This is a genomic window from Pelosinus sp. IPA-1 (assembly GCF_030269905.1).
Taxonomy (GTDB): Bacteria; Bacillota; Negativicutes; order DSM-13327; family DSM-13327; genus Pelosinus.
This window is the reverse complement of record NZ_BSVC01000003.1, coordinates 519,044-576,714: the sequence shown is the minus strand read 5'-3', so window position 1 is coordinate 576,714 and position 57,671 is coordinate 519,044. Positions and strand designations below refer to the sequence as shown.

The following is a 57,671-nucleotide window of genomic DNA, read 5'->3' as shown; positions in this document are numbered from 1 at the left end:
TACATGGGTAAACGCCTAGGCGCATAGTTCCGCCTTTTTCTTCAACAGCCACTTGTTCTGACATCAGATCAATCACAGGATAATTTGTCTCACCATTAAACTCTGTACTATGAGCATCTGCCATTTTACATACATTACGAGCAAACTCGACAACAGCACATTGCATACCTAAGCACAATCCGAAAAACGGCACCTTGTTTTCTCTGGCATATTGGATGGCTTTAATTTTACCTTCCACACCCCGATCGCCAAAGCCGCCTGGTACCAAAATACCATCAACACCCTCAAAGCACTTTTTAAGATCCACAGCCTCGTCTTCAATTTCTTCTGCATTGATCCAGTGAACCTGAATGGATGTATCATTAGCAATACCGGCATGTCTTAATGCTTCTGCTACACTTAAGTATGCATCAGGTAAAGCTACATATTTACCGACAATAGCAATTTTAACAGTATTGGTAGGATTAATAATCTTGTGAACCATTTTGCGCCAATCAGCCATGTCTGCATCGCCAGCATCTATTTTAAGTTTTTCTAAAACAATACGATCAAGGCCTTGCTCTTGTAACATCAAAGGAACTTCATAAATACTTGACGCTGTTTTATTTTGAATGACTGCATTGGAATCAATATCACAGAAAAGTGCTAATTTATCTCGCATATCTGGAGAGATATCATATTCCGTACGGCAAACAATAATATCAGGGGTAATACCAATACCTCTTAACTCTTTTACACTATGTTGAGTAGGTTTAGTTTTTAATTCCCCTGCTGCAGCAATGTAAGGTAATAATGTTACATGAAGATAAAGTACGTCATTGCGCCCTACTTCTTTTTTCACCTGGCGAATTGCTTCTAAAAAGGGCAGACTTTCAATATCGCCTACAGTGCCGCCAATTTCAGTAATAACAACATCTGCATTATCCTCTTTGCCTACACGATAAACACGATCTTTTATTTCATTGGTGATATGAGGAATGACTTGGACTGTACTTCCTAAATAATCACCTTTACGTTCTTTATTAATAACAGACAAATATATTTTTCCTGCTGTCACATTGGAACTTTTGCTTAAATTAATATCAATAAAACGTTCATAATGACCCAAATCCAAATCTGTTTCGGCTCCATCTTCCGTAACAAATACTTCACCATGTTGATAAGGACTCATGGTTCCTGGATCAATATTTATGTAGGGATCGAATTTTTGAATGGTAACCTTCAGTCCGCGATTCTTTAACAACCGCCCCAATGAAGCAGCAGTAATACCTTTACCAAGTGAAGATACAACCCCCCCGGTAACGAATATATATTTTGCCATAATCTCAATTTCCTCCTAAAATGCCTTTAACAGATCTATTATTTATACGTCCATATTTAGTTCAAGTACGCCAATCATTTTATCCTTACTAAAGGGCAGTGTCAAGTATTTATTCTCGCTCACCAGGCTCTGTTGAAGCTGCAACATATTCTTGCTGGATTTCTTCAAAAAGTTTTTCTCGACGGGATGAAAAAGAACTGGTTACACTCTCGTTTTCATCATTTGAGTGAGCGCTTAATTGTTGAGGTGACCAGTCCATAAGACCCCACATACCTTTTCCCATATGAACAAATCGGCTATCCATATTGATTTGTGTATGCACTTCGGACATGGCATGAGCCAAAGAATGAATTCTGCGTCCCTTAAGCTCTAAAACCTCTGTTATTAAATCTCTAAAATACATAGAGTGTCCTGTTTTTTGTAAAATTTTATAAGCCAATTCTACCTCTGAGACTTGTTTCATCATTTCTGTCATATATTTATTCCTTCCGCACTTAGCGTCTAATTTTTTATTTTTATTTTTATTTAAACACCAATTTCACTATTTTTTCTGGTATTATTCACCAAGCAAGAGGAAACTCCTCTTCTTAATAATGCTTTAATTTTACATTTTCTCTGGGGCACTTATCCCTAAAATATTGAGTGCATGACGAATGGTTGTTTGTACAGCCAAGGCTAAACCCATTCGCGCTAGCTGTAAATCACGATCCACACCCTTAATACGGCATTGGTTATAAAAAGTATGAAATTGTCCTGCTAAGTCATGTACGTATCGAGCAATACGGTGTGGTGCCCGCTCTTTTGCTGCATCAATTATTTCTTCTTTGTATTCACCCAACTTTTTAATCAAATCGATCTCACATTCCGTTGTTAGTAAATTTAATTTACTATGATCGATCTCACTAAGAGTGATGCCATCTTCTGTAGCTTGACGGAATATGCTAGCAATTCGTGCATAAGCGTATTGAATATAATAGACCGGATTTTCGTTTGATGTAGATTTCGCCAAGTCAAGATCAAAATCTAATTGGCTATCAAGAGAACGCATAATAAAGAAGAATCTTGCAGCATCTGTGCCAACTTCTTCAATCAGTTCTGTTAATGTTACACTTTGCCCTGTGCGTTTTGACATCTTAACCAATTGACCACTTCTGTATAAACTCACCATTTGTACAATTAAAACTTCTAATTGTTCAGGAGAATACCCCAAGGAGCCAATAGCAGCTTTCACACGGCATATGTACCCATGATGGTCAGCACCCCAAATATTAATGAGCTTTTTAAACCCTCGCTCTAATTTATTGCGATGATAGGCAATATCAGCAGCTAAATAAGTAGGAATTTTATTATCCCGAATTACCACTCGGTCTTTATCATCCCCATAGGCTGTGGATTTTAACCAAAGAGCCCCATCATGTTCATAGATAGAACCATTATCTTTTAGAACTTGACAAGTCTTTTCTAATGCACCATTTTGATGCAAGGTACATTCGCTAAACCATACATCAAAGTATACATTAAAAGAGGCTAGATCAGCTTTTAATGCCGCTAATTTTTCCTGTAATGCTATTTCTTTAAATTTGGTTAATCGTTCCTCTACAGAAAAAGCCAGATAGGCATCTCCTTCTCGATCAATAATACCTTTAGCCGTGTCAATAATATCCTCACCATGGTATCCGTTTTCAGGAAAATCAATTTCTTGATTTAAGAGTTCTAAATAGCGAGCATGAACAGATGCAGCTAAATTATCAATTTGATTACCAGCATCATTAATATAGTATTCACTCGCAACATCATAACCTGCAGCTTTTAATAAATTAACCAATGCACTTCCGACTGCTGCGCCACGTCCATGACCTACATGAAGTGGTCCAGTTGGATTTGCACTGACAAATTCCACCTGAATTTTTTCTTTCCCACCGGCTTGGCTGTTCCCATAATTTTCACCCTGAGTTAACACATCTGCTAACATAGTATATAACCAGTCTGTTTTTAAATAAAAATTAATAAAACCAGGACCAGCAATAACGGCTTTTTCCATCCATGTTTCATTCATTCGTTCTACAATGGCCTCGGCAATGACCCTTGGATTGGTTTTCGCTCCTCTAGCTGCCTGCATTGCAAAATTCGTAGCAAAATCACCAAATTCTTTTTTAGGTGGCACCTCTAAGATAACTTGAGGCAACTCATGATCTGCAAATACACCATCAGCAATGGCTTTATGAGCTGCTTGGTAAATTGCCGTCTGCAATAAATCTTTAATATCCACGTTTGCTTTCCTCCCGTATGCTGATAGACAAAGTATTAGCGCTTTGCCATTGTCCGTTCATTTCTAATTCATAACTAATATCTAGATTTTTAATTCCAATAATACTATCTAAGGTTATTTTCAGGCTGTTTGTCACTATACTCATTTGCATAGTACCATAAGGCGTAACATATGTACTACGGCTTTTTTCGCCTAACCGAAAGTCTTGTTTATGCTCCACGCTGCCCGTTCTTACTAGTGTCACCTGTTTATCATACACTTTTAGCATCGTAGTGACGCCTTCAAGACCCGATATTTCGCTATCTTTATATAAGATATAGTTTACACCATTTTTACTATAACAGCGACCTAAAGTGATAAGTTCAATTCGTGATTCTTCTTTTTGCTCATCCTTTTGCGTGCCAATTATCGTAACTACAACATTTTTCATATTATCTCCCTTGCCAACCTGAAATATATTATAGCGTACTCAGCAAATATTGCAACCAAAGGCGACGATTTATCAAAAAAAAAAAAATATAGCGCCTCCTGCCTGTGCTTACCAGACAAGCGGCGCTTTTGCAGATAATAGTCTGTTATACAGCTCACGCTCTATTACTATAGTATGTAAAAGAATGTCTAAAATATGTTTTTTAGCCTGGTATCAATTAATCATTCATTTCTTTCAAAGGCCGCTACCAAATCAGCAGAGGATGTTTGTACATCTTGTACGACTTTAATAATATCTTGCATTGTCCCTGCTTGCTTGTTGGAAATTACAGCAGACTGATTAATACCATCAATCACTTTTTGAATGGACTCTTGTATCTCTTGCAAAATTTTATTGATATTTTCGGTAGCATCCGCACTATTTTGCGCTAAGTTTTGCATTTCTTGTGCTACAACGGCAAAACCCCTACCATAATTCCCCGCCCTAGCGGCTTCAATGGAAGCATTCAAACTCAATAGCTTTGTTTGGGTAGCAATTTTACGACTCATATCAAGTATCTTGCCTGTGTCCTTTACCCTTCTAACTGAATCATGAGAAACATTTACTACGCTTTCCGTATTGGCAGCCAATTCTTGAGAAGAAGCAGAAATACCTTCGATAGCAGCAACAGCCTGTTCTACATTTCGCGAAACAGCGTGGGCGACTCCCTGCACAATTTCGATTTGTTTTGCCTGCTTTAATCGACTACTAAGCAAAGCTACCACAACCTTAGCAATGGGACGGACATAATCTAACTGACCAGCAATTGCAAAAGTACCTACCCTCTGTCCATCTACCTCAATTGGATAATTTTGCCCTTCCTTTAAGGTTGGATTTTTTTGCACATCTGCCGTAGTTACTACATATTCATCCAAATGCCCACTAAGAATTTTTTGTGACCCTTCGTGTTTTGTCCCAAGTCGTTTTCCACTGTCGGAATCCCCGACAATCATAGCATCTTGATTACAAATGATGATATGATAGTTTGTATTTTGATAAATAAACCGAGCTAAAGAGCCTGCCATTTCCGAGGTTATTATATAGTCAGCCATTGTTGCCATCTCCCTTTTGTGCCGGACCTTCTTTTATCTGGCGTTTCAGCATCCGATAATATGTATCTATATAAGTTCAATAAGAACATGTTAATTCCTGCTAAAGATTTACAATTTAACCAATCCTTTTCTCTAAAAATATCACTTTCCCTAAATCCTTCTAGTCGAAAATTAATAGTTAATAAATCTGTTGAACCTGTTTATTAGCTAACCTACCTTGTAAAATGCCGTAGCGCCGCACTCCCTTTAAAAAAGGAACTGCGGCGCCTATATGGATGAGGTGCCATATGACTGCCTCTCCACTATTAGTATATACATTCAGTTTTAAAAAATTACTTTAAATCTGCTTCTTATTGCCACAATTTTATTACATCCACTCCGACATAATAGGCTTTTACAATATCCTCTGCTGTTTTCCCTTGCTGTGCGTAAGTATAGGCCCCCCACTGACACAGCCCTACACCATTACCCCAGCCCATGCCCTTAAACACAAAATTTTGGCCATCATAATTCATTTCTGTAATTAATGTGGATCGTAGCCGATCATAACCCACTGCCTTTCTAAATTCAGCACCAAATATTTTTTGGTTCCCTGCGCCTATGGTCAGGATACGACCTGAAGGTCCTTTTTCTAAGATTCTAATATCTGCTGGATTGCCATGGTAACCTATGGCAGCTGCTACTTCATTACCAGGTATCTTAACTTCCCAGTTTTTTTCTTTCTCGGGTGCGTATTGAAAACACTGATCAGTCACGGGCTGAAAATAGGGCGTAGGCGTCGGAATCTCCTTCGGGAAACTCTCTTCCTTCGTAGCGGCAATTTGTCCATTACAGGAGCTATAAATGGCATTTATTAAACCACCGGCATATACCAATACCTGTCCACGAGTACGACGCACTGCTTCTTTGACATTTTCATTAACTAGCTCAGGTGCATAAGCTTGTAACTCTTCCTTTGAGGTGCTAACATCAGCATGGTGCAAGCGTTTAATTGTGCCTGCTTCAATGGCATGAAGGGTTAGCGTTCTTGAGGTAATGGCTTGCGCGGCTAATGCTTCTATCGGCCAATCAGGCAGCATTTCCTTCGCAACAACCCCTTCCAAGTATTTTTCTAACATCATACTTTCTACAGAACCTTTATCTGCAATCCATACTGTAATGGTAGGTTCATTTTTATAATTGTTAACATTTAAAAGCTCTACTCCTGGTATTGGCTCAACTGGGCTAGGCGCCGGAACTTCTGGTGCAGGTTTAGGAGCTGGTGAAGGCAAAAAAGAACACCCTCCTGCTAATAGGATTAACACTCCAATGGCTAAAAATAACTGCTTCAATTTATGTTTATTTTTCATTCACTCCACCTCAGTCATAGTATGAAACAATACTTATGACACTATACCCCTGTTGATCAGATATAGGAATATTGTTAAATTTTTTAAAAATAAACCACAAAGGCACAGAGGACACGAAAGCATATCTCACTCTGCTCTTTGTGTCCTCTGTGCCTCTGTGGTTCAACCGTTCTCCAAAACCTTATACTATCTTTTATTTAACCACATAGGGAACGACTAGTGGTCCTAAGGGTAATACGGCAATACTCGCATCTGGCCCGTATTTTTTTATCAACTCGGCTAATGTCTTTTCTATGTTTTCGACTGGATGCAGCATGCAATCCACTACGGTCTCCTTGTCAAGGGAGGAATACAAGTAACAATCCGCTTTCACTTGTATCATAGCTAATGCTTGCGCCTCCCATTGGTCAAACATAGAAAAAGAAGAATCATTGATCATATCTAATAAGTCCTGAGGCGTATTACGCATCTTTAAGATAGGACCAAAATTACCATGACTAGGAAGTCCATCAGAACATTCTGCAACACTAATAATACTGCCGCCCTCTTTTACGATTTGGGCCCCTGCGCTCATCCCTTTTACAGTTTGATAAAGGTTCTGGTCCAAAGGATAACCAGCATTCGTCGTAATGACAATGTCAAAGGCGTTATCAACAGCCACCATAGAATGAGTCTTTACAAAAGCGCAGCCTACACGATGGGCCTCAATAACATCACCTGCAAATACATTAGTGATTTCTTTATCCCCATTCAAAGTAACATTCAGCATAAACTGAGGTTTTGCCATCAAGCAGTTTTGCGTAGCTGCATCTTGCACGCCATTTCCCTCAATCACGCCCCATGTACTCTTAGGGTTCCCAATCATCTCGGCATTATGAAAGTCTTGAATGGTTTTTATACCGACAATTCCTGGATTTATACCTTTTGGACCTCCAGAAAATCCTGCAAAGAAATGAGGTTCAATAAATCCAGTTACAATTTTAAAATCAGCTTCTACATAGGTTTTATTTAAATACACTTCAGAACCATAACTATTACGACCAACATGTACTAACTGTTCATCATCAAAGGCTTCATGGTTAATAACCTGAATAGTGTCTACCACTTCTTGACCTAACATGCTAATCAATTCTTCTCTTGTATTATGCCGATGACTCCCTAATCCATTAATGACCACAAAGTTCTCCTTGGGGACATGAGATAATTCTTCAATCAACCAAGGTACTAATTTATGATTAGGAGTTGGTCTTGTAATATCAGAAATTACAATTGCTACCCGATCAGTGGCTTTCACCATTTCTTTTAAGGGAGGAGTACCTACTGGTTGGCGCAGTGCCGCGATTACGGCTGCCTTCTCATCTTTTAAGCTTTCTAAATGCTGGGGTTCAACGACTACAGCTCTTTGAGGAACCTCAATGCTAATACTGCCTTTACCATATGCCAATTGTACTTTTTTCATTTCTGCACCCCTTATTTTTTTCTTTACTACATACTTTTATAAAATATTGTAATTTTCCTGCTTTTCAATCTATATATTTTTAGATGGTAACCGATGCTTTATTCTTATACTACGAAAAAAGCGCCACCCCTATACAAAAAACCGTTACATAAAAATAATTTATGTAACGGTTTTTATTATTTAACTTTTACAATATATTTTTCTACCATTTTAACAGGATGGTAGGATTCTTTCGCTTTTCTCAGGCCTTCAATTCCCATGTCTTCTTCTCGGTTAATGTAAAGAGCCTCTTGGTAGTTGTGAGCACAAAACTCTTGATTAATAACCCCATAAACACCCTTAAACTCTTTGCGGCCCTTTTCTACATGAATCACTGCAGTATCATTGTTATTCATTTCACCATAAGTAAATGCCGCCATAAAGTCAATACACTGCTGCGTCATGTCAGCTGTCATTGGGACATACTGATAGTTACTGTACGTCTTTCTGAAACTATTTACATGATTTTTCTTAGTATGAAATTTGCGCCCTTTTAGCTCAATTAGATCTTTTGCCAAATAGACGTAATCATAATTATCCCGTTCCGGCTTACAGCTAAAATAACCAGGTTTTATCTTTTCTAGCCACTCAACCATGTAGCCTTCTACTCCCTGAAACGCAAAGGGAAAATTCTCTTCCTTAGCATGTTCTAGCATTATTTCTACTACATCTGCTAAGCCTTCTTCTGGGCCAAATGGAGGTAAAAAAAATGTTTCCCCTTCCCAACAGGCTTTTACGCATAAAAATTTGCCTTCAACTGTCCACTTTATATTGTAGGCTTTGCGCCACATAAATAAATTAGTGAAATTATAATGGGCATTTTCATACCGCCGCTCCTTAAAGAACCTATCAAATAGCGGCTTATCCTCAAGAGTAAGTTGTTGAAACTTAATGGTAATCCCTCCTAAAACGAAACTCTATTTTACATTATACATGATTACTGGAAAAAATATAATGGCAATCTGCAAAAAGCAAGTGTTATATCGACAGGAATCCCCTTATTAAAAGCCGAATTAAATACTATATTATGATATATTCTAATGAAATAGTCATGCTAAGATTTTTACTTAATGAAAGTAGCAATCTCTTAGCAGCTATTTCATACTTTCTATTAAAAATAAACTTCAGGAGAAAATATATGTTAGATGCCGCCCTAAAAATATTAAAACAACACTATGGTTATACCACCTTCCGCCCCGGACAAGAAAAAATAATCACCAGTCTCTTACAAAAGAAAGATACCTTAGCTATTATGCCTACAGGAGCGGGTAAATCTCTGTGTTTTCAAATCCCTGCCTTATTATTACCAGGCACCACCTTAGTTGTATCACCCTTAATCTCCCTCATGAAAGACCAAGTAGACGCCTTAAACAGCGTAGGTATTCCTGCCACATTTATTAATAGTTCTCTTAGTGCTTCCGTTGTCAGTGAGCGTATTTATAATGCAAAATGTGGTCGCTACAAAATTATCTATATTGCTCCAGAACGCCTAGAAGCTGAAAGTTTTCAGGCTGCTATTAAATCTCTGACGATATCCTTATTAGCCATTGACGAAGCCCACTGTGTCTCACAATGGGGACATGATTTTCGCCCTAGTTATCGGGCTGTCGGTTCCTTTATTCGTTCTTTGCCTAAGCGTCCCATTATTGGCGCCTTTACAGCAACTGCTACTACCGATGTAACCCAAGATATCAAAAGCTTATTGACTTTACAAAAACCTGATATTTATATGACAGGCTTTGACCGTGAGAATTTATCTTTTACCGTCATACGTGGGGAAAATAAAACGGACTTCACCTTAAACTATATTAACACTAACAAAGACCAGTCAGGAATTATTTATGCCGCTACCCGTAAAGAAGTAGATAATCTTTATAGCCAATTACACAAAAAAGGTTATTCTGTGGGAAAATATCATGCTGGACTCCCTGATAACGAACGACAACGTTTTCAGGAAGACTTCATTTATGACAATATTAGTATTATGGTCGCAACCAATGCTTTTGGTATGGGAATTGATAAGTCCAATGTGCGTTATGTTATACATTACAATATGCCCAAAAACATGGAAGCTTATTATCAAGAAGCTGGTCGTGCAGGACGAGATGGAGAGCCTAGTGAATGTATTCTTTTATTCGGTGCCCAAGATCCATTATTACAAAGATACCTAATTGAGCAAACCACTTTCGATACGGAACGCAAAACAAATGAACTAAACAAATTGCAAACGATGGTAGATTATTGTCATACCCCCGAATGCCTAAGAAAATTTATTTTAAACTACTTTGGCGAGTCAAATACTACAGCAGAATGTGCCAATTGCAGTAACTGCAATGATGATAATGAGCTTACAGATATCACTTTAGATGCACAAAAGATTTTTTCTTGTGTCATGCGGGTTAAAGAACGCTATGGCACAACCATAATTGCAAGTGTTTTAAAAGGTTCTAAAGATAAAAAAGTTCTGCAACTAGGTTTTGATAGTTTATCTACTTATGGACTATTGAAGAACTATACCCTACCAGAAATTCGCGACGCGATTAACCGTTTAATCGCTACCGATTACTTAGCATTAACGGATAGTGAATATCCTGTAGTAAAACTAGCACCTAAAGGCATTGCTGTATTAAAAAACCAAACAAAGGTATGGCAGAAGGTGCCAACCCGTGCTAAAAAGATTACAACCGATAATTCCCTCTTTGACTTATTACGCAGCCTAAGAAAACAAATTGCTGATAGAGAGCAAATACCACCTTATCTAGTATTCGCTGATAGCACCCTAAAGGAAATGAGCGAGTATTGTCCAACAACGTATGAGGCCCTGCTGACAATCAAAGGGGTGGGAGAAAGCAAACGCAAACGTTATGGTGATGAATTTTTGGAAGTCATGCAACAATATGCAGCTATGAATAGCATAAAACCAAGCGTTTTACCTACTGAAACGAAACAGAGCGCTAGCAAGAGCCAAGAGCATCCGAGTCATGTAGTTAGCCTAGAACTTTATCAAAGTGGTCGTTCACTAGATGAAATCAGTCAAATTCGTGGCCTAAAATCTCTTACAGTACAAGATCATCTCGTACGCTGCTATCAAGAAGGACATATCGTAAATTGGGATGCTCTCATCCCACCTCAATATGAAAATCTAATTCTTAGTAAAATAGCAGAATTAGGTGCTGAAAAATTAAAACCCCTTAAAGATGCTCTGCCAGAAGAAATTGACTATGCTGCCATAAAAGCAGTACTCTGTAAATATAATGCTATAAAGTAAAACAAAACAATTATCCGATGACTAAACCGTTCTAAGACTCCATCTTCATAAGTAGGAGTTAAGAGCGGCTAAGTCCCTGGATAAAAAGGGCTAAGATTCAGATGGAGTTAAAACTCCGTCTGAATCTTAGTCTTCTTTATTTATTATTTTCGATTTCCTCAGCCAATTCATTCAAATAAGTCCAGCGATCGAAAAGTACTGCTAACTTTTGTTCTAATTCTTGCTGTAAGTCTGTTAACTCTTGCAGCAAGACAAAGTTACTCCCTGCCCCATTAATACGGGTACCAACAATCTGGATCTCTTTTTCCATACTGGCAATTACGGCATCAATCTCTTCATATTCTTTTTGTTCTTTAAATGTAAATTTACGAGAACGTTCTTTTGGTTTTTCAACTTGAGACGGGTGAGCGGCCGTCTCTTTTTCTTTGTTACCTTCGCTAATCCCTTTAGATGCCAAGGTTTCCTGATAGTCCGAATAACCTCCCACGTACTGCTTAATCGATCCACCCTCTTCAAAGGCAAATAATTTATCGACGACTCGATCTAAAAAATAGCGGTCATGAGACACAACAATAACCGCCCCGGGAAATTCATCGAGATAATCTTCCAGAATTGTCAATGTCTGAATATCTAAGTCATTGGTAGGCTCATCAAGGAGCAGGACATTGGGCGCTCCCATCAATACGCGGAGCAAATATAAACGACGTTTCTCTCCGCCAGATAACTTACGAATCGGTGTCCATTGTAATTCAGGTGGAAAAAGAAAACGTTCTAACATTTGAGAAGCTGTAATGACACTGCCATCTGCCGCTGGCAGGTAGTTTGCTTCTTCTTTAATATATTCGATGACCCTAAGATTCTCATCCATATCTCCGTTCTCTTGGGAAAAATAGCCGATTTTTACAGTTTGGCCAATTTCAATCACGCCACTGTCAGGTTCCATCCTCTGGGTAATTAAATTTAGCAAAGTAGATTTCCCACTACCATTAGGTCCCACAATCCCCATACGGTCGTCTCGAAGCACAATATAACTAAAGTCCTGAATGACTGTCCGTTCTTCAAAATTTTTAGTTACATTGGATAATTCAATTATTTTTCGCCCTAAGCGACTAGCGCCGGCTGTGATCTCAACTTTGTCTTGGCTTAAATCTACCTTTTCATCTGACAACTTTTCAAAGCGTTCAATCCTTGCCTTTTGTTTCGTAGTACGTGCTTTGGCCCCTCTACGCATCCAAGCTAACTCATTACGCAGTAAATTCTGTCGTTTACTCTCGGTGGCTTCTTGGTCTGCTTCACGCTGCATTTTAAGTTCTAAAAAGAGGCTATAATTTCCAGTATAACTATACAAATTACCTTTATCCAGCTCAATAATTCGATTGACTACTCGATCTAGAAAATAACGATCATGAGTAATCATGAGTAGAGCGCCCTTACGTTTGTGTAAATACTCCTCAAGCCAAGCCACAGTATCATTATCAATATGATTGGTAGGCTCATCCAATATCAAGAGATCTGCTGGATGAATTAAAGCACTTGCTAAGGCAATCCGTTTACGTTGACCTCCAGATAAGGTACCTACCTGGGCTGTAAAATCGGTAATACCAAGCCGGGTTAAAATACTCTTTGCCTCACTCTCTAACTGCCAGCCATTCATAGCATCCATTTCCTGGCTTAAGGCTATCAAGCGCTTCTCTATACCTTCATTAGGCTGATTATTAACAGCCAATAACACCTGCTCATACTCCCTTAGTAGCTTCATAATTGGAGAATAGCCTTTAAATATCTGATCCAGTACCGTATCTAAAGGATCAAAATCAGGATTCTGAGATAGATATTGTACCTCTACCTGATTTCCTTGGCTCACCTTGCCATCATCCGCTTCCTCTAACCCTGCTATTACTTTTAGAAAAGTAGATTTTCCCGTTCCATTTACACCAATTAAACCAATTTTATCGTTTTCGTCAATTCCAAAAGTAACATTACTAAATAAATTCTTCATGCCATAACTTTTGGATAACTTCTCAATTGATACTATATTCATAAACTTTCCTCTCACAACTAAAATTGTACTATAACTATTATACTCAATGCTGGCAAGTATGCAAAAGAAAATGCTGCTTCCGAATATATTCGGAAGCAGCATTTATTTATTTTAGAATTTAAGTACTCCAATTGAGCTTAAGAAGACTACAATAAGCAATAATGGGGTCACATAGCGGATCAAAAAGAAGTATACATTTACCAAAGCCGCAACCTTCATTTTGCCATTATTCGATAACTCAGTCACTACTTCCTCACGTTTTATCGAATATCCCATCATCAGAGCAATTAACAATCCACCGATCGGCAATAAAATATTAGATGAAATATAATCAAATAAATCAAAGAATCCCATGCCAAAGAAGGTAATATGACCAAGTACACTAGCCTTATCAACTGACAAAGTAGCTAAAATACCAACTACGAACATAATAGTTGCAGTCAAAATTGCCGCACTTTTTCTTGACATACCTCTTTCTTCAGACAAATAAGCGATAGGCACTTCCACTAACGATAACATAGCCGTTGTAGCTGCTATCGCAGTAAGGAAGAAAAAGGCAATTAATAAAATATTACCTAAAGGCATTTGGGAGAATACAAGTGGAATGGTCATAAATAATAGGCCAGGACCAGCAGTTGGTTCCATACCAAAGGAAAATACTGTTGGAAATATGGCGAGACCTGCTAACATAGAAACTAAAGTATCTGACAGAGCTACCTTTAATGCTGTCGTAAACATATTATTATCTTCCGTAAAGTAACTCCCATAAGTCATCATAGTACCCATACCAAGAGATAATTTAAAGAAGGCTAAACCCAATGCCGCTAAAATAGCTGCAGCTGATAGTTGTCCAAAATCGACATGAAATAAGAACTTAACGCCTTCAGCCGCTCCTGGCAATGTTAAGGCACGAATATCACAAATAACAATAAGAACGAATAATAATGGCATTAATGTCTTTGTAATTTTTTCAATGCCTTGTTTAACACCCATGGTCAAAATTCCAGCTACTACGGCTAAAACAATGAACTGCCAAATAATTGGCGATAAAGGTCCCATAATCACAGCACCAAATTGGGCTTTGGCAACCTCTAGTGTGACACCAACAAAATCCCCAACTATAGCTTTAAACAAATAAAAATATACCCAGCCTGCTACACAACTATAAAAAAACATAATAATACAGGCTGCACTTACTCCCATAAGACCAATATTTTTCCAGGAAGTTCCAGGTTTTAACTGTTCTAATGCACCTACTGCATTCTTTCTTGTTTTACGCCCAATATAGAACTCACTCAACATGATTGGCAGACCTACAAATAAAATACAGCAAAAATATACCAATAAAAAAGCTCCGCCACCATTCTGCCCTGTCAGATAAGGAAATTTCCATATATTCCCTAAACCTACTGCAGAGCCTAAGGTTGCAAAAAATACTGCTAAACCTGAGGAAAAAGTTTCTCTTTTTTTAACTACGGACATCTACTTTACTCCCACCTTCTCGTATTACTATTTGTAAGTATACAAAGACAAGAAAACTTACCATCGATTTATAACATTGTTTACACACAAAGTACTTTTGTATAATACACCGTTATAAATTTTTACACTATCCCTTTCTTTATTCTACTTACAACCTAATATATGATACCATAAAATACTGAATTTTGAACGCCTACTTTTCGTTTTTTCCCTTTTTACGAATAAAATACTGTATACCATTTAAAAAGACATTTTGCATTATAAGAAAAGACTAAGGATTAGCCCAAGTATTTTTAGAACCGGCTAAAACTTAGTCTTTTTTTAATTTTTATTTAAAGTATTCAATACCCGCAGCAAAAAGTTGTTGATCCTTGTTACCAGGAACATTTTTCACTACCTGGTTACCAATTCTTTCCGAATGCCCCATCTTGCCTAAAATTCGTCCATCTGGACTGGTAAGTGCTTCTACAGCTTCAACAGATCCATTAGGGTTATAACGTATATCATAAGTAGGTTGACCTTGCTCATCTACGTATTGAGCGGCAATCTGTCCTTTTTGACGCAACTCGTTTACTAATGAACTGTCAGCAGCAAAGCGTCCTTCCCCATGAGAGGTAGCAATGGTATGCATATCCCCTAGTTCTACATTATTAAACCAAGGAGAAAGCTTTGATACTACCTTCGTTTTCACCATACAGGAAATATGTCTCCCGATCTGATTATAAGTCAAAGTAGGACAGTTAGGGGTCAGATCGACAATATCGCCGTAAGGAACTAATCCTAATTTAATCAGTGCCTGAAAACCATTACAGATACCTAACATTAACCCATCTTGCTGGGATAGAAAATTACGTACTGCTTCTTTAATTCTTGGATTCCTAAACATAGTAGCAATATATTTACCTGAGCCATCTGGTTCATCACCGGCACTAAATCCACCTGGAAGCATAATAATCTGAGAGTTTTTAATTCGTTTTACGATTTCCTCTATAGAATCTTCTACCGCAGCAGGTGTAAGGTTGCGAATGACCATGGTATCTACATTGCCTCCCGCTACTTCAAAAGCCTTTGCTGAGTCATATTCGCAGTTAGTACCTGGGAATACAGGTAGAAAAATACGCGGTTTTGCGAAAGATTGTTTCGACTTTTGGGGACTGCTAGCAAATAATTCTGTCTTCGGTTTTTCACTCACAATTTCTGTTTCCGTAGGGAAAACAGCAGCTAAAGGTTTCTCCCAAGCTGTTTGCGCTTTTAAAATATCAATTGAATAGCCATTTACTTCAATCACTGGTTTCTCTTGGGTTTGTCCAACTATCTTGTAAGCTATATCACCAAATGCTTGTTGTACATCCACACCAGCAGGAATTTCTAATACCAAAGAACCATAGTCAACTCCAAATAATTCCTTCAAAGATAAGGAGGAAGTCATCTTCATCCCAATGCGATTGCCGAAGCTCATTTTACTAATCGCTGCAGCTAAGCCACCCATTTTTACCGTGTGAGCAGCAAGAACTCTACCAGCTTTAACTAATTGGTTAACTTTTCTATAGCCTTGGCACACTACTGGAAAGTTTGGTAACTCGTAAGCATCACGAACTAAAGGTACGAGTACCACTTGGCTTTGTGCCTTTTTAAATTCGGGAGAAAGTACAGTGTCTGCCGTAACCACATTTACAGCAAAGGCGACTAAGGTAGGAGGCACTGTTAGTTCTTTAAATGTCCCAGACATACTATCTTTGCCACCAATAGCAGGAATACCAAACTGCTCTTGAGCATGAAGAGCACCTAGTAAACTACTAAAAGGTTTACCCCATTTTGCAGCATCAAGGCCCAATCGTTCAAAATACTCCTGTAAGGTTAAACGGATCTTTTGATAGTCCCCGCCCATGGCTACCACTTTCGCTACCGCTTCTACGACTGCATATACTGCACCATGAAAAGGGCTCCATGATGATAACTCAGGATCAAAACCATAAGTCATTAAAGTCGCCGTATTTGTACTACCATGAAGAACAGGAATTTTGCCTGCCATCCCTTCTGCTGGTGTTGCCTGATATTTTCCCCCGAAAGGCATTAAGATTGTGCCCGCACCAATGGTACTATCAAACATTTCTACAAGACCCTTTTGACTACATACATTGATGTTACGCAAATTGTCTAACCAGGCTGCTTCAAGATTTTCGCTATCTTTTCTAGTACTCGCAAAAAAATTATCAGCCTCTGTCGGTGCAACTACTTGTACATCGACTTTTTGTTTAACACCATTGGTATTTAAAAAGTCACGACTAATATCTACAATAGGCTGGCCTCGCCATAACATAACAAGACGCCCAGAATTTGTTACCTTGGCCACTACTGCAGCTTCTAGATTTTCTGCTGCTACATAGTTCATAAAATCTTCTACATTTTCTGGAGCCACAACCACTGCCATACGTTCTTGCGATTCTGAAATAGCAAGCTCCGTACCATCCAGACCAGCATATTTTTTAGGCAGAGCATCAAGATCAATTACGAGACTATCAGTCAATTCTCCTATGGCGACAGATGCTCCACCTGCCCCAAAGTCATTGCAGCGTTTAATCATTTCACTTGCTTTAGGGTGCCTAAACAACCTTTGAATTTTTCGTTCTGTTGGCGGATTGCCCTTTTGCACTTCAGCACTGCAAGTTGCTAGAGATTCTTCTGTATGTTCTTTGGATGAGCCAGTAGCACCACCACAACCATCTCGGCCTGTTCTTCCACCCAAGACAATAACTACATCGCCCTCTGTTGGCTGTTTACGGACAACATTGGCTTTAGGAGCGGCAGCAATAACAGCACCAACTTCCATTCTTTTTGCGATAAAGCCCTCATGATAAATTTCTGCCACCTGACCTGTCGCCAATCCAATTTGGTTGCCATAGGAACTATATCCTGCAGCTGCTCCTAAGGTGATTTTTCGCTGTGGCAATTTTCCAGCTAGAGTTTCTTCTACTTTAGCCCGTGGGTCACCACTACCGGTAACACGCATTGCTTGGTATACATAAGATCTGCCTGACAGAGGATCGCGAATTGCTCCACCAAGACAGGTAGCCGCACCACCAAAAGGTTCAATTTCTGTCGGATGATTATGAGTTTCGTTTTTAAACATCACTAACCACTCTTCTACTACACCATCAACATCTACAGGAACCACAATGCTACAAGCATTGATTTCCTCCGATTGGTCCAAATCAGGTAACAAACCCGCTTGCCGTAATTCCTTCATGCCCATAATGGCAATATCCATTAAGCAAATATCTTTTTTCTTATCTTTATATACCACATCTCTAGCCTTGAGGTATTGCTCATACGCTTTGGCTATCGGTTGAGCAAAATGACTTTTTTCGATATCTACCTTTTCAATCTCTGTAAAAAAAGTTGTATGACGACAGTGATCTGACCAATAGGTATCTAATACTTTTATTTCAGTAATAGTAGGATTGCGTTTTTCCACATCACGAAAATATTGCTGACAAAAGGCAATATCCCCAAGTCCCATTGCCAGTCCCATATGTCCTAATATCATGGACAACTCTTCTGTTGTCTTACTAATAAAGCCTTCAATAACTGCTACATTGCTTGGACTCTCCACGGTCAGATCAAGACTAAAAGGCTTGTCTAATCGAGCTTCTCTAGCTTCTACTGGATTAATACTATAGGCTTTTATTTTTTCAAACTCATCTTCTCCAATATTACCCTGTAATACAATCACTTTTGCAGTACGAATGGATAAATCTTCTGTTTTCGTAAGTATTTGCACACATTGGGCCGCCCAATGAGCACGTTGGTCATACTGCCCTGGCAAAAATTCTACCGCAAAAATGTGATCCCCTTGATTGATTGGCAGTACTTCATCATATACATCATCAACTGGCGGTTCTGAAAAAATACTGTTTTTTGCATCTGCAAATTCCTGCTCACTAATGCCAGATATATCATAACGATTAATTATACGTACGTTTTTTAAGCCTTTAATGCCAAGATTTTGAGTAAGGTCAGCATACATACCCTTTGCTTCTACGGCGAAATCTACACGTTTCTCAACAAAAATTCGTTTTACTTGATGTGGCATTTTACTACCTCCTATATCCTCTTGCTATTCTTATTGTAGTATACTATCATTGATTATAATAATTAATAATTTTAATATAAATCATTAGGAGAGCTTATATATGGATATTAACTTTGAATTATATAAAGTATTCTATTACGTTGCTAAATACTTAAGCTTTTCGTCAGCCGCAAACGAGCTCTATATCTCCCAATCCGCTGTTAGCCAAGCCATCAAACTGCTGGAAGAGAAACTTAACACCAAACTTTTTTTTCGTAGTACAAAGCAAGTGCAGCTATCGGAATCTGGTCACCTTTTATTTACTCATGTTGAACAGGCTTTTCATTTGTTTAAAACTGGGGAGCGCAGCCTTAGCGAACTCTACACTCTTGAACAAGGAGAATTAAAGATAGGCGCCAGCGATACAATCTGCAAATATTATTTACTTCCTTATTTTAAGCAATTTAATCAACTATATCCTAAAATCAAACTTAATGTTACCAACCGCCCTTCACCTGTCTGCGTCGACTTATTAAAAAAAGGCTTGGTAGACATTAGTGTTGTCAACCTTGCCCCAGAAAAATCCTACCCTAAGATGACAATTAGTAAATGCAAGATGCTTCATGATGTATTTTTTGCTAGCCCTGCCTTTTCCCATCTGCAAGGATCTCTTTTAACCCTCGATGAGGTTGCAGCTCTGCCTATTCTCACCTTAGAAAAAAATACGACGACTAGAACCTTCTTAGATGCTTTATTTGCCCAAAACAATATTCTTTTTCAACCAGAAATTCAATTAGGCAGTGTAGATTTAATGATCGAATTAACTAAGATTGGTTTGGGGATTTCTTTTATGAGTCGTGAATATATACAGAAAGAACTGGCTGACAATCAGTTATTTCCCCTCACCCTCACTACAGAGATACCGAAACGTGAATTAGGGATTATAACTTATGATTGTTTGCCAGTTCCAATTGCAGCACAGAAATTTATTGAGTTGTTATAGCTGAAAATGAACCACAAAGACACAAAGGAGTGGACACTAGCAGATTTTCCTCCTCTTTCTATACCGCGAAAGCGGTATCGTGTTTTTGTGGTTCATATTTTAAGTTTTATCCGATGACTAAGCCGCTCTAAGACTCCCATCTTCATCTCGTTAACAGTCTGTAATTCCCTGCCCTTGACGGTCAGGAAAACAGGCTGTAAACTCGAAATAAGTTCGCTCTAAGGGTCTCCGGACCCAAGGCTCACTTATATAAGTGGGAGTTAAGAGCGGCTAAATCCCTGGATAAGAAGGGCTAAGATTCAGATGGAGTTAAAACTCCATCTGAATCAAGTCTTCTTTATTTTACTTTTGGAATGTTGCGACCAGCATAAATTTCAGACATTTCTTTTTTCAAACGTTGTTTTATTTTTTTCTTTTCCCCTGGCAAAAGTTCCCCTTTTGCTGTACCAAACAAGTAATTATCTAAATCAAATTCTTTTAGAATCATTTTTGTGTGGAAGATATTTTCCTGATATACATTTACATCTAGCATTTGATATAACTCCCGGGTATCGGGTGCAATATAATTTTGGATAGAATTAATTTTATGATCAATATAGAATTTTTTACCACTGACATCACGAGTAAAACCACGTACTCGATAATCAATAATCGCAATGTCAGAGCTAAAACTATTAATTAGATAGTTTAATGCCTTCAGAGGAGAAATTTCTCCGCAAGTAGAAACATCAATATCTGCACGAAAAGTGCTAATCCCCTTATCTGGGTGACTTTCCGGATATGTGTGTACGGTAATATGACTTTTATCCAAATGAGCCACAACTGCATCGGACTGTGGATCTGGCAGCTCTTTTTCTTCCAGCTCATCGGCGGCAATTTTACCTTCGGAAATGAGCATGGTTACACTAGCACCTTGAGGATCATAATCCTGCTTGGCAATATTTAAGATATTAGCTCCAATCATATTGGCAACTTCCGTTAAAATATTGGTAAGCCGTTCTGCATTATATTCTTCATCGATGTATTCAATATAAGCTTGACGATGTTCTGGACTTCTGGCATAACAAATATCATACATATTAAAGCTAAGCGTCTTGGTTAAGTTATTAAATCCATATAATTTCAATTTTTTAATTGATTTTATTTCCATCTTTCTCTCCTTACTTTTTTGTATAATTTAAAAGTTATGCCCTGTACAACGGCACCATCAAGTGTCCTTTATTTAGACATGTACCATTTATAAAGAAGACTTGATTCAGATGGAGTTTTACCTACAACTGAATCCAAGGACTCTTAACTCCCACTTATTAGAATGTGGTTCTTAGAGCAGGTTTAGTCATCGGATAAAATGCACTTCTAATACTACATAATAGACTACTTTTTTACTACTGTAAATAGTCTGCATTATATATATTATAGTATTCTCCTTTGCATGTATTCTCTAGAATGTATAAGAAAAGATTTGGCTTGTGCCAAGTCCTCGGACGCAGGCAGAAGCCTTAGTCGTTCTTACTTGGAATCAAGAAAGTGTTATACTTTCTGATTCCGTAAAAAAAGAACTCCACAAGCAGCTACCATTCTGTTGTGGAGTTCTCTTCTTTTATAAAGAAGACTTGATTCAGATGGAGTTTTAACTCCATCTGAATCTTAGCCCTTCTTATCCAGGGACTTAGCCGATCTTAACTCCCACTTGAAGATGGGGGTCTTAGAGCGGTTTAGTTATCGGATAATTGAGAAATTGCAATTTTAATGACTACCTTTTTTACTGTTTGTGCGGTCCTTCTCATACAACAAGGACGATGTACATCATTCGGAAAAAGTACGGCATAGGTTCCTGGCTCTAATACCATATCGGTTTCTTCCATAATCTCTTTATAAAAAATAAGATCTTTTTCCTTCAGTTCGTCCTGAAGCACGATACACTGATCTGACAATAAGCTGCAGCCTATTATCTCTTCACCTGAAGCCAAGTATTGAATATCAATATATTTTTGGTGAGCCTCCGGGCGTCTATCTTGTTTAGGTTCGGTTTGATATTCAGAAACTAAAGCAAATATAGAGTCTCCTTCGATATCATGTCGTCCAATTGTTAACTTTGCTAAATCTGTATTTTTTAAATACATCAGCGCTTTTTGCAGCACAGGTGAAAATGCAGATTTCTCTAGTTCCAAATTTTTTAGTTGTCCGTAAATCAATTTTTTGTCCCCCTTATTTATCCTCCAAGTTCCTACCTTTTTAAGGTATTTTATCTGATGACTAAACCGCTCTAAGACTCCCCCTTTTCGATAAGTGGGAGTTAAGAGCGGCTAAGCCTCTAGATAAGAAGGGCCAAAATTCAGAGGAGTTAAAACTCCATCTGAATCAAGTCTTCTTTATCTCTATTCTTTATTTCGTATTGTCTTTCCTTTGTTATTTTATCTGTCCATGAATTTCCTTAGAACGAATTTCCTTCACTTGATTCTTTTCATCCACCATTACCACTGTAGGGGTAAAGTCTTTTGCCTCTTCATTAGTCATCATAGCGTAGGCAATGATAATGACCTTATCACCCGGCTGCACTAAACGAGCCGCCGCCCCATTTAAACAAATAACACCTGAATCTTTTGCTCCTGTAATGACATAGGTTTCAAAACGGTTCCCATTATTATTGTTAACAATTTGCACTTTTTCATTAGGTAGAATCCCTGAAGCATTTAATAAACTTTCATCGATTGTAATGCTCCCCATATAATTAAGATTGGCCTCTGTTACCGTGGCACAATGAAGTTTTGCTTTTAAACAAGTAATAAACATAATCTTATCCCTCCAAAATTGTATTATCAATCAAACGAGTATTTCCAATCCGAACAGCTAAAGCAAGAAGAGCTTTGTCCCCTATGACATCCAGGTTTTCTAATTGGGGATAGCTATATACTTCTACATAATCGATTTGTGCTAATTTTTCTTGTTTAATTTTAAGTATTACCTGCTCCTTAATGTTCTGAGCATCGACTTGCCCCTGGTTAACTAGCTTTTGTGCAAGCTGGAGACTTTGTGATAAAACCAAGGCAGCCTTACGCTCCTCAGGAGATAAGAAAGCATTACGAGAGCTCATGGCTAAACCATCCTTCTCCCGTACAATAGGCACCACTTCCAAAGTAACGTTCATATTCAAATCAGTCACCATACGCTTAAGTACCAACACTTGTTGGGCATCTTTTTGGCCAAAGAAAGCTTTATCCGGCTGAACAATATTGAAGAGTTTAGTTACAACGGTAGCTACTCCACGAAAATGACCTGGTCGTGATAAACCACATAATTTTTGCGTAATACCATTAATCTCAATAAAACTGCTATACCCTGCTGGATACATCTCCTCTGGCTGAGGATGAAAGATGACATCTACGCCAGCTTTAGCAGCCTGCTCGCTATCACCAGATAAGTCCCGAGGATACTTAGCAAAATCTTCTGTAGGACCAAATTGTGTGGGATTGACAAAGATACTTGTCACAACTACATCACAACTTTTTTTTGCTTGACGCATCAAGGTGAGATGCCCCTCATGCAGGGACCCCATAGTTGGTACTAGTCCAATACTCATCCCTTTCTCTTTTGCCTGCCTAACAAATAATTGCATCTCCTGTATGTCTGAAATTATTTTCATATGATTGTCCTCCTTGTATTAGTACAATTTTTCCAATACTTCATCCGAAATTTTAAAACTATGCTCTGCGCCAGGAAAGGCTCTTTCTTCTACCTCTTTTCTGTATTCGGCGATTGCCTGAGCCAGCTGAGTATGAAGGTTGGCATATTGTTTAACAAATTTAGGTGTAAAACCGGGGAAAAGCCCCAATAAATCATTAGTAACCAATACTTGTCCATCACAATATACCCCTGCACCAATACCAATGGTTGGTATGGCAATGGAATCGGTAACCTTTTGTGCTAACAATGCAGGCACACACTCTAATACCACTGCAAAAGCCCCGCTCTCTTCCAAAAGTTTCGCATCATCTAACAATTTTTGTGCACCTTTTTCTTCTTTGCCTTGCACTTTAAACCCACCTAGACTATGAACAGATTGGGGAGTTAGTCCTAAATGTCCTACCACAGGGATACCAGCTCTGACAATGGCTTTTACCGCATCAGCAACCTCTTGCCCCCCCTCCAATTTAACAGCTTGAGCCCCTGTTTCCTTCATGATTCTCCCTGCATTTGCCACAGCCTGCTCTGTTGAAACTTGATACGACATAAAGGGCATATCCACAACTACCATCGCTCTTTTTGCCCCTCGGCACACAGCTTTTCCATGATGGATCATATCTTCCATAGTAACTGGGAGTGTAGAATCATACCCTAATACTACATTGCCTAAAGAGTCACCAACTAATAACATATCTACTCCAGCGTCATCTAAAAATTTCGCCATAGAAAAATCATATGCTGTTAGCATTGTAATGGCTTTACCTGCAACCTTTCTCTCTTGAATCACCGTTGTTGTAATCCGTTTATTGCTGCTCATCTTCCTTCTCCTTTAGTTTCATTTTCAATAATTCTGTCATGCAATTTGCCTGCATTTGATCTATTGTTCCTTTTTCTAAAGCTACCCCTAAAGTATATAATCCAAGATTTTGATACAAGTTCTTTTCCTCATCATTTTCTAAAACTTGTAGATGAGCCTCTATGGTAATACTATCCCCGCGACTGATAGGTCCTGTTAAGGCTTCCGTAGGACCCAGTTCTTTTATTTGATTCACTGTGCCCTGCAATAAGGGCAATAAGGCTTTTGAAGCCTCTTCTCTAGATAAACCAAAACTACTATATAGTTGACTCGCCCAATGCATCAACGAAACTGTATAATTCGATACAATACAGGCCCCAGCATGATATAGTGCCCGGTCCTTATCTAACATAACAAAACCGTTTCCGCCTAAATCCTCGACTATTTTTCTTCCTGCTGCTATCATCTCATCTTGTCCACTCAGTGCAAAATACACACCAGATAATGCCTCTATAGATAGTTCTTTATTGGCAAATGACTGCAAGGGATGCATACAGCCAATGAAAGCTCCCTGCTCTCTAGCTGGTTTCAATATTTCGGTAGGCAGGCAGCCTGAAGTATGGATAACAACATGTCCTGGCATAAAGCCACTTTCCTTAACCAGTTCCTCTACTACTTTACCAATATAGCGATCAGGAGTCGTAAGTAAGACAATATTCGCCTCTTTCGTAAAATCTGCTGCTTCTGTCCCTGCTTTTACACCAAACTGCTTAGCCAATTCCTGGGCCGAATCGAAAGTACGACTAACGATTCCTACTAATTCATAGCCCTGACTATATAAGGCTCGGGCCAACACACTGCCTACTTTACCAGCTCCGACGATTAGCACCTTTGGCTTGTTCATGCTGCTTCTCCTTTTACTATATAAGCCGATTTAATAGTATAGATAACAATTAATTCCCGATCCTACTTCTGAAAAAAGTATGATAGATGTACTCTCTTAATAACATACTAATAAACGCCCTAGGAAAAGAATATAAAAAAAGCCTTCCGGCACTTGTCCGAAAGGCATACTTTTCCTATGTAACCTCCCGTCTCAGTCCATCATAGATCTAAGCGGATATAATACCAGTATTAACATATAGCTATATTGATCCTTCACAGCTTTAGATTCCTTTTTTATAGTATGGTTCATTGATGATACCACCCAAAGGAAACCTCTGCTATAAATGTTCTTCTTGATAATATCATAAAATACATTTCAAAAACAAGTTTTTTTATCCGATGACTGAACCGCTCTAAGACTCCCATCTTCGATAAGTGGGAGTTAAGAGCGGCTAAGTCCCTGGATAAGAAGGGCTAAGATTCAGATGGAGTTAAAACTCCATCTGAATCAAGTCTTCTTTATTATAGTGTGATTTTCAATCTTTATGAATAGGATATACAAAAGAACCAACCTACTATAAAATATACTTAGGAGGTGTTTTTATGAATGGAATTACAGGAGAGCAAAAATTGTTAGCCATCCTCGCTCATATATCTTATTTTCTAGGCGGTCTGGGTTTTATCATTGCACCTTTAGTCATTTTTTTATTAAAAAAGGATGATCCTTTTGTTTACGAGCATGCTAAGCAATCTTTGGTCGCTCATTTGGCCATATTAGTTACTTCCTGCCTTGTGGGACTGTTATGTACATTACTGATTGGAGTCTTACTACTCCCCATAGTAGGTATTTTGTGGCTAATCCTCATCGTAACTTCTATTATGGCAGCCGTTAAGGCATTCAATGGAGAAAGCTACCAGTACCCTTTCATTCAAGGGTTCATTAACAAACTGTAATAAAATCACCCCTACTCCAGGGAATAAAAAAATATCTATAAAAATTTAATCTTCAGGAATTGGATATAAGTATCGTCTACTTCCTACGCGACTCTATAGCCAACTCCTGAAGATTGCCATTGATACTACTTAAATAACTTATAGGAGGAACAGATGCGCTATAAAATTTATCAATATCTCTCGGTTGGTGTTGGGTGCCTACTAAGTGCTGTAGCTATTAATAGTTTTCTCGTCCCCCACCATCTTTTAAGTGGTGGAGTTAGCGGCATAGCTATTATTCTTTATTACTTATTTAAATTTCCTATCGGTGTACAAATTCTTGCAATGAATGTCCCACTTGTCTATGCTGCTTATCGTCTTTTGGGCAAAGAGTACACTATAAAGACCCTTTATGGAACAGCCCTATTTTCTTTTTTTGTCGATGCAACAGATTACTTGGCAAACTTCACTGTGGTAGATGATCCGATTCTTTCAGCGATCACAGGTGGCATTGTTACAGGAATTGGTTCTGGCCTGATTTTTAAAGCCAACGGAAGTGGTGGAGGACTTGATATCGTCTCCAGCATTATCAAAAAGTATTATTCTATGAATGTTGGCGCCGCTTCCTTTTCCATTAACTGTATGATTATGTTGATTGCTGCCATCCTCTTCGGCATCAAGTTGGCCATTTTAACATTAATCTCTATGTTTATTGCTGCTAACATTACGGATAATGTGGTGGAAGGGATCAATCGCAAGAAAACGGTTTATATTGTTTCTTATAAAACTGATGAAATCTTAAAAGCGATTTTGAAAGAAGTTGGTCGCGGCGCCACCATCCTTCGTGGAGAAGGAGCTTTTACAAGACAAGACAAACAGGTTATCTTTGTTGTTGTAACTCTTACGCAAATTGGTCAGATAAAACTTCTTGTACAAGAATCAGACCCTAACGCCTTTATGATTGTGCAAGATGCCGTCGAAGTCATGGGCAGAGGTTTTACACTACCAAGTACCAAACAACTGTAATAATAGTTTGACATTTTTAAACCGCAGAGAAGCAGAGGACACAGAGGAAAGAGATCGGATTATAAAATCCCCCTCAGCGTACTCTGTGTCTCTGTGGTTAAATCATTCGTTCTTGCTTTTTCCCCAAAACACTTTCTTTTTAGAATAGCGAAAGAGGCTACTCCTTGTATTGGAGTAGCCTCTTTTACTCTTCTCTTATCTTATCTTTCACATAAGACGGGAAAGATTTTTTTATAAATCATCATGGTAAAAATGGATATGACAATTCCCTTTATTAGATTAAATGGTGCAATGGCCATGGTGATAAAAGATTTTAAATCCATAATCTGAGGATTGGCTACTGTCCCTAATGATATAATTTGCTCCAGGGGAAAATGCAATACTGCCTGATAAAGAGGTAATAATATAAAATAATTTAGTAAAGAAGCAGAAAACATCATAGAAATCGTTCCAACACCTAGAGCTATGATAGCCCCGTTAGGGCTATTATATCTCTGGTATAAGTAGCTTGCCGGAAGAATAAATGATACACCTACCAGAAAATTAGCAACTTCTCCAATTCCCATTGTTTGGCTATTCGCCCCATGTATTAGATTCTTGATTAACTCAATGCCAACACCAGCGATTGGTCCTAATAGGAAGGCACCAAGGATAGCAGGCAGTTCACTGGCATCCAATTTTAGAAAACTTGGCATCATAGGTAACGGCACTTCAAAAAACATCAAAATTACAGCAATTGCCGATAAAATTCCTACCTTTGTTATATAACGTGTATTGTAAACCACACAGATTCCTCCTTAATCATTAGAAACAAAAACTTCCCGAAATATCTTCGGGAAGTTAGTAGCACAAGGAAACACATCTAATCATGTGCTAATCTATCTTCTTTCATCCAGACTATACTGTCGGCTTTGGAATTACACCAAATCAACCTTGCGGTTCGTGGGCTTGCAGAATCCACTGCTTACCACCGGTCGGGAATTAAACCCTGCCCTGAAGATGTTTCAATTTATTTAATTTCAGCCCCGGAGATAATCATTCTCAAAAATGATTATTATGGATACATTGTAGCAAATTCGATTTCTAAATGCAAGATATAACACTCGTTTATTTAATAAAATCCCATAACAACATCATATTTAATACAGAAACAATAATACCTATTGCCCATAACATAATTTGTTGCAAACCTGTATTTGCATATTTACCCATAACTTGCTTAGACGATGTTAAATAAATTTGTAAAAATATTGTCCAGGGCAGTTGAACACTGAGAAACATCTGAGAATAAACCAAGCCCTGGAAAGGGTTCTCGATAAAAAGAATTAAGAGTACTGCCAAACCATAAGTAAGAGCTACTCCCATCCATGAATGGCGATCCTTAACATCATATGGCTCACTAAACATACCAGCAAAAATACTTCCACCAGCCATACCTGCTGTAATCGTAGAAGAAATACCAGAAAATAATAGTGCTATGGCAAAAACAACTGCTGCGGCATTTCCAAGTAAGGGACGCAGCATAATTTCAGCTTGTTCCAATTCTTCGACTTGCACCTGATTGCTAAAAAACACAGCCGCGGCTATTAGAATCATGGCACTATTAATTGCCCAGCCAATACACATTGAAAATAAAGTATCTGCAAACTCGTATTTAAGCTGCTTTTGAATGACAGCTTCATCCTCCAAATTCCATTGCCTACTTTGAATAATCTCAGAATGTAAAAATAAATTATGTGGCATTACCACTGCCCCGAGTACACTCATCACTACAAGCATAGCGCCTTCGGGAATGACAGGAGAAACCCAGCCAATAGCAGCCTCAGGCCAATTAATATTTACCAAACTAAGCTCAAATAAAAATGCTAATCCAATAATCGATACAAAACCCATAATCCATTTTTCTAATCGCTTATAGGAATTGGCCCACAACATCCAGCCACATCCTAAAGCCGTAAATATAGCGCCCACCTTTAAGGGAATATGAAATAACATATTTAAAGCAATTGCTGCACCAAGTATTTCTGCTAGACCTGTCGCAACAGAAGCCGTTACTGCAGATAAGAGTACGGTTCGTGAGACTAAAGGCCGCAAATATTCTGTAGCTGCTTCGGATAAACAGCGACCTGTGACAATGCCTAAATGGGCCACATTATGCTGTAATACAATTAACATGATTGTAGACAGCGTCACCATCCACAACAATTTATACCCATATTCGGCCCCAGCCGCCATATTGGCAGCCCAATTTCCTGGATCAATAAATCCTACTGTTACGAGTATCCCTGGGCCAATATAACGTAATATTTCCCTTGCTCGTTGATTTAAGCCATGCTCTTCTTGGAAAAACCTTTTCACTGTTTTGAGCATTTATAAAACCCCTTTGTGCTAATTTATTTGTTGTTGCATAATACTCCTTATAACTTGTATATAATATTTATTCTTTTTTAAGTGCCTTTTTCCCTTCTTTAAAATTACGGCAAAGTCAAGCTACCAATTTGTTACTGTATATCATACTGGATATAACAGTAATATAGTATATTTTTTTACATTCCTGTTTTTTCGACAAATTATCTAAAGGGAAACTATCTATCTTTGACGAATGCTATGCTACAAATAATCTTTCAAAGGATTTGAAATACTATTTTTTATATGGGGGTACGTTTTTTTATGAATAATTCTCCGCGAAAATTTTCTATAGAAGAACCGAGTCCACCCTCGCAACGTGCACACGACTTTAAATCTCTCGCTGAAAATTCTCCCGACGCTATCATTCGTTTTGACAAAAACCTATACTTTATTTATGCCAATCCAGCAATTAAAATTCCCACAGGTATACTAGCCGAAAATCTAATTGGTACCAAACTCTCAGATCTTGGTCTTTCCGCTCATTATTATCAATTATGGAAAACTGAAATTAACAAGGTTTTTAAAGCTAAAAAAAGTTTAAGTTTTCAGTCTGATTTTAAAACTTTACATAATAGAACAATGTATTATCATGCCCTTTTAGTTCCGGAATTCGGAGCCGATGGTTCTGTTGAATATGTACTATGTACCCTTCGCAATATCACAGACTTAAAAAAAGCTGAGCAATCATTAAAGAAAAATCAAGATCGTACGCAAATTCTTCTCAATTCAATACCTGATACCTTATTTGTATTAGACAGGAATGGTTTTATCCTCGATTATCAAGAGTCGAAAAATACATTTCCCTTCTTCCCCCCTATCAATCTCCAGAATAGAAACATTAAGGATGTACTGCCCTTAATAGCCTCAAAAATTATGCATTACTTTGATCAGGCAGTAACTACAAATACTATGCAATTTTTTGAATTTCAAACTACATTAAATTCAATTACTTATTATTGTGAAGGTAGAATTACAGCGAGCAACGAAAATGATTTCGTCCTGATAATCCGTGATATTAGTGAACTTAAACAAATGCAGCAACATTTGACGCGATTCGATCGTTTACATTTAGTCGGAGAGATGGCTGCCAGTATCGGTCATGAAATTCGTAATCCAATGACTACGGTACGTGGTTTTTTACAAATGTTCTCTAAAAAAATCGCTTTTCAAAATTATAAAGAATTAGTGGAACTTATGGTTACTGAAATTGACGATGCAAATCGGATTATTAGTAAATTTATATCCTTGGCCAAAAATAAGTCATTAAGTTTAGAATCACACAACTTAAATACCCTTATTGTCTCTTTACTCCCCCTATTACAGGCAGATGCAATTATTTCAAATAAAAAAATCTCTACCCAACTTGAATCCATTCCAGATTTTGAAATGGATGATAAAGAAATAAGTCAGCTTATTCTCAACATCGCCCGAAATGGTCTTGAAGCCATGTTCCCTCGGACTGAATTAGTCATTCGTACATATGTGGAACAGAACAGGATCGTTCTTGCTATTAAAGATCAAGGAATAGGAATTTCCCCTGAAGATTTGGACAAGCTAGCTACCCCTTTCTTCACAACGAAAGAAGGTCAGCTAGGTTTAGGTTTAGCTATCTGCTATAATATTGCTGCGAGACACCAAGCAGAAATCATTTTTGACACTAGTCCTCTTGGAACCACCTTTTATGTGAAATTTAAGATCCCCTAACTATCTTCAATCCTACCAATAAATTCTTATTGACAAGTGAAAAAGAAAGCTATAGAATTTGTTACATAAGAAAAGTCAAACCTTAAAATAATATAATAAAACAGATGCAGAACTGGCGGATCGTGGAATAACCACAAGGGACTGTATCTAGATATAAGCCGACCGCCTGGGCATAACTTAGTTTGTTATGTTCAGGCGGTCTTTTTTTGTGAACAAAACGAACAATATCGATATTAATTATTTATTAATACTATTTATTGACTTTTCTTGCTACAATAATTACAATCATAATATAGCAATTTTAAATATTATATGATTTATATCATATTCAAAACCATATAATATAGTTATAATATAGTTAAATGATAATAATTATCACTAGTTATAGGAGGAAATAATATGAACAAGGCATGGCAACAATTTAAACCAGGAAAATGGCAAACATCAATTAACGTACGAGATTTTATTCAAAATAATTACTTACCTTATGAGGGTAATAGTGATTTCTTAGCTACCGTAACACCTCGCACTAAAAAATTATGGGATAAATGCAGTGCCTTATTAGCAGAGGAACGTGAAAAAAACGGTGTCTTGGATGTGGATCCTACTATCGTTTCTACTATTACATCTCATAAGCCAGGCTATATTGAAGAAAGTTTAGAAGTAATCTATGGTTTACAAACGGATGCTCCCTTAAAACGCAGCGTAATTGCTAATGGTGGTGTTCGCATGGCTGAGCAGGCTTGCGAAGCCTATGGTTATAAGCTTAATCCAGAAATTAGTAACATCTACCGCAACCATGTAACGACCCATAATACTGCCGTTTTTAATATGTATACTGATGAAATGAAAAAAGCTCGTAAACTAGGAATTATTACAGGATTACCTGATGGCTATGGTCGCGGTCGGATTATTGGTGACTACCGCCGTATTTCTCTTTATGGAATCAATCACTTAATGGCAACCAAAAAAGCTGATTTAGAAGATCTTGCGAACAAACCAATGACTGAAGATACATTACGCCTGCGAGAAGAAGTGGCTGCTCAGATTGCGTCCCTAAAAGATATGATTGCCATGGCAGCATCTTATGGTTTTGATATTAGTCGCCCAGCTGAAACTGCAAAAGAAGCCGTTCAATGGTTATATTTTGGTTATCTTGCTTCTATTAAAGAACAAAACGGCGCCGCTATGTCTTTAGGTCGGGTTTCTACTTTCCTTGATATATATTTAGCTAGAGATTTAGAAAATGGCATTCTTACCGAGATGGAAGCGCAAGAATTAATTGATCAAATGGTAATTAAACTACGATTAGCTCGTCATTTACGCACACCTGATTATAATGAATTGTTTGCTGGCGATCCTTTATGGGTAACGGAATCAATTGGTGGTATGGGACTGGATGGACGCACTTTGGTAACTCGTACGTCTTACCGTATTCTCCACACCTTATATAATTTAGGACCTGCTCCTGAACCTAATCTAACGATCTTGTGGTCAGTTAATCTACCCACAGATTTTAAAAACTTCTGCGCAAAAGTATCCCTAGATACCAGTGCTATTCAATATGAAAATGATGATATTATGCAACCTGTCTACGGCGACGACTATGCCATTGCCTGCTGCGTATCTGCGATGAGAATTGGAGAACAAATGCAGTTTTTTGGAGCCAGAGCCAATTTGGCCAAAGCCTTACTGTTAGCCATTAACGGTGGTCGTGATGAAAATACTGGCGAACAATTAGCTCCTATTATGCCAATCCCCACAGGAGAGTACCTGGACTATGAAGTAGTACGTAATAACTTATCACAAGTACTTACTTGGCTCACTGGTTTGTATGTCAATACTATGAATCTAATCCACTTTAGTCATGATAAATATGCCTACGAAAGAGCCCAGCTTGCTCTACATGATACAGATGTAAAACGTATTATGGCCTTTGGTGTTGCTGGATTATCTGTAGCCACAGATTCGCTAAGCGCTATCCGTCACGCTCGTGTTAAAGCATTACGCAACGAAGCTGGCATTGCCAAAGACTTTGCCATCGAGGGAGATTTCCCATGCTTCGGCAATGACGATGACACTGTAGATACTTTGGCAACCGAATTAAGCCATGAATTCAGCAGAAAATTAAAAGAGCATCCTACCTATCGCGATGCGGAACATACCTTATCTATACTTACCATTACTTCTAATGTAATGTATGGCAAAAAGACAGGTGCAACGCCTGATGGGCGTAAGGCAGGACAAGCTTTTGCTCCTGGAGCTAACCCAATGCATGGTCGGGACAAAAAGGGCGCATTGGCCGCTATGCAGTCCGTTTGCAAACTTTCTTATGATGACTGCCGTGACGGTATTTCTTACACCTTTTCTATTTTACCCGCTACATTAGGAAAAGCTGACCCTATTAAAATTCAAAATTTAGCAAGTATATTGGATGGTTATTCTGCCAAGAAAGGGCATCATATTAATGTAAATGCTCTTGACCGCAGCGTATTAGAGGATGCTAGAAAACACCCAGAGAAATATCCACAATTAACGATCCGCGTATCTGGCTATGCTGTTAATTTCATCAAATTAACTCCCGCTCAGCAAGCTGAAGTTATTGAACGGACATTTTACCAATCCTTATAGTAAAAGTGTAACAATGATGTAAGAAAAGCAAAAAACATAGAACACTATTTTGAACCACAAAGACACAGAGGGCACAAAGATTGGAAAAAAGGATACTCTAAACGGGTTCCATCAATTCCCTTTGTGTGCTGCAATAGCGGCATTGTGTCTTTGTGGTTTTCATAATAACGAGGGGGGTATTTCTTATGCAAGGCTATTACCATTCCATAGAACATTTCGGAACAGTAGATGGACGAGGTATCCGCTATGTTTTATTTTTATCAGGCTGCCAATTACGCTGCCGTTTCTGTCATAATCCCGATACCTGGCAAAAAGGTTGTAAAGTAATTAGTACAGAGAAAGTACTATCTGATTTACTACACTATCGTCACTTTTATGACGGCTCCAAGGGAGGCATTACGGTAAGCGGCGGCGAGCCTTTGTTGCAATCCCAATTTGTAGCTGAACTTTTTGCAGCCTGTCAAAAACATGCTATTGATACCACCATTGATACTGCAGGATATTATGATAAGCAAAACATTACCGATATTTTGCCCTATACCAATGCAGCACTATTTAGTATTAAAGCTGTAAATCCAGAAAAACATCGTTGGCTAGCCGGACTTGATAACGAGCAAATTCTTAGCAATTTAAGATATCTCACAGAGCATATTCCAGTAACCTTGCGCTATGTCGTTCTCCCTGGCATCACAACAACAACGGAAGATATAGTAGCATTAGCCAACCTAATTCACTCCTTACCAGCTCCTGTTACCGTTGAATTACTACCATATCATTCCTTAGGACGGCAAAAGTGGCAAGCTTTACAAATGAAATATACCTTAGATGACGTACCTGATGCTACCACCCAAGATGTAGCATCAGTAGCAACTCTACTCAAGGCAGAAGGAATCACAAATCTTATCTGAAAAAGAGTAGCAGGTTACGGAATAAGAAAAACGTTAACAAATATTTTTTAACCACAGAGGCGCAGAGGACGCAGAGAAAAGATAGATAGAGTTAGCCCCCCCTCAGCGTTCTCTGTGCCTCTGCGGTTCATCATCTTTCCTCATCTTCTTTGACAAAATTTATACCTTCTACCTAAGAAAAACGTTAACACGCCTTGTGCATATTAAAAAAGATATTTTAAACGCGAAGATTGCAAAGAATAAGTCAAGAACACAAACCCTTCGTGTTCTTGACTTTCTTAGTGACCTTCGCGTTTCCGTTTTCTTCTTAAACTTCTTTCAAATACTCAAAATTTCTAATAAGTAATTTTCTGCCTCGCCAACTAAAGGCACGATTACCATATCTTCTCATAAATTCTTTATTTGACATTCCTACCAATTCATTATAGCTTAGCTCTTCCATTCTATCTTCTTGAAACTCCGCTATATTTGACAAAGCAATCCCTGCGTTATGCGGACAAACCTCCTGGCAGCTATCGCAACCAAAAACTAGGTTTGTTTTTTTGATCACTTCGATTTCCGGCCTTGTCAACTCGCCTTTTTTTTGTGTTAAATAAGAGCGGCAAGTTCTTGGATCTATTCCACTATCACCAAGAATGCTTGAACCGGGGCATGCTTTTTTACACTCGCCACATAACATGCAGGTCCGTTTTAAGGGTTTATCTGTTTCAAATGGATAATTCGTAAGCATATAGCCAATAAAAACATAGGAACCATATGCATCAGTAATAATATGGCTATTTAACCCGTAGAAACCAAGGCCCGCCATATAAGCAAGGTATCGATCTGCTAGTGGTCCATTATCAACATAGGCCTTATATTCAAATCCTGATATTTTTTTTCCTAAGAAACTACCAACTTCCTCTAATTTCCTTCTTATAATCTTATGGTAATCAACGGAATAGGTGTATTTAGCTACATTTGCTTCTGCTTTTTCCCCGGGGTAATAAGGGAATAAACAGACAATAATAGATTGCACATTATCCATTGTTAACTGAGGATTTATCCTTACCTGTAGTTCTTGTTCTTCGAATTCCGTAAACCGTCCCTTTGAAATTCTTTCCTTTAGAATTTGTTGTAATTCTACGTAAGGTCCGATTGGAGCGATCCCCATAGATTCAATACCAATTGATTTACAAAATTCTCTTAACGTCTCTTTCATCTGGTATCTCTCCATTTAATCATCTTCAGTCTGAAGTAAAATATTTTTCATTATCCATTACTAGAAAAGCGATAGGTCTTCTTACCTGCTGCTTTGGCTTGATACATAGCATTATCCGCTTTTTTGATTAAAGTATCTGCATCTTCTCCATCCTTAGGATAAATACTCACCCCAATGCTACTAGAAATTTGAACAGTGCAATCTAATAAGTTAAAGTTTTGATTTAATTTTTCTTGTATCTTGTCCGCTACAAATTCAGCCTCTTGATAACTTGCCATTTCGGGCAAAATTATGGTAAATTCATCGCCACCCATCCGGGCTACAATATCACTTTCACGAACACATTCTCTTAAACCTAAGGCAACTGCTTGCAGCAATAAATCACCTTTATCATGACCAAAGGTGTCATTTACATATTTAAAACCATCCAAATCAACATACATCACACCCATAATATGATTATAACGTTTAGCAGCATTAATACATTGACTCATCTTTTCGTAAAACAATATGCGATTGGGCAAACCGGTTAGCCCATCATGATAAGCATGGAACTTTATCTTTTCCTCATATTTCTTACGTTCTGATAAATCTCTAAATATTCCCGAATACATAGTAATTTGACCTAAGTCATTTTTTATCGCATCTACTACTAACCATTCAGAGTAGATTTCACCGTTTCTCCGTTTATTGTTGACCTCGCCTTTCCATTGTCCATTTTTTTGCAGAGAATGCCACATTTCATGATAAAGCTCATCTGGATGTATACCTGACTTTAGAATGCGCGGCGTCAACCCCATAATTTCTTCTAAAGAATATCCTGTGTTTTTCAAGAAAGCTGGATTGGCAAATTGAATAACTCCTTCCACATCTGTAACCAGGATACCATCACTAGCACTCTCAAATACCTGTGCCGCTAGTCGTAAACGATTTTGTAATTGTTGCCACTCAGTTACATCCCTTATAGTAGCAATCAAATACTGTTCATTATATAAATTAACTATTTCAAAAGAACTTTCAACAAACAACATTTTCCCATCTTTGCAGCGATACTGACGCAGGCTAATCTCGGTCAAGCCATGGTTTAGAATTTTATTAATATTAGACTCTATCTCCTGCAGATCAGCAACAATAATATCCTCTACATATAAGTCATTTACATCTTCACTACTATACTTAAGCAATGCTAAAAAAGCATCATTGACCTCAACAATTTTCCTAGTAGATACATGAAAGGCGTACCTTACTCCGTCACTATCTTTATCGAGAGAACAACAATAACCCTTTTTCCCCAGCAATTTGGAGTCAGGCTTATTTATTTTACATAAAAATTCTTCATTGCTTTCAAATTTATTCTTCATTGTTCTCCCCCCTATGCAATTTTCAAAGTCAAATTAAATTCTATCTGTAACAGTAATTCACCTTCTTTTAATCATCAGGTATCTCTATTTTTTACAATAATAAAAAATATCTACAATTATGAGCGAAGAGGAATGGGAAGAATATAGAAAAATACGGCAATAAAATGTGATATGCTACCCGCTAGAACAAATAAGTGCCATATTGCATGATTATAGGGAAGCCTTTTCCAAAGATAAAAAGCACTGCCTAATGTATAAAATAAACCACCAGCAAATAACCAAATCATACCGAATTCCGGTACAGTAGCAAGCAAAGGCTTAATTGCAAAAACAATAAACCAACCCATGCCAAGATAACACAATGTTGATAAGACCTTATAGCGTCCTGCAAAAAAAACTTTTAGAACAATTCCAATAACCGCCAGTCCCCAAACCAAACTAAAAACCGTCCAGCCAAGAACACCATGCAAAGGTACTAAGGTAAAGGGTGTATAGGTCCCTGCTATTAGCAAATAAATAGCTGAATGGTCCAATATCTTAAAAATTCTTTTGACCCGTTCATTGGTAAAGCTATGATAAAGTGTGGAAGCTAAATATAGTAACACCAACGTGGTGCCATAAATACTAAAACTAACAATATGCCAGACGCTTCCATTCAAATAAGCAAATACAGTTAGTAAAACTAGTCCCGCGACGGCTAGTAAAGTACCTATCCCATGAGTTACTGCATTCATAACTTCTTCCATTTGAAACCTCCATATTTTCTCTTAATCTATTTCTTAATAATAACTACTATTTAATCCTTATTATAATAATTATATCATATTTATTATATTTTCACTCATAATAATTCTGAATAAAAGCTACATTTAACTCTAGTATTATTAAAAGAACAAAAAAATAAACTCATTATTTTGGCAGGATTGAAAATATCATTGTCGTATATTATACTACAAAATCTTATAATAAGAAGGTGTCTTTCATGAAACCTGCTCTTTTAGTCATTGATGTACAAAAAGCATTTTTTAAGGATCCTGAAACAAGTTACTCCCTCAATAAGGCCATCGTACAAATCAATGCTGGAATTGATTTATTTAGACAAAAAGGACTGCCCATTATTTGTATTCAGCATATGGTGAAAGAAAATGGACTTTTACCAGGTACAGAAGGATTTGACTTACCGGATTCGCTTTCCATTTTGCCAACTGATCCTCATATTCACAAAACCTATGGTAATGCTTTTAATAAAACACCTTTAGAGGAGCTACTAAGAAAGCAAAATATTGATACTCTTATCATCACAGGCTATTGCGCAGAGTTCTGCGTCTTGTCTACTTACCGAGGTGCCCTTGACCTTGATTTGACTCCTGTCATTTTACGTGGTGCTATTGCAAGCCGCAACCCAAGCAACATCCCTTTTGTTGAAAATATCAGTGATATTATATCTTATGCAATCTTAAAAAAGATAGTATCTAATATCTAAGCGCTCTAAGTAACTTTCAGCTGAAATCCAGTTTTCTCAAAAAAAGAAACCTACTCAGACCATAGACAAAAAGGTACTTTACGCTTGTCGTAAAGTACCTTTTTTACTGGGGAAGATACATACATAACACACCTATCTTTATAGTTTACTATACCATATTGCTAGGGGATTGGCTTTTGTCTACAGCATGAGCCGTCCTTTAAAAGGGGGATTTTTTTTAGAAGTATAAATTTCAGCTAAAGCACTTACAATTAAGGCAATATCATCTCTGGATCTGACAGTTTGCTTTCCTCTCGTATATTTTGTTGATACATTTTTCCCCAGTTATATATTGTAGTTATAATGGGAGTCATAGATAGACCGAGAGGAGATAGGCGATATTCCACCTTTGGCGGAACTTCTGCGTAGACATGGCGAATAAGAATTCCATCACTTTCAAGTTCTCTCAATTGCATAGTAAGTGTTCTATGAGTTATATTTGGTAAAAGCCGTTTTAGTTCATTAAATCTTTTTTTGCCGTCTAATAAGCGATAGAGAATAATACCTTTCCACTTTCCTCCGATTATATCAAGAGTAGTTTCTACTGGGCATTGGACATGAGTACAATCATTTTTCTCTAAAGGATCTGCAACGTTTTTCATATTTTAGCCTCACTATCAAAAATATACCTAAGTATCAATATTGATAGTATATATAAATCTTGTGCGTACTTCAATATTTTTTTAGTTATTGTATAATTAGAACATAATAAAGAAAAAGAGGAAAGGCAGTGGGTATAACATGGATTTAAAGAAGCAGATTTTAGAAGCCTATAATTATCGGCATGCATGCAAGGAGTTTGATAGTAGTAAAAAGATATCCGACGAAGATTTTAATTTTATTTTGGAGACGGGAAGATTATCACCTAGTTCCTTTGGGTTTGAGCCATGGCGTTTTTTAGTCATTCAAGATAATAAGTTACGAGAAAAACTAAAGTTAGTCTCTTGGGGAGCGCAGGGACAATTGCCCACAGCGAGTCATTTTGTGATTCTTCTTTCTCGCACTAAAGAAGATATGATTTTTAATTCACAGTATATATCAAACTTTATGAATGATGTTCAGGGACTTCCCTCAGATGTAGTAGAAATAAAAAAAGGCTACTATCAAAACTTTCAAGAGAATGATTTTAAATTATTGGAAAGTGAACGAGCAATATTTGATTGGGCCTGCAAGCAAACATACATAGCTCTGGGAAATATGATGACCACGGCAGCTCTAATAAAGATTGATTCTTGTCCTATGGAAGGTTTCGATAAAGAACAGGTGGAAACTATTTTGGAGCAGGAGGGAGTATTGGATAAAAGTAAATTTAATGTAGCTTGTATGGTGGCCTTCGGTTACAGAAAAGAAGATCCTAGACCGAAAACCAGACAAAATATGGATGAAATTGTGCAATACATTTAACCTCAACCTTAAGATCAAAAAAAGAAGCCACTTAACTTATCGTTTAAGTGGCTTCTTTACTATGCATCGCACATCGCATTATTTAATGCGTATTATTTTATATCTTCTAATTGTATTTTACCAATACCCAAGAATTTTCCACCAAACACCGCCGATACCAACCCAAATAATAATATGCAGGATCGATACAACGAAACCAAGTTTCCACCAAGTTTTTTGGTCAACATAACCTGCGCCAAAATATACAGGTGAAGGACCTGAGCCAAAGTGAGTTAAGCAACCACAAATATTTGAAGCCATGGCTACAACAAAGGCGGAAATAAAAGGCGGTGCGCCTGCTGCAACCCCAAGAGTAATCAAAGCTCCATACATAGATGTAATATGAGCTGACATACTAGCAAAGAAATAATGACTATATAAGTAAATGGCAAAAGATAATACAATAGCCGTGATCATGCCGACCCCTACCATTTGATTCTCTAGTATCTTGGCAAACCAGGGAATAAAGCCTGTTTTATTTAAGTAATCTGACATTAAAATAACACTACCCACCCACACTAAGGTATCCCATGCTTTTGTTTCTTTGATGACATGATCCCATGTAAGAACTTTGGTCATAAGCAGCACACAAAGTCCCATGAAAGCAATCAATGTACCATTTAGCTTGGTGAATTCAGCGGTTGCCCATAACACTAGCAAACCAATGAACACAGCCAGCATAATTTTTTCGCCTTTTGAGATAGGGCCCATTTCTTGTAATACTTTATTGGCCATTTCTTTTGCTTCCGGAGTATTTTTAATTTCTGGTGGATAAATTTTATAAAGTACATACGGAATAGCAATCAGGGCTACAACGCCCGGAACAACTGCTGCTATAAACCAACTCATCCAGGTGATATCAACATTTAAAATCTTTTTGGCCAATTCAGCGGCAATTGGATTGCCTACCATGGCCGTCAAAAACATAGCCGATACAACAAAGTCAATGTGGAATACAGATGTCATTAGAAAAGCGCCGATTCTTCTAGAGGAAGTCCCTGGATGAGAATCAAAAGCTTGACACAAACTGGCCACAATAGGAAAAACTAGTCCACCGGACCTAGCCGAGTTAGAAGGAATCGCAGGTCCAATGATTACATCACTAATCACTAAAGAATATACTAATTTCAAACTGCTATCACCAAATGATCGCATGACTAAGTAAGCAATACGTTTACCTAAGCCCGTAATAATAAATGCTCGCGCAAGAATAAATGCAGAAACGATTAGCCATACAGTAGAGCCACTAAAAGCTGTTAATACTTCTGTAAATTTAATGGTATTCGTCAATGCTACCATTACCATAGCGATTAAGGCTACAGAACCTGCCTCGATAGGTTGTAAAATAAAACCAACCACTGTACCCATGAAGATGGAAAATAAGTGCCAAGCTTGAGGTTTCAAACCAGCAGGTACTGGTATAAACCACAACGCTATTACAAGCCCAACGGTCAATAAGGCTGCAATCTTTTTATTCATAACAACAACTCCTACCTTTATTTTTCGAAAATTCATGTTAATACTAGCATGAATTCTAGGTAGGAAGAACCTTTTGTTCTTTTTGGTCATTTTGTTCAAAGCAAACATGAACAAATCTCATTTAAGCGCAAATTTATCCGATGACTAAACCGCTCTAAGACTCCCATCTTCTATAAGTGGGAGTTAAGAGCGGCTAAGTCCCTGGATAAGAAGGGCTAAGATTCAGATGGAGTTAAAACTCCATCTGAATCAAGTCTTCTTTATTGTATTAATTATCTTATTTTAATTGAGAACGAGTACGGTGCGTTGCCATAGCTTTTAGAGGATCCTCAGGCCAGGCATGTTTCGGATAACGTCCCATTAAATCCTTCTTCACTTCAAAATAAGTATTTTTCCAAAAACTTGCAAGATCTTGGGTAATTTGAATGGGGCGCTGCGCTGGTGATAACAGGTGAAGCGTAAGGGCTACCTTACCTTGCCCAATTCGAGGAGTTTCTTCTAAACCAAACATTTCTTGCAAACGCACAGCTAGCACAGGAATAGAAGGCTGATTATAATCAATAGGTATCCGTTGACCACTCGGAACAACAATATGTGTTGGCGCCCAATTATCGAGCTGCTGACCTTGCTCCCAAGTGAGCATTGATCTAAGTACCAATACTAAATTTAGCCCTTCAATCCGATTTGGATTGGCTTTGCCATACAGATAAGGTCCCAACCAATCCTCTAAGGTAGCTAGTAGAGCTTCTTCTGATACATCCGGCCAGTTAGGCTGGCAAAAATACATAAACGCAAGTCGCTGGCGGAGTTGTAAGGCGGCCTTTGTCCATGGAAGAATTTTCAATCCTTCTTCTCGAATACCTTCTAATAAAGCGGATACTAATTTTGCTGGATCACAACTTACAATCGGAGTATTTTCTAGAATCAAGGCACCAAGTTTTTCATAGCGCCTTGCTCTCACTATCTGCGCTTCGTGATCCCAACTAATATCTTCTTGAATCTCAATCTGTTCGTTAAAATACTGACGTATTTCTTTCACATCAATCGAACTTCCGAGGAAAATACGATTATCCCGCAACTGATCTCCCCCTAACTCGGCTGCCACTAAGTAGGGCTCTTGCGCTAGAGATTGGGGACCAATAAACGTAGCCCCGCGACCATTTCGTAAGAGAAATCTCCCATCCCCTCTACCTTGACCAATTCGATCTGGATAAGCTAAAGCTAGCAAAACTCCACAAGCACAAACATCATCAGTATTCTCACCTGAAATGGAAAATAGCTGGGTCCAATGACGAATTTCAACCTGTATTCGTTGATAAATTTTAGAATCAATTCTATATCCAGAAAGACCAACTATTCCTAATTTATTTCCATTATGCAGTACCTCAATACGTAAACGCAAATCAGCATCAGGCATACTTTTATCATCTTGGAATAAATCCCTTTGACTGAGTAATGCAGCAATCTCGCAAGCTAATTTCCCATATCCGAAGGATTTTCCCTTTAAAATCATATGACTTAGGCGAGGATGAATTCCCACCTCGGCCATTTGTTGACCATGGACAGTAATACGCCCTGTCCTCGATAAGGCACCTAATTGTTGTAGTAACTCCCTAGCTTGAGCAATAGCTCCCTTAGGCGGAGGATCAAGCCACAATAGCTCCTCTGGATCTTCTATACCCCATAAGGCAAGTTCCAAAGCTAAAGTTGTAAGATCTGCCTCTAGAATTTCTGGCGTGTTTCCCGCCCTGTGAGTTAAGTCTTCTTGAAGAGTCCATAATCGGTAACAAATACCTGAAGTTAAACGCCCTGCCCGTCCACGTCGTTGGTCAGCAGCTCCCCGGCTGACCTTCACTGTTTCTAAATGGGCCATCCCTGTACCTGGAGAAAAACGAGATACCCGCATCAGACCACTATCAATAACAATCCTTACTCCTTGTACCGTAATACTCGTTTCAGCAATAGAAGTAGCTAATACTACTTTTCGTTTTCCAGCGGGTGCTGGTAATAAAGCTAAATCTTGTTCTTCCTGCGGTAAGGTACCATAAAGCTTATATATAAATACCTCATTCTTATTTATCATTGTCAAAAGCTGAGACTCTACTCTACGAATTTCCCTTACACCTGGCAAAAAAACTAATATATCTCCTTGTTCTTTTAAAAGAGCCTCTTGCACTTTTTGAGCAACAGCTGACTCTATATGTCCCTGAATAGGACGCTTATTATAATACGTCTCTACAGGATATGATTTACCTTCACTGATAACGACGGGTGCATCTCCAAGGATGGAGGATACTGGAGCAGTATCGAGCGTCGCCGACATCACCAAAATTTTCAATTCTTCTCGCAGCAATGCCTGGGACTGCAAGCACAATGCTAATCCTAGATCTGCATGTATATTTCGTTCATGAAACTCATCAAAAATTACAATACCGACATTTTCAAGAGAAGGATCTCCATGTAATAGACGAGTCAAAATTCCTTCTGTAATTACTTCGATTCGAGTCTTCGGACCAACACAAGTATCTAGCCGAACTCGATAACCAACAGTTTCCCCTACTTGTTCCCCTAACAAGGCCGCCATATAACGAGCAGCTGCTCGAGCCGCTAAACGGCGGGGTTCTAGTAGTAAAATACGTTGCCCCAAAAGCCAGGGCTCATCTAATAAAGCCAAAGGTATCCGTGTGGTTTTCCCTGCTCCTGGTGGCGCCACGAGAACAATATTTTTAGAAGTGCTTAATTTTGTCTGTAATTCTAGTAAAATATCTTCGATGGGTAATTTTTTCATTCTGGCAAAAACCGCCTAATTTTTTCTGGTACCCTTTCCCTAAGAAAAGCTTGTATCTTATTTTGATTCTTATTATACATTACTCCAAGATAAATGATCCCAATCCCAACAAAACTTAATATAAAAGGAAACCATACGGAATCATTGAACACACGATACGCTAAATGTCCAATATACCCATTCACGCCTATCGTACCAAACACAAGAAAAACTTTACGTCGTAATAATATCCCCAATACTAATAAACCGAGGTTAATCACGCAATAGCCAATCCTAGACCATTCATTCGTGCTATCAAGAAGAGTTAGTCCGGACCAAAAAGCCAATGTTCCAAATAAATATCCCCAAAAAGCATAGTCTCCTTGATAAATCTTCCTCTGACAGCGATAGTCAACAAACATAGAAATGACTATCATCGTCAAACCAAAAAATAAGGATACCCAGCGGGTAATAACCCAATTATGCTCCACCCCAAATAAAAGTGGCGTTATATCCATTGATAAAAAGTATAAGATAAGATATAAAGGTGCAGTTAGCAAAGGAAATGAAAAAAATCGTAAGGCAATACAAGCGCTAACAATGGTTCCCACTTCTATGAAGCACCAGCCACCACGAATCCAATGATAAAAGCTGCGATAATTACCAGGCTCAGAATGAGGCCACCACCCTAGAGCCCGTTCTAAACCAAAAATAGCCAACGGCGTCATACATACTGCCATGACAATTAGTAATCCTGCCGCTACCCTGAGGCCCTTCTTTTCCCATAGCATCTTTCCTATTCCAGTGAAACAAACTGCATAAAGTACCGCAATGGTAAAAATCCCCATGCCACCAAATTGATTCCAAGTATTATTCATAAACCAACCCATGGCTGAGATAACTAGAAGGGCACCAAAATAATAGGCTAAGTGGGAAAGTTGAAATTTCGGCTCATTAATCTGCCGTTCATCCCATAACTTCCATAATTTATCTCCCTGTTCTTGTGAGATAATGTTTTCCTCTACAGCTTGTTTTATTTCTTTACGAGTGATCTCCAAGATAAACACCTCCTAAAAGTTAAGCTCTACCCGATAACCTATTAGTTTGCCCTATGTATATTTCTTTGCACCTGCTATAATACTTCGGCAAAATACTGATTTAATCGACTCGATCGCCAATAATGCTTTTACAGGAGGAGATTTCTCGATGACGGAAGCAATTCGCCCCAAGGCACGATGGCTAAAACGGGAAGGATCATCAAAGATAAAATGGGATAGCTTCCCCCGCTCGATTGCCATAGCAATCATTCGATCAAAGGTTGTTTCTGGTACAAGCACTCGTTTTTCCCGAGGTTTCATTTGAATGCAGCCAAATTTACAGGTAGTTACACAAACACCACAACCTAAGCATAAATCTTCTTCGTAGACCGCCTTTTTATGCTTATTCCCTTGCTGCCCTTCTATCAAACTAATTACTCCTAGTGGGCAAGCTTTTACACATGAATTACAGCCTATGCATTTCTGATTATTGATTTGGACTACCCAATTGGAAGTCACTACGGCATGACCCATGTTGAAATTTTTTATAGACTGTAGCATGCCACAACAACAGCCACAACAGTTACAAAGAAATCCTACATTTTTTTGTACATTGTCAGCAATTTGTACTAAGGCAGCCGTCTTACATTGTTCTAGAATCATCATAGAAACAGCTGTTGTAATTGGCTCTGCCATTCCTTTTTTGATTAATAATTCTGCGCTGTTACCAAATGTCATACAAGTCTTTTGCGGAGCATTGCAACTCTTCCCCAAATGACTGGCTTTATGCCGACAGGCGCATAAAGATAAACCAATAGTTTTTGCCGAGGTAATCACTAAGCTTGCTTTCTCCCAATCTAGAACTTCAGTATAATCATCTTCGGGTATTGCCTCTTCACGTACTAAGGATCGTCCCAATTGGGTGCTCTCTTTGAATATACTATTGGCAAAACGATCATCTTGAAACATATATTGATGAAAAAGTTCTGCAAGCTCTTTCATCGGTAACTCATCGCGAGTTCGCATAAAAACAAATTCGAAAAATCCAATCACGACAGGTGCTAAAACTACATAACATTCTCTCTTGTACTCCAAGTCGAAAACTAAACCTCGCTCTGCCATAGTTGTTATTTTATACTTTAATGATTCCACTGATATGCCAAGCTTACATGCTAAAACTGTAAGGGATGTAGGACGCAGAGGAATTTGCCTGGCAAGCTCAGCTTCTTCTGTAGAAAACAATAGTTTTAGTATTGCAATAAACACTGGCGAATAAGGTGCTCCGGTTATATTATAGTCCAAACGTTGTTGCAACAAACGATATTCTCGGTCACTATTACCAATGTGCCCCATTTTATATCCCCTCTTCTTGCCCGAATAGTACCCTAACTATATCAAAAAGACGGCTGCTTTGAAAGTCTCAAAGCAGCCGTCTACCTCTTTATTTTCTACCTAACATTGTTTTATATAAAACCAGCTATCCTTCCAGGGAAACCATCATTCTATACCTGCAATATATTATCTCATTTTAAACCGATGAATTGGTCTTCCAACAGGCATATATTCGAGCAGCATTTGCAGTTTACCTTCGACTACTAAGTAATCTAAATAACGCCTAGCGGTCACTCGAGAAATTCCTACTTGGCCTGCAACATCATCAGCAGATAAAGCTTCGGATTGACAACTTAATAAATCAATAACAGAGTCCAATGTTTGTCCATGCATATTTTTAGGCAAATGAGAGCTAGCCTTTGCCATTTTCGCAGAAAAAAACTTATCAAGTTCTACTTGACTAAAGCTATCTTGCTCTACTATCTTACTATTGAAATCTCGGTACGCTTCTAATGTATTACGAAAACGATCAAATTTGAATGGTTTTATAATATAATCAATTACCCCTGAACGCATAACCTTACTAATTATATCGCTATCATTCGCTGCCGTAATTAAAATAACATCCACTTCTATATCTCGTTTTCGTAGTGAGGCTAATACACCCATACCATCAACTTCTGGCATATAAATATCGAGTATGATTAAATCAGGATGTAGCTTATTCGCCATGTCAATTGCTTTTGTACCATTGTCGGCAATACCAACTACCGTAAAACCATCCACTGCCTCCGTAAACCTTTTATTAATATCAGCAACCATCGGATCGTCTTCTACAATCAATACTTTAATTTTCTTCATATCTGTCACCTTTACTATTATACGGAATCCACACCTTAAATTCTACGCCGCCTTCTGGTAAATTCGAATGAGAAATTAACCCATTATTTACTTGCACTTTTTCTGATACTAAAGCTAAACCATATCCTCGATTACTGCCCTTGCCTGAAATACCCCGCATATAGATGCGATCTCCTAACCCCTCATCAATCCATGGCCCAGAGTTTTGTACAATTATTTGAATCCCAGCCGCTTCTTCTTTAATACTAAGCAGGATCTTCTTAATCTTAGCAGTAGCTACAGCTTCTGTAGCGTTTTCAATTAAATTACCCAATATGATAACCATATCTCCACTAGTAAGCTGACCAGGTAAAGTTTGCATAACGGTATCTGGTGTTATCACAAATTGAATCCCCAATTCTCTAGCGCGGCTCATCTTTCCTACTAAGAGGCCAAAAGTAACAGCATCTTTTATATTATAGCGCATTTTTTCAAACTCACTCTGGTTATTCGCGTAACTTTCAATAATTAAATCAACAGCTTGCTCATAGGATCCCAATTGAATGAGTCCTGCCACTGCATGTAATTTGTTTTTAAATTCATGAGTTTGGGCCCTTAAAACATCTACAAAACGGTGTACTCCCGTCATTTCTTCCGCTAAGCGAGATATTTCGGTACGATCCCGAAAAGTAATTACCGCCCCTACTACAACGCCTTCTACAATGGTCGGAATAATATTCGATAAAATGATAATATCATTTACCCGTTGTTCATTGTCATATAATGGGGTACCTGTTCCGATTACATAATCTAAGCGAAGCTGGGTAATAAACTTTGTAATTGATTTTCCACAAATCTCTTCTGACTTTCGTCCAATAATTGCCGCTGCTTCATTGTTAATGACTCTTACGTTTCCCTGGACGTCAACTGCTACTACCCCTTCCCGTATAGCATGCAATGTGGCCTCATTTTCTCTCAGTAGGGTCGCTATTTCGTAGGGTTCCAAACCATAAATTGCTTTTTTTATATTCTTTGCAACGAGTACGGAACCAATAATACTGAGCACTAAGGCTACCAATAGAGCATAAAGAACATTTTCAGCGCCCTCTAAAAACATGTGGTAAATATCCTCTACATAAAAACCAACAGATACAAAGCCAATCTGTTTATTCGCATCATTTATTGAAAAGATTGGTACGTTTGCCCTTAGAGAAGGAGCCAAGCTCCCTTTCGCAATATAGACATACTCTTGTCCGCCTAAAACTGGATCACGATATAGATTTGACAAAGGCGTACCTACGTTACTTGAATTTGGATGGGATAAACGAATCTGTTCCATATTTGATATTACAATAAAGGCTGCACCCGTTCTGATACGAATTTCTTCGGCAATAGGTTGCAACACGTCTGAAGGATGGTTATCAATAATATTCCCTTTGACTTCCGGCATTTGCGCAATGGATCTTCCTATTGTTAATGCACGTTCACCAACATCATCCTGAATCTCTTGATAAATATGATGAATAACGAGCGCACCGGCCATCGTTAAAGCTAAACAAACCATTCCCACCGTCAATAGCATAATTTTATATTGCAGTGACATTCTAAACTTTTTTTTACACAAAAAAACCACCCCATGACTGCATAACATTCCACATACATTACCTTGTTCCTGCCTGCATAGGGTGGTTTCCATTTTATACTGGTTTTCGGATCACATCAAGTATCGTACCATCACGATACTCTACCACACCTACAATATCATCAGTTACAGGAATGGCTTCAGGTTTCCCAGTTAAATTATAAGCAATATGCTGTAATTCTTCAATGGACATTAAAGGAATATTGGCTTCCTTTAAGTTTTCAAGAACATCTTTACGGTTTGGATTGACAGCAACCCCCCGCTCAGTAACAATAACATCTACCGTTTCACCAGGCGTTACAATCGTGTGTACCCGATCAAGAACCATCGGTAAACGACCACGAAGGAGTGGTGCTACTACAATCGAAAGACCTGCACCAGCTGCTGTATCACAATGACCACCAGAAGCTCCCATAATAACACCATTAGAATTTGTGATAACATTTACGTTAAAGTCGACGTCTACTTCTGTCGCACTTAAAATAACTACATCTAGCTTATTAACAATCGGTCCTCGGTTGTGAGGATTGGCATAATAAGAAGCTGACATTTCCAAGTGATTCGGATTATTTCGCAAAGAATCTATGGAAGGTATATCAAAATCCTGCACATCAAACAGTGTCTTAAATAATCCTTGTTCTAGCATATCAATGAAAGGAGCTGTAATGCCACCAACCCCAAAGCTACCAACTATACCTTGCTCTATCATTTTTTCTTTAATAAATTGAGCGGCTGCAAGAGAAGCACCACCACTACCTAGTTGCAAAGAGTAATCATTTTTAAAGTATCCTGAATACTCAATTACACTTGCAGCGTACTCAGCAATAATAAGTTCTTTAGGATCTCTACTAATACGTAGTGCACCCGAGGCAATTCCCTTAGGATCACCGATAGCATCAACTTCTACAATGTAATCCACATTGGTCTGAGGAATGCTAATTGGAAACAATGGGTGAGGTACTAAATGATCTGTAATCGCGACAACCTGATCTGCATAGGTTGCATCACACATCGCATATCCCATTGAGCCGCATGCTGATTTACCTTCAATGCCATTAATATTGCCGTAGGTATCGCAAGCAGGGGCGCCAATGAAAGCAACGTCAATAGCAAGTTCTCCACTTTCAATAGCTCTAGCACGTCCGCCATGAGAACGAATGAGTACTGGCTTTTTCAAATACTTTCCTGATGTAAACAATTCTCCTAGCTTACCGCGACCACCACTCGTTTCAATAGCAGTAATAACGCCTTGTTCAATAAAAGGAATAATTGCATCATGGGTACTTGTAAGAGAACTAGCCGCTAAAGTGATATCTTTAATGCCTTTACGAGCGATGGCTTCTACAACCATATTTAGTACATAGTCACCGTTACGAAAGTGATGGTGAAAAGAAATGGTCATACCGCTTTTTAGGCCAGTAGCTTCAATGGCTTGATCAATGGATTTTACTATTTTTTCCGAACGAGGCTTATTAACTGTTATTTTAGGCCCTACAACCCTTCCTGTAGGAACAGTACCAAATGCACCATTATACAATTTAACTTCTTTAAAACCTGGTATTACTAAAGGAATGTCTCTACCTGCTTTATTAATCATTTGTCGAACCCCCTTTTCGTAAACCAAGAGCTCTTGCATAACCAATGACCCTCTCGGCACGAGTGACTACTGGAACATCAATCATTTTTCCGTTTAGTGCGATAACTCCTGAGTTCTTTGCTTTTGCTTCTTCATACGCTGCAAGAACTCGTTCAGCTAGGTCAATTTCCTTTTCTGTTGGAGCAAATATTTTGTAAAGCATTTTGATTTGTCTAGGGTTGATAACAGACTTTCCATCAAATCCCATTTCTTTAATGCGAGTGGTTTCTGCAATAAATGCTTCTTCATCATTTACGTTAGTAAAAACAGTATCAATGGCCTGCACTCCGGCAGCACGAGCTGCAAGTATTATCTGAGATCTTGCACCAAATAGTTCACTACCGTGAGAACTTCTAGTGGTTTTCAAATCAGCAAGAAAATCTTCGGCACCGAGTGCAAGTGCTACCATTCGAGGGCTAGCAGAACAAATTTCGTAAGCTTTCATTAGGCCTTTTGCCGTTTCAATCGCAGCCATCATTTTAATGGAACCATGAGCAAAACCATTTTTCTCTTCCGCTTCTGAAATGATTTCATCAATTATTTTAATTTCTTCCGCTGTTTCTGCTTTTGGCAGACGAATCAAATCTGGCTTCGCAGGCAAAATAACGGCTAAATCCTCTTTACCATAAGGTGTCGTAATATGATTAATCCGTACAGCAACCTCACAAGGATACTTTACTGTTTTAATTACATTATGCACCAATTGCCTTGCAGCATCTTTTTCACTTATTAATACAGAATCTTCTACGTCAAAAATAACCGTATCCGCTTTATAAATACCGGCATTCTGTAACATGCCTGGATTATTGCCTGGTACAAACATCATGGCTCTACGCAACTTTTCCATAATAACGCCTCCTCATCCCATGTGAAATTCAATCTCTTCTAATCTTATACAGCTTTTACTTTACTTCTAGCAATTGCAGTTAAAACTCTTGCTTCTATTGTGCAATCTAATGCACCCCTATCGTTAGCATGAATGGTTACATCTGACAATCCTTGTTCACGCGCCAAGTTTGTAATAAACTCTTCGATATGACGCCCAAATTGTTTGATTACGGGACTTGTCAACTGAAGAATTATGCCGCTGCCGCTCTCAGCAGGAGATACAGTAACCAAAATATCACTAGATTCTAACGTTCCAGCTTGCCCTGTTCCAACTATAGTCATTCTTAAACCTCCATCTAATATTGCTATCCCTTACCTTACTACATACTGCCTAGATCAACCATGCAGCAAATTAGCTTTTCTTCCTCCATTAAAACATTAAATATTCAGTCAGAGAAGGTTTTGTTCATTTCGGTCATTATGGTCTTAAATAAGTCTTTCCCTTGTTACTTTTTTTCTTCTGGCCTTGCCAGCATTAAATTGACATGACAATATCCACCAGGAGTTTTTTGTAAATACTCCTGGTGATAATCCTCTGCCAAATAAAAATTTCTAACAGGTTCTACTTCTACAACGATAGGTTCTTTATAAGAAACCTGCTTATCTTTGATAAAGTCGATAATAACTTCTCGATCTCCTGCATCCGAATAATATACTCCACTGCGATATTGAGGCCCTTCGTCTGGTCCCTGACGATTTAGAGTGACAGGATTAATGATTCGAAAAAAATGTTCTAGTACTTTCTCTAAGGATAGTGATACTTCATCATAAGTTAATTCACAGACTTCTGTATATCCAGTTTTTCCCGAACACACTTGTTTATAGGTTGGATCGGTCGTGTTTCCCTGTCCATAGCCTACTCTTGTAGTTATCACTCCCTTAAGCTGCATAAAATAAGCTTCCACACCCCAAAAACATCCCCCTGCAAGCCAAATTTTTTTCATGAAAATCCCTTCCTTTATAAACTTTTAATTTTCACCTTAGAAAATTCCTGCGCCCAAGCCAGAGCTTGTATATACAACTTTGAAAGTTTTTTTCCTGCTACTCCTACTATTGGTGCATATTGAATCACATGTTGCCAATCAGCCCGTTCATAACTAAGTACCAATTGATATACATCATAATAAAAACCTTCCACTCCCATTAGAGCAGATTTAACCTCTTTACTAACTGGCAGTTCGTCCAAAATAACGGCTAAAGGACAATCTAAAACAACATCAATCAGCGAAAATAGTCCCATGATAAAAAGATCTGGAGCAATTTGCTTTTTTCCAAGCTCAATCGCAATTAGTTCTAGAAAATAACCTCGCACCAATGCTGTTGCAATCAATTCTGGCGGCTTACTATCTCCCATAATACACATTGAGTTTAAAGATACCCATTTCAGTAATTCCCGTTGCCCCAGCAAAGATACTGCCTGCTTAATGGAATGGATTTCTTGGCGAAAAGAGAAAGCAGAAGAGTTAATGTACTTTAATAAACGATAGGAAAAAGATATTTCTCGCTTAATAATTTTTTCAATATGGCTGGTATTCATCTCTGCCATCTTTACCTCTTGAAGCAATCGCAAGTAGGAAAGCTTAGAAACCGGAATATTAGGACGGCTAATAGTAACTGGTCTGCTGAAGAAATAGCCTTGAAAATAAGAATACCCGGCGTCAGCTGCCTCTTCAAAAACAGCTTGGGTTTCAACCTTTTCTGCAAGAAATTTAACGTGAGCAGAAGATTTAAAACGTTCTACTATTTCCTTGCGTTCTGCTGGTGTTGTTAATAAAAAATCGATTTTTATAATATTAGCTAATTCGATTAAGGGTTGAAATCGTGGATGAAAAACAAAATCATCCAATACGAGAAGATACCCCGCTTTCTTAAGCTCTTGGCAAGCTTTTACGACAACCTCTTCTGGCTCTACCGTCTCAAGAATTTCTACTGCCAATAAGTCACGTGGTAGAAGATGGGCCACCTTATCTTTTAAAAGATTGCCCGTAAAGTTAATAAATGCTCTTTTGTTACCTGTCACCACATCCATGCCTATTGATAAAAAGGTAGCGATAATTACTTCCTTGGTTGCTTGGTCATCATCATTACCATCATAACAATCTTCTTTGCCACTACGAAATAACAATTCATAGGCTACAACATTTCTATTTCTATCAAAAATTGGCTGGCGTGCTACAAGTGCATTCATCCTATAAACTCCCTCCCACTTTCATTAGATCAAAGAATCGAAATCAGGATTCTCTAGTAAATAGGCCTCCATTTTTCGATGGGGTCCCGCAAAGGAGAGCTTCTCCCAATCACGGCGATGTACCCACTTAAGACGTCTTCCTAAGGGTATTTCGTTACCTAGTGTAATAACACAGTAGTAAAAAGAAATATCCCATTGCCGATGACTAAAAGTATGATTACATTGTAATAACAATCTCTCTGATTGGATTTCTTGACCAGTCTCTTCTAATAGCGTCTGACGAAATGTATCCATCACTTCTTCATTTTTAATCTCTACGCTAGGAAATTCCCACATCCCAGACAAAAGCCCCTTATTCGGTCTTTGGTGAAGCAGATAATTCTCCCCATTACGAATGACTCCAGCTATGATTCGTACTGGCTTTGGCGGAGATTTTTTCTTTTTTATTGGCAATTCTCCTTCTAATCCCCTAGCCCTTGCTAAACAAAAACTCCCTAACGGGCAAAAATTACAACGAGGTGTTTTGGGTATGCAAATCGTTGCTCCCAAATCCATCAAAGCTTGGTTAAAGTCTCCTGGATTTTCTTCTGGCATTTCCCGTTCCACCAAGCTTTTAATTTTACGTTTCCCCATGAGGGACGCAATATCTTCTTCTATACAATATAATCGGCTAAATACACGAAGAACATTCCCATCAATCGCTACTTCTTTTTTATCATAGGCAATACTCAAAATAGCACCAGCAGTATAATCGCCGACACCTGAAAGACCTATCACTTCTGCTCTAGTGTCAGGCACCTGCCCTCCATACGATTCACTTACTTCCCGCACACCTTGTAGAAGGTTTCGCGCTCGTGAGTAATATCCAAGCCCTTGCCAATAGCGAACCACCTCTTCCTCCTCGGCAACTGCCAAACTTTCTAAAGTTGGAAATCGCCCTACCCACCTTTCAAAGTAACTTTTAACTGCCTCTACCCTTGTTTGTTGCAGCATTACTTCCGAAACCCAAACCTTATACGGATCTTTATCTTTGCGCCATGGTAAATCTCTTTTACAACCTTGATACCATGTCAATAAAATATCAGCTATTCCCATTACAATTCTCCCTATTTTTCAACAAATTATCTACAAATTTACTATATCATATATTGAGCTAATTCTTTTACATAAGTTTTAATAAAACGTCTATTTTATAAGAAAAGGCTTTTCTTATGCCAAGTCCTCAGACGCAAGCAGAAGCCTTAGTCATTCTTACTTGGAATCAAGAAAGTGTTATACTTTCTGATTCCGTAAAAAATGTATGGAAATCCTATACTACAGAGATTCCCATACATTTTAATACAAAAGCCGAATATAACAAGGATATTTCGCTACCAATATCTAATTATACTAATCGCGGATAAATGCAGTTATATGTAAGGGAGGCACGTACTATGAAAATTTTATTTTGGGATATTGATGGAACCTTATTGAAAACAGCCAAAGCTGGCTTATATGCGTTTGAAGAAGCAGTTGCTGAAATGTTTAGCACTACATTCGATTTTACTACAATCAAAACAGCTGGCATGACTGATTATTATATCTCCCATCAAGTAATCCTTCTTGCTACTGGTCGCGAGCCCTCTGTCCATGAAGTTTGTAAGCTAATGAGTCTTTATGAAAAAATATTACCCCACCATTTGGCAAGCAGACAAGGACATCTTACCCCATCCGTAAAAGATATTTTAACCCATTTACACCACAGACAAGACTACGTCTCTCTACTCCTTACAGGTAATACGGAATTTGGCGCTAAAGCCAAACTTAGCCATTATAAACTTGATGGCTTTTTCAACTTTTCATCCAGCGCCTTTTGTGGAACCTGCTTTTACCGCACTGAAATATCTAATCAGGCCCGCACCATTGTCAAAGATCGTTATCCAACTGTAGCCGCTGATCAAATCTATGTTATCGGCGATACCCCCAATGATATTGACTGTGGAAAGGCCATCGGGGCAAAAACGATTGCAGTTGCAACTGGCATGTACTCTCTAGAAGAACTGCAGGAGCATTCTCCCTGGTGGGCTGTATCTACCTTGCCATCCCCCATCGAATTTGAACAGCATTTACAGAAATAGACCCCATTTTTGTTATTTGCGACCACACAGATCCATTCTACAATTATATTCATTTTTAGGAGGTCCCACCATGCACCATGTAATAGAATTGTTAAAAAGTCATGTATCTGTACGGAGGTTTAAAGACCAGCCTGTCGATGACCAGTTATTGCAAGAAATTATTGAAGCAGGCCAACATGCCTCTACCTCCAACCACATTCAAGCCTATACGATTATTAGAGTCAAAGATAAAGGCAAGAGGCGAGCCTTAGCAAAGTTAGCAGGAAATCAATCTTATGTAGAAGAATGCCCCGTATTTTTAGTATTCTGTGCTGATTTAAACAGGCTTGGCAGAGCCTGTAAAATGTACAATAAGAAGTTTGAAAGTGGCTATACAGAAAACTTTATCCTAGCAACTGTAGACACAAGTTTGGCCGCGCAGAACATTATGACGGCCGCAGAATCAGTTGGTTTGGGTGGCGTTTATATTGGTGCCTTACGAAATAATCCTGAAGATGTTTGTTATTTATTAAATATTCCCCATAATGTATATCCTGTATTTGGTATGTGCCTTGGTTATCCTGAAGTAAAAAATAGCATTAAACCGCGCTTGCCTTTATCTTTAGTCTTTAAGGAAGATAGCTATACTCTAGAAGGCGACGCAGAAATACTAAAAAATTACGATGATAGTATACGGGATTACTATATCGAAAGAACAAATGGCGAAAGAAGTAACACATGGACAGAAGGAATGTCAAGCTTTTTGAAAGATAAACAAAGACCCCATATGAAGGAATTCTTAAAAAATAAGGGCTTTGAAATGATATAATTTATATAAAAGCATTAAAGATGGTTATATCCGAAATCTGCCGTTAACCTCTTTAGTGCTTTTAATCTATCTATATACGGTAAAGGGTCTGTGCTCAAACTATAGTTTAGCACAGACCCTTTTGTTATTTTCTAATACACCTAATCTATAATGTTAAAACTACATCTTTTAGCTTACGCTTCGGCACATGATGTTCTTGCTTTGCATCACGCCAATATTTTATATCTTCACCTTCTTCAATCTCTTCAAGGATAACTACTTCTTTCGGTTTACCTAAAGCCAAAACCAGTAAGATTTCATATTGTTCCGGAATATGTAGTGCCGTCTGTAATTCATCACGCTTAATGCTTTGGATCATGCACCCGCCTAAATCCATAGACCGTGCACCTAGCAAAATACTTTGGGCTGCAATTCCATGATCTACGCCGCTTGTGCCAATCTTCTTATCTTGAAGAATAATAATGTAACCAGAAGGCCTCTCCCCTTCTTTAGGGCCGGACCAATCCTTTAGGTATCCCGCCCATAATAAATGAGGAAAAATCAGTTGGTTTTTTTCTTTATCTCTAGAAATAATGTATTTCAATGGCTGTTTGTTAGCTCCGGAAGCAGA

Annotated in this window: 47 protein-coding genes and 2 riboswitches (2 of these 49 running past the window's edge); of the genes, 11 read left to right on the top strand and 36 right to left on the bottom strand. The window is 38.2% G+C overall.

Annotated features, from left to right (window positions below):
• The 8 genes from pyrG to QSJ81_RS09310 all read right to left on the bottom strand — a co-directional run.
• A protein-coding gene (pyrG, locus tag QSJ81_RS09345; RefSeq protein ID WP_285717146.1) for a CTP synthase crosses the window boundary here: on the bottom strand, window positions 1-1,321 show its 5' portion. It extends 287 nt beyond the left edge of the window; only the first 1,321 of its 1,608 coding nucleotides appear in the window; the start codon lies at window positions 1,319-1,321; its stop codon lies beyond the left edge, outside the window.
• 109 nt (window positions 1,322-1,430) lie between these two features.
• Window positions 1,431-1,796, bottom strand: coding sequence for a DNA-directed RNA polymerase subunit delta (gene rpoE / locus QSJ81_RS09340; protein ID WP_038667426.1), 366 nt, complete (start codon window positions 1,794-1,796; stop codon window positions 1,431-1,433).
• Window positions 1,797-1,925: 129 nt separating this feature from the next.
• Complete coding sequence (argS, locus tag QSJ81_RS09335) at window positions 1,926-3,590, bottom strand: arginine--tRNA ligase (RefSeq protein ID WP_285717145.1); 1,665 nt, start codon at window positions 3,588-3,590, stop codon at window positions 1,926-1,928.
• Complete coding sequence (locus QSJ81_RS09330) at window positions 3,580-4,020, bottom strand: YwiB family protein (RefSeq protein ID WP_285717144.1); 441 nt, start codon at window positions 4,018-4,020, stop codon at window positions 3,580-3,582. Before QSJ81_RS09330 ends, argS begins: the two co-directional genes overlap by 11 nt.
• Before the next feature lie 221 nt (window positions 4,021-4,241).
• Window positions 4,242-5,111, bottom strand: a complete 870-nt coding sequence (locus QSJ81_RS09325; protein WP_285717143.1) for a methyl-accepting chemotaxis protein — start codon at window positions 5,109-5,111, stop codon at window positions 4,242-4,244.
• 350 nt (window positions 5,112-5,461) lie between these two features.
• Entirely contained in the window at window positions 5,462-6,460 is a 999-nt protein-coding gene (locus QSJ81_RS09320) for a SpoIID/LytB domain-containing protein (protein WP_285717142.1), read from the bottom strand.
• A gap of 193 nt (window positions 6,461-6,653) precedes the next feature.
• Window positions 6,654-7,919 (bottom strand): nickel-dependent lactate racemase, encoded by a 1,266-nt coding sequence (gene larA / locus QSJ81_RS09315; RefSeq protein WP_285717141.1) that lies wholly within the window; start codon window positions 7,917-7,919, stop codon window positions 6,654-6,656.
• Between the two features lie 176 nt (window positions 7,920-8,095).
• On the bottom strand, window positions 8,096-8,851 hold the full coding sequence (locus QSJ81_RS09310; RefSeq protein WP_285717208.1) for a DUF2156 domain-containing protein: 756 nt from the start codon (window positions 8,849-8,851) through the stop codon (window positions 8,096-8,098).
• 245 nt (window positions 8,852-9,096) lie between these two features.
• Between QSJ81_RS09310 and recQ the strand changes: the two genes are divergently transcribed.
• Complete coding sequence (gene recQ / locus QSJ81_RS09305) at window positions 9,097-11,226, top strand: DNA helicase RecQ (protein WP_285717140.1); 2,130 nt, start codon at window positions 9,097-9,099, stop codon at window positions 11,224-11,226.
• Between the two features lie 136 nt (window positions 11,227-11,362).
• Here recQ and QSJ81_RS09300 read toward each other — a convergent pair whose 3' ends face one another.
• The 3 genes from QSJ81_RS09300 to QSJ81_RS09290 form a co-directional block, all read right to left on the bottom strand.
• Window positions 11,363-13,267 carry an ABC-F family ATP-binding cassette domain-containing protein gene (locus tag QSJ81_RS09300; RefSeq protein ID WP_285717139.1) on the bottom strand — a complete coding sequence of 635 codons (1,905 nt, stop codon included), beginning with the start codon at window positions 13,265-13,267 and terminating at the stop codon, window positions 11,363-11,365.
• Between the two features lie 111 nt (window positions 13,268-13,378).
• The gene (locus tag QSJ81_RS09295) at window positions 13,379-14,749 is read right to left on the bottom strand and encodes a sodium-dependent transporter (RefSeq protein WP_285717138.1); all 1,371 of its coding nucleotides are present in this window, start codon (window positions 14,747-14,749) and stop codon (window positions 13,379-13,381) included.
• A gap of 328 nt (window positions 14,750-15,077) precedes the next feature.
• Window positions 15,078-18,842: a phosphoribosylformylglycinamidine synthase gene (locus QSJ81_RS09290; RefSeq protein ID WP_285717137.1), complete on the bottom strand. Its 3,765-nt coding sequence runs from the start codon at window positions 18,840-18,842 to the stop codon at window positions 15,078-15,080.
• Window positions 18,843-18,942: 100 nt separating this feature from the next.
• Here QSJ81_RS09290 and QSJ81_RS09285 point away from each other — a divergent pair, with 100 nt between their 5' ends.
• Window positions 18,943-19,824, top strand: a complete 882-nt coding sequence (locus QSJ81_RS09285) for a LysR family transcriptional regulator (protein WP_285717136.1) — start codon at window positions 18,943-18,945, stop codon at window positions 19,822-19,824.
• 337 nt (window positions 19,825-20,161) lie between these two features.
• On the opposite strand, the gene speD is transcribed toward QSJ81_RS09285, so the two are convergent.
• The 6 genes from speD to QSJ81_RS09255 all read right to left on the bottom strand — a co-directional run bounded on the left by speD (window position 20,162) and on the right by QSJ81_RS09255 (window position 25,238).
• Complete coding sequence (speD, locus tag QSJ81_RS09280) at window positions 20,162-20,974, bottom strand: adenosylmethionine decarboxylase (RefSeq protein ID WP_285717135.1); 813 nt, start codon at window positions 20,972-20,974, stop codon at window positions 20,162-20,164.
• Window positions 20,975-21,539: 565 nt separating this feature from the next.
• Window positions 21,540-22,019, bottom strand: coding sequence for a NanQ anomerase/TabA/YiaL family protein (locus QSJ81_RS09275; RefSeq protein ID WP_285717134.1), 480 nt, complete (start codon window positions 22,017-22,019; stop codon window positions 21,540-21,542).
• Window positions 22,020-22,233: 214 nt separating this feature from the next.
• On the bottom strand, window positions 22,234-22,617 hold the full coding sequence (panD, locus tag QSJ81_RS09270; RefSeq protein ID WP_285717133.1) for an aspartate 1-decarboxylase: 384 nt from the start codon (window positions 22,615-22,617) through the stop codon (window positions 22,234-22,236).
• Window positions 22,618-22,621: 4 nt separating this feature from the next.
• Window positions 22,622-23,467, bottom strand: coding sequence for a pantoate--beta-alanine ligase (panC, locus tag QSJ81_RS09265; protein ID WP_285717132.1), 846 nt, complete (start codon window positions 23,465-23,467; stop codon window positions 22,622-22,624).
• A gap of 18 nt (window positions 23,468-23,485) precedes the next feature.
• Window positions 23,486-24,325 (bottom strand): 3-methyl-2-oxobutanoate hydroxymethyltransferase, encoded by an 840-nt coding sequence (gene panB / locus QSJ81_RS09260; protein ID WP_285717131.1) that lies wholly within the window; start codon window positions 24,323-24,325, stop codon window positions 23,486-23,488.
• Complete coding sequence (locus QSJ81_RS09255) at window positions 24,312-25,238, bottom strand: Rossmann-like and DUF2520 domain-containing protein (RefSeq protein WP_352230877.1); 927 nt, start codon at window positions 25,236-25,238, stop codon at window positions 24,312-24,314. Before QSJ81_RS09255 ends, panB begins: the two co-directional genes overlap by 14 nt.
• 554 nt (window positions 25,239-25,792) lie before the next feature.
• Here QSJ81_RS09255 and QSJ81_RS09250 point away from each other — a divergent pair.
• Window positions 25,793-26,143: a DUF4870 domain-containing protein gene (locus QSJ81_RS09250; RefSeq protein ID WP_285717129.1), complete on the top strand. Its 351-nt coding sequence runs from the start codon at window positions 25,793-25,795 to the stop codon at window positions 26,141-26,143.
• A 153-nt stretch (window positions 26,144-26,296) separates the two neighbouring features.
• Window positions 26,297-27,148, top strand: coding sequence for a YitT family protein (locus QSJ81_RS09245; RefSeq protein WP_285717128.1), 852 nt, complete (start codon window positions 26,297-26,299; stop codon window positions 27,146-27,148).
• A 200-nt stretch (window positions 27,149-27,348) separates the two neighbouring features.
• Here QSJ81_RS09245 and QSJ81_RS09240 read toward each other — a convergent pair whose 3' ends face one another.
• Together QSJ81_RS09240 and QSJ81_RS09235 are read right to left on the bottom strand one after the other, a co-directional pair.
• Window positions 27,349-27,933 carry an ECF transporter S component gene (locus QSJ81_RS09240; RefSeq protein ID WP_285717127.1) on the bottom strand — a complete coding sequence of 195 codons (585 nt, stop codon included), beginning with the start codon at window positions 27,931-27,933 and terminating at the stop codon, window positions 27,349-27,351.
• A 91-nt stretch (window positions 27,934-28,024) separates the two neighbouring features.
• A riboswitch (FMN riboswitch) is annotated at window positions 28,025-28,153 on the bottom strand.
• 102 nt (window positions 28,154-28,255) lie between these two features.
• The gene (locus QSJ81_RS09235) at window positions 28,256-29,518 is read right to left on the bottom strand and encodes an Nramp family divalent metal transporter (RefSeq protein ID WP_285717126.1); all 1,263 of its coding nucleotides are present in this window, start codon (window positions 29,516-29,518) and stop codon (window positions 28,256-28,258) included.
• 300 nt (window positions 29,519-29,818) lie between these two features.
• Between QSJ81_RS09235 and QSJ81_RS09230 the strand changes: the two genes are divergently transcribed.
• The 3 genes from QSJ81_RS09230 (at window position 29,819) to pflA (ending at window position 34,800) form a co-directional block, all read left to right on the top strand.
• Window positions 29,819-31,261, top strand: a complete 1,443-nt coding sequence (locus QSJ81_RS09230; RefSeq protein ID WP_285717125.1) for an ATP-binding protein — start codon at window positions 29,819-29,821, stop codon at window positions 31,259-31,261.
• A gap of 98 nt (window positions 31,262-31,359) precedes the next feature.
• A riboswitch (ZMP/ZTP riboswitch) is annotated at window positions 31,360-31,440 on the top strand.
• Between the two features lie 220 nt (window positions 31,441-31,660).
• Window positions 31,661-33,892 (top strand): formate C-acetyltransferase, encoded by a 2,232-nt coding sequence (gene pflB / locus QSJ81_RS09225; protein ID WP_285717124.1) that lies wholly within the window; start codon window positions 31,661-31,663, stop codon window positions 33,890-33,892.
• 185 nt (window positions 33,893-34,077) lie between these two features.
• A complete protein-coding gene (gene pflA, locus QSJ81_RS09220) occupies window positions 34,078-34,800 on the top strand; it encodes a pyruvate formate-lyase-activating protein (protein WP_285717123.1) in 723 nt (240 codons plus the stop codon).
• A gap of 307 nt (window positions 34,801-35,107) precedes the next feature.
• Here the strand turns inward: pflA and queG are convergent, their stop codons facing one another.
• The 3 genes from queG to trhA all read right to left on the bottom strand — a co-directional run bounded on the left by queG (window position 35,108) and on the right by trhA (window position 38,108).
• Window positions 35,108-36,001 (bottom strand): tRNA epoxyqueuosine(34) reductase QueG, encoded by an 894-nt coding sequence (queG, locus tag QSJ81_RS09215; RefSeq protein ID WP_285717122.1) that lies wholly within the window; start codon window positions 35,999-36,001, stop codon window positions 35,108-35,110.
• A 50-nt stretch (window positions 36,002-36,051) separates the two neighbouring features.
• Window positions 36,052-37,362, bottom strand: coding sequence for a diguanylate cyclase domain-containing protein (locus tag QSJ81_RS09210; protein WP_285717121.1), 1,311 nt, complete (start codon window positions 37,360-37,362; stop codon window positions 36,052-36,054).
• Window positions 37,363-37,478: 116 nt separating this feature from the next.
• Window positions 37,479-38,108, bottom strand: coding sequence for a PAQR family membrane homeostasis protein TrhA (gene trhA, locus QSJ81_RS09205; protein WP_285717120.1), 630 nt, complete (start codon window positions 38,106-38,108; stop codon window positions 37,479-37,481).
• A 236-nt stretch (window positions 38,109-38,344) separates the two neighbouring features.
• Here trhA and QSJ81_RS09200 point away from each other — a divergent pair, with 236 nt between their 5' ends.
• The gene (locus QSJ81_RS09200; RefSeq protein ID WP_285717119.1) at window positions 38,345-38,845 is read left to right on the top strand and encodes a cysteine hydrolase family protein; all 501 of its coding nucleotides are present in this window, start codon (window positions 38,345-38,347) and stop codon (window positions 38,843-38,845) included.
• Window positions 38,846-39,096: 251 nt separating this feature from the next.
• Here QSJ81_RS09200 and QSJ81_RS09195 read toward each other — a convergent pair whose 3' ends face one another.
• Window positions 39,097-39,486: a winged helix-turn-helix transcriptional regulator gene (locus QSJ81_RS09195; RefSeq protein WP_285717118.1), complete on the bottom strand. Its 390-nt coding sequence runs from the start codon at window positions 39,484-39,486 to the stop codon at window positions 39,097-39,099.
• 139 nt (window positions 39,487-39,625) lie between these two features.
• Here QSJ81_RS09195 and QSJ81_RS09190 point away from each other — a divergent pair, with 139 nt between their 5' ends.
• Window positions 39,626-40,288, top strand: coding sequence for an NAD(P)H-dependent oxidoreductase (locus QSJ81_RS09190; protein WP_285717117.1), 663 nt, complete (start codon window positions 39,626-39,628; stop codon window positions 40,286-40,288).
• 117 nt (window positions 40,289-40,405) lie between these two features.
• Here QSJ81_RS09190 and QSJ81_RS09185 read toward each other — a convergent pair whose 3' ends face one another.
• The 12 genes from QSJ81_RS09185 to mutY all read right to left on the bottom strand — a co-directional run bounded on the left by QSJ81_RS09185 (window position 40,406) and on the right by mutY (window position 55,231).
• Window positions 40,406-41,806 carry an anion permease gene (locus QSJ81_RS09185; protein WP_285717116.1) on the bottom strand — a complete coding sequence of 467 codons (1,401 nt, stop codon included), beginning with the start codon at window positions 41,804-41,806 and terminating at the stop codon, window positions 40,406-40,408.
• A gap of 277 nt (window positions 41,807-42,083) precedes the next feature.
• Entirely contained in the window at window positions 42,084-44,594 is a 2,511-nt protein-coding gene (gene hrpB, locus QSJ81_RS09180; protein WP_285717115.1) for an ATP-dependent helicase HrpB, read from the bottom strand.
• A complete protein-coding gene (locus tag QSJ81_RS09175) occupies window positions 44,591-45,640 on the bottom strand; it encodes a DUF2157 domain-containing protein (protein WP_285717114.1) in 1,050 nt (349 codons plus the stop codon). Before QSJ81_RS09175 ends, hrpB begins: the two co-directional genes overlap by 4 nt.
• Before the next feature lie 42 nt (window positions 45,641-45,682).
• A complete protein-coding gene (locus tag QSJ81_RS09170) occupies window positions 45,683-46,963 on the bottom strand; it encodes a 4Fe-4S dicluster domain-containing protein (protein ID WP_285717113.1) in 1,281 nt (426 codons plus the stop codon).
• A 165-nt stretch (window positions 46,964-47,128) separates the two neighbouring features.
• The gene (locus QSJ81_RS09165; protein WP_285717112.1) at window positions 47,129-47,803 is read right to left on the bottom strand and encodes a response regulator; all 675 of its coding nucleotides are present in this window, start codon (window positions 47,801-47,803) and stop codon (window positions 47,129-47,131) included.
• A complete protein-coding gene (locus QSJ81_RS09160) occupies window positions 47,790-49,406 on the bottom strand; it encodes a Spo0B domain-containing protein (protein WP_502929644.1) in 1,617 nt (538 codons plus the stop codon). Before QSJ81_RS09160 ends, QSJ81_RS09165 begins: the two co-directional genes overlap by 14 nt.
• A 73-nt stretch (window positions 49,407-49,479) precedes the next feature.
• Window positions 49,480-51,021, bottom strand: coding sequence for a citrate lyase subunit alpha (citF, locus tag QSJ81_RS09155; RefSeq protein ID WP_285717111.1), 1,542 nt, complete (start codon window positions 51,019-51,021; stop codon window positions 49,480-49,482).
• The gene (locus QSJ81_RS09150) at window positions 51,014-51,907 is read right to left on the bottom strand and encodes an aldolase/citrate lyase family protein (protein ID WP_285717110.1); all 894 of its coding nucleotides are present in this window, start codon (window positions 51,905-51,907) and stop codon (window positions 51,014-51,016) included. Before QSJ81_RS09150 ends, citF begins: the two co-directional genes overlap by 8 nt.
• Window positions 51,908-51,951: 44 nt before the next feature.
• The gene (gene citD, locus QSJ81_RS09145; protein ID WP_285717109.1) at window positions 51,952-52,230 is read right to left on the bottom strand and encodes a citrate lyase acyl carrier protein; all 279 of its coding nucleotides are present in this window, start codon (window positions 52,228-52,230) and stop codon (window positions 51,952-51,954) included.
• Between the two features lie 164 nt (window positions 52,231-52,394).
• Window positions 52,395-52,892, bottom strand: coding sequence for a peptide-methionine (S)-S-oxide reductase MsrA (gene msrA, locus QSJ81_RS09140; RefSeq protein WP_285717108.1), 498 nt, complete (start codon window positions 52,890-52,892; stop codon window positions 52,395-52,397).
• Window positions 52,893-52,906: 14 nt separating this feature from the next.
• Window positions 52,907-54,136, bottom strand: a complete 1,230-nt coding sequence (locus QSJ81_RS09135; protein WP_285717107.1) for an EAL and HDOD domain-containing protein — start codon at window positions 54,134-54,136, stop codon at window positions 52,907-52,909.
• 24 nt (window positions 54,137-54,160) lie between these two features.
• Window positions 54,161-55,231, bottom strand: a complete 1,071-nt coding sequence (gene mutY / locus QSJ81_RS09130) for an A/G-specific adenine glycosylase (RefSeq protein ID WP_285717106.1) — start codon at window positions 55,229-55,231, stop codon at window positions 54,161-54,163.
• A 338-nt stretch (window positions 55,232-55,569) separates the two neighbouring features.
• On the opposite strand from mutY, the gene QSJ81_RS09125 reads away from it, so the two are divergent.
• Together QSJ81_RS09125 and nfsA are read left to right on the top strand one after the other, a co-directional pair.
• The gene (locus tag QSJ81_RS09125; protein ID WP_285717105.1) at window positions 55,570-56,253 is read left to right on the top strand and encodes an HAD family hydrolase; all 684 of its coding nucleotides are present in this window, start codon (window positions 55,570-55,572) and stop codon (window positions 56,251-56,253) included.
• Window positions 56,254-56,323: 70 nt separating this feature from the next.
• Entirely contained in the window at window positions 56,324-57,061 is a 738-nt protein-coding gene (gene nfsA / locus QSJ81_RS09120; RefSeq protein WP_285717104.1) for an oxygen-insensitive NADPH nitroreductase, read from the top strand.
• A gap of 145 nt (window positions 57,062-57,206) precedes the next feature.
• Here nfsA and QSJ81_RS09115 read toward each other — a convergent pair whose 3' ends face one another.
• Window positions 57,207-57,671, bottom strand: partial view of a nitroreductase family protein gene (locus QSJ81_RS09115; protein WP_285717103.1) — the 3' portion only. The gene runs 105 nt beyond the window's last position; only the last 465 of its 570 coding nucleotides appear in the window; its start codon lies off the right edge, out of view; its stop codon occupies window positions 57,207-57,209.

Bases quoted from the DNA above. Each gene is read 5' to 3' on its own strand.
- QSJ81_RS09320 (WP_285717142.1), bottom strand. From the start codon at position 6,460: ATGAAAAATAAACATAAATTGAAGCAGTTATTTTTAGCCATTGGAGTG.
- QSJ81_RS09135 (WP_285717107.1), bottom strand. From the start codon at position 54,136: ATGAATGCACTTGTAGCACGCCAGCCAATTTTTGATAGAAATAGAAAT.
- hrpB (WP_285717115.1), bottom strand. From the start codon at position 44,594: ATGAAAAAATTACCCATCGAAGATATTTTACTAGAATTACAGACAAAA.
- QSJ81_RS09185 (WP_285717116.1), bottom strand. From the start codon at position 41,806: ATGAATAAAAAGATTGCAGCCTTATTGACCGTTGGGCTTGTAATAGCG.
- QSJ81_RS09285 (WP_285717136.1), top strand. From the start codon at position 18,943: ATGGATATTAACTTTGAATTATATAAAGTATTCTATTACGTTGCTAAA.
- QSJ81_RS09170 (WP_285717113.1), bottom strand. From the start codon at position 46,963: ATGGGGCACATTGGTAATAGTGACCGAGAATATCGTTTGTTGCAACAA.
- QSJ81_RS09235 (WP_285717126.1), bottom strand. From the start codon at position 29,518: ATGCTCAAAACAGTGAAAAGGTTTTTCCAAGAAGAGCATGGCTTAAAT.
- QSJ81_RS09245 (WP_285717128.1), top strand. From the start codon at position 26,297: ATGCGCTATAAAATTTATCAATATCTCTCGGTTGGTGTTGGGTGCCTA.
- citF (WP_285717111.1), bottom strand. From the start codon at position 51,021: ATGATTAATAAAGCAGGTAGAGACATTCCTTTAGTAATACCAGGTTTT.
- recQ (WP_285717140.1), top strand. From the start codon at position 9,097: ATGTTAGATGCCGCCCTAAAAATATTAAAACAACACTATGGTTATACC.
- rpoE (WP_038667426.1), bottom strand. From the start codon at position 1,796: ATGACAGAAATGATGAAACAAGTCTCAGAGGTAGAATTGGCTTATAAA.
- QSJ81_RS09295 (WP_285717138.1), bottom strand. From the start codon at position 14,749: ATGTCCGTAGTTAAAAAAAGAGAAACTTTTTCCTCAGGTTTAGCAGTA.
- QSJ81_RS09325 (WP_285717143.1), bottom strand. From the start codon at position 5,111: ATGGCTGACTATATAATAACCTCGGAAATGGCAGGCTCTTTAGCTCGG.
- QSJ81_RS09330 (WP_285717144.1), bottom strand. From the start codon at position 4,020: ATGAAAAATGTTGTAGTTACGATAATTGGCACGCAAAAGGATGAGCAA.
- panC (WP_285717132.1), bottom strand. From the start codon at position 23,467: ATGAAAATAATTTCAGACATACAGGAGATGCAATTATTTGTTAGGCAG.
- QSJ81_RS09290 (WP_285717137.1), bottom strand. From the start codon at position 18,842: ATGCCACATCAAGTAAAACGAATTTTTGTTGAGAAACGTGTAGATTTC.
- pflA (WP_285717123.1), top strand. From the start codon at position 34,078: ATGCAAGGCTATTACCATTCCATAGAACATTTCGGAACAGTAGATGGA.
- QSJ81_RS09190 (WP_285717117.1), top strand. From the start codon at position 39,626: ATGGATTTAAAGAAGCAGATTTTAGAAGCCTATAATTATCGGCATGCA.
- QSJ81_RS09300 (WP_285717139.1), bottom strand. From the start codon at position 13,267: ATGAATATAGTATCAATTGAGAAGTTATCCAAAAGTTATGGCATGAAG.
- QSJ81_RS09165 (WP_285717112.1), bottom strand. From the start codon at position 47,803: ATGAAGAAAATTAAAGTATTGATTGTAGAAGACGATCCGATGGTTGCT.
- QSJ81_RS09150 (WP_285717110.1), bottom strand. From the start codon at position 51,907: ATGGAAAAGTTGCGTAGAGCCATGATGTTTGTACCAGGCAATAATCCA.
- QSJ81_RS09250 (WP_285717129.1), top strand. From the start codon at position 25,793: ATGAATGGAATTACAGGAGAGCAAAAATTGTTAGCCATCCTCGCTCAT.
- speD (WP_285717135.1), bottom strand. From the start codon at position 20,974: ATGGAAATAAAATCAATTAAAAAATTGAAATTATATGGATTTAATAAC.
- msrA (WP_285717108.1), bottom strand. From the start codon at position 52,892: ATGAAAAAAATTTGGCTTGCAGGGGGATGTTTTTGGGGTGTGGAAGCT.
- QSJ81_RS09125 (WP_285717105.1), top strand. From the start codon at position 55,570: ATGAAAATTTTATTTTGGGATATTGATGGAACCTTATTGAAAACAGCC.
- nfsA (WP_285717104.1), top strand. From the start codon at position 56,324: ATGCACCATGTAATAGAATTGTTAAAAAGTCATGTATCTGTACGGAGG.
- trhA (WP_285717120.1), bottom strand. From the start codon at position 38,108: ATGGAAGAAGTTATGAATGCAGTAACTCATGGGATAGGTACTTTACTA.
- mutY (WP_285717106.1), bottom strand. From the start codon at position 55,231: ATGGGAATAGCTGATATTTTATTGACATGGTATCAAGGTTGTAAAAGA.
- citD (WP_285717109.1), bottom strand. From the start codon at position 52,230: ATGACTATAGTTGGAACAGGGCAAGCTGGAACGTTAGAATCTAGTGAT.
- QSJ81_RS09210 (WP_285717121.1), bottom strand. From the start codon at position 37,362: ATGAAGAATAAATTTGAAAGCAATGAAGAATTTTTATGTAAAATAAAT.
- pflB (WP_285717124.1), top strand. From the start codon at position 31,661: ATGAACAAGGCATGGCAACAATTTAAACCAGGAAAATGGCAAACATCA.
- QSJ81_RS09200 (WP_285717119.1), top strand. From the start codon at position 38,345: ATGAAACCTGCTCTTTTAGTCATTGATGTACAAAAAGCATTTTTTAAG.
- queG (WP_285717122.1), bottom strand. From the start codon at position 36,001: ATGAAAGAGACGTTAAGAGAATTTTGTAAATCAATTGGTATTGAATCT.
- larA (WP_285717141.1), bottom strand. From the start codon at position 7,919: ATGAAAAAAGTACAATTGGCATATGGTAAAGGCAGTATTAGCATTGAG.
- panD (WP_285717133.1), bottom strand. From the start codon at position 22,617: ATGTTTATTACTTGTTTAAAAGCAAAACTTCATTGTGCCACGGTAACA.
- QSJ81_RS09230 (WP_285717125.1), top strand. From the start codon at position 29,819: ATGAATAATTCTCCGCGAAAATTTTCTATAGAAGAACCGAGTCCACCC.
- panB (WP_285717131.1), bottom strand. From the start codon at position 24,325: ATGAGCAGCAATAAACGGATTACAACAACGGTGATTCAAGAGAGAAAG.
- QSJ81_RS09195 (WP_285717118.1), bottom strand. From the start codon at position 39,486: ATGAAAAACGTTGCAGATCCTTTAGAGAAAAATGATTGTACTCATGTC.